Origin of the sequence: Microbacterium sp., assembly GCF_035556355.1 — a bacterium.
Lineage (GTDB): Bacteria > Actinomycetota > Actinomycetes > Actinomycetales > Microbacteriaceae > Microbacterium.
The window spans coordinates 1-40,974 of sequence record NZ_DATMFG010000007.1; the positions used below are offsets into that span (position 1 = coordinate 1).

Here is a 40,974-nt window from a genome sequence, read left to right on the forward strand (position 1 = left end):
CACCATCGCCCGCACACCCTTGGCCGCCGCGGCTGCGGCCGCGGCATCCGCCATCGCCTCCGCCTCAGCCACCGTGTTCGCCAACGGCTTCTCGCACAGCACATGCTTGCCCGCCCCCAGCGCCGCGATCGCGATCTCGGCGTGCGAATCACCCGGCGTCACGATGTCGACCACATCGATGTCGTCACGGGCGACCACCTCACGCCAGTCGTTCGCAGCCTCCCCCCAGCCCCACTTCTCGGCCGCTGCGGCCGTCGCCTCGACGTCACGACCCACCACGACCGCCATATGCGGCCGCACCGGAAGATCGAACACGGCAGGCGCCTGCCGCCAACCGACCGAGTGGGCCGCTCCCATGAAACCGTGCCCGATCATGGCCACCCGAAGACCGGATGCCTCGGGGTCGCGGTGCTCTGCAGTCACGCGGGGTCCTTTCCCTCAGACGTCGTCGGTGGTGCACGCGGAGCGCCCGCCCTGAAGACGGGCGCCCCGCGGCGGTATCAGGATGCGAACGCGAGGTCGATGAATTCCTGCACGTTGTCCTTCGTGACCACCGGCGCATCGAGCACGATGCGGTTCGGAACGCTCGGCGTGATGAGGTCGCTCATCGTCTTGCCCTGGGCGATGAGGCGCGCGAGCGCGATGCCGTCGGCGGCCTGCGTCGACGGGTAGATGACCGTCGCCTTGAGCACCGTGTCGTCGGCTTCGATGGCCTCCATCGCGTTGCGGCTTCCCGCGCCGCCCATCATGAAGAACTCGTCGCGCCCGGCCGCCTCGATCGCGGCGAGCACGCCGACGCCCTGGTCGTCGTCATGGTTCCAGATGGCGTCGATCTGCGGGTTCGCCGCCAGAAGCTGCGACGCCGCGGCCTCGCCGCCTGCGACGGTGAAGTCCGCCGCGACGCGGGCGTTCACCTCGAGCCCGCAGTCCGACAGCGCGTCGGCGAAGCCGCGCGAGCGGTCCTGCGTGAGCGGCAGCGAGTCGATGCCGGCGATCTCGGCCACGAAGCCCTCGCCGCCGAGCTGCTCGCAGATGTAAGTGCCGGCACTCACACCCATGCCGTAGTTGTCACCGAGGATCGTGGTGCGTGCGGCGAACGGGCTGGAGAACTCGCGGTCGACGTTGATGACGGGGATACCCGCCTGCATCGCCTTGATCGCGACCTCGGTGAGAGCCGCGCCGTCGGTCGGCAGCAGCACGATCGCGTCGACGCCCTCGTTGATGAAGGTCTCGACCGCGGCGATCTGCGCGTTCGCGTCGTTCGTGCCCTCCGCGACCCGCAGTTCGACGTCTTCGAAGCTGTCGGCGGCCGCCTGGGCGCCGGAGTTGATCGCGCCGAGCCAGCCGTGGTCGGCAGCCGGTCCCGAGAACCCGATGACGACCGTCTCGCCCGTCGCCTGGTTCTCTTCGCTCGTCGTGCCCTGGTCGACCACGTCGTCGTCCCCACCGCCGGCGGTGCAGCCGACGAGCAGTCCGATCGTGGTGAGCGCGGCCGCACCCGCGACGAGCGCGCGCAGCCCCATAGTGCGCTTGGGACGCATTCCGTTCCTCCTTGAATGTGATGCAGATCCGCCCGGCGTGGCCGTGGGCTGAAGCCCACACTCAAGCTGTCCACGCTGACCAGGGCCACCGTAGCAGAAGTGGCCGACACCGCAACACCTTTTGTGCGCGCCTCGTCAAAAGCGTCGGAACGTGCTGGAGTCCCGGGAATGAGCCGAGACATCCGACTCTCGGTGACGCCCAGGATCGTCGAAAACCGTCTCGATCCGGACTTCGCGAGCATGTTATGGTCTCGCTGTGATCAAAGACGACCACTCTTCGTCATTACCGGAGGATGCGCCGACGCTGCTCGAGGTGCGCGGCGCCACCAAGCACTTCGCCGGGGTGTACGCACTCCGCGGCGTCGACCTCGATGTGCGCGCGGGTGAGGTGCACTGCATCCTGGGGCAGAACGGTGCGGGCAAGTCGACGCTCATCAAGACGCTCGCCGGCGTCCACCAGCTCGACGAGGGCACGATCACGTGGCTCGGCGACGAAGTCACGATCCCCGACCCCCAGGCGGCGCTCTCGCTCGGCATCGCGACGATGTACCAGGAGCTCGACGTCGTCGACGGGCTCACGGTCGCCGAGAACATCTTCCTCGGACACGAGTTCGATCGCGGCGGTTTCACGCGCCGCGGCGAGGCGACGCGTCGCGCTCGCGAGCTGCTCCGCCGTCTCGGCCACGGCTCGCTCTCGCCCAACATCGAGGTCGGTCAGCTCAGCGCCGCCAACAAGCAGATCGTGAGCATGGCTCGCGCGCTGTCGCACGACATCAAGCTCATCATCATGGACGAGCCCTCGGCCGTCCTCGACACCGAGGAGGTTAAGAACCTCTTCAACGTCGTGCGCGAGCTCACCGCCGAGGGCATCGCCGTGGTCTACATCACCCACCGCCTCGAGGAGATCCGCCAGATCGGCGACCGCATCACGGTCCTCAAGGACGGACGCAGCATGGCGAGCGGCCTCTCGGTCAAAGACACGCCGACGAGCGACCTCATCCGGCTCATGACCGGTCGGACGGTGGAGAACGTCTTCCCGCCGCCCGTGCCGATTGCGCCCGACGCACCGATCGTGCTCGAGGTAGATGGGCTCGGTCTGTCAGGCGTCTTCGAAGACGTGTCGTTCGCGGCGCGCGCGGGCGAGGTCATCGGGCTCGCGGGGCTGGTCGGATCCGGGCGCTCCGAGATCCTCGAGACCGTGTTCGGCGCGCGACGCGCGACCGCGGGGTCGGTCCGCGTCGCCGGCGTCGAGCTCAAGCGCGGCTCCGTGCCGCATGCGGTGCGCGCCGGCATCGGGCTGTCACCCGAGGAGCGCAAGAGCCAGGGACTCGTCCTCGACGAGCCGGTCTTCGTCAACGTCACGCTGTCGTCGTTCGAACGATTCGCGAAGGCCGGATTCCTCGACCAGCGCGCCGAGCGCTCCGTCGCGCGCGAGCAGGCCGACGCGCTCGACCTGCGGCCCGCCGACCCCGACCGCCCGGCTGCGACGCTGTCCGGCGGCAACCAGCAGAAGATCCTCCTCGCCCGATGGCTGGTGCATGGCACGCGCGTGCTGCTGCTCGACGAGCCGACGCGCGGCGTCGACGTCGGCGCCCGCACCGAGATCTACGCCCTCATCAGGCGCCTGGCCGCGGCGGGCAACGCGGTCGTGATCGTCTCGAGCGAGATCGAGGAGGTGCTCGGCCTCGCCGACACGGTCCTCGTCATCGCCGACGGCCGCGTGCTGACCACCGTGCCCGCCTCCGACATCGACGAGCACGGCGTGCTCGACCTCGTCATGAAAGGAACCGCCGCGTGAGCGAATCCACCACCCCGCGCGCCGACGTCATCGACGCGCAGGCTGCGCCGCCGACGCAGCCGACTCCCGAGAAGACGCCGCGCACCGGCATCCGCCGCATCTTCAGCGGCTCGTTCGGCCGCAACCTCGGCCTCATCCTCGCGCTGCTGCTCATCGTGGCCGTCGGCGCGATCACGGCGGCCGACACGTTCATGAGCCTCAACAACATGCTCGTGATCCTGCGGCAGGCATCGATCATCGGCGTCATCAGCATCGGCATGACGTTCGTGATCATCTCGGGGGGCATCGACCTGTCGGTCGGCTCGGTCATGGGCCTCGCGTCGGTCGTCGCGACGATCGACGTCATGCAGAACACGGCCGACGACACGCACTGGGTGATCATGGTGGTCGTGGCGCTCGCCGTCGGCCTCGCGGCCGGCGTCATCAACGGCGTCGTCATCGCGTACGGCAAGGTCGTCGCGTTCATGGCGACGCTTGCGATGCTCGTCGCGGCCCGCGGTCTCGCAGAGATCATCGCCGAGCGACGCACGCTCGTGATCCGCGAGCGCGGGTTCATCACGTTCTTCAACGAGGACTTCCTCGGCATCGACGTGCTGATCTGGATGTTCATCATCGTCGCCGCCGCCGGGTGGGTCCTCCTCAACCGCACGACGTTCGGCCGCCGCACGGTCGCGATCGGCGGCAACCGCGAGGCGGCGCGTCTCGCGGGCATCAACGTCAAGCGCCACACGGTCTGGCTGTACGCGATCGCCGGCCTCACGGCCGGTATCGCCGCCATCATGATCCTCGGTCGCACGACGGCGGGAACGTCGACCCACGGTCAGCTCTACGAGCTCGATGCGATCGCCGCCGTCGTCGTGGGCGGCACGCTCCTCATCGGCGGTCGCGGCACCATCACGGGCACCGTACTCGGTGTTCTGATCTTCGCGACGCTGTCGAACGTGTTCGTCCAGAACAACCTGTCGTCGTCGGTTCAGGCGGTCGCGAAGGGCATCATCATCGTCATCGCGGTGCTGCTGCAGCAACGGTTCGCGAAGCCGGCGGGCGCGAGATCGACATAAGCGCAGGGGGCTTCTGCCGGGGCATCCGCACCATGTCGGCTGTTTCGGCAGAAGTACCCGCGAGTTCTGACGGCAACCCCCGCATGATTGACTGAACTGTGGTCTCCATAACCTCCGAAACCTCGTCCGGTGGGACTGGCGCGAGCGAACTCTTCCAGCTATTGCGCGACGGAGTGCCACGCACGCGAGCCGAGCTCGCGAACTCGACCGGCCTCGCCCGTTCGACGATCGCCGCGCGGGTCGACGAGCTCATGCGCATGGGCCTCATCGCGCCGCTCGCCGAGTCGACCTCGACGGGCGGACGCCCGCCGTCGCGGTTCGCGCTCAAGCCGAGCGCGCGCGTCGTGCTCGCCGCCGACATCGGTGCGTCGCACGCGACCGTGGCGGTCGCCGACCTCGCCGGCACGATCCTCGCCGAGCACACCGAGCCGATGTCGGTGACCCTCGGCCCCGTGCCCGTGCTCACGTGGATGCTCGAGACGGCCGCGACGCTGCTCAAGCAGACCGGCCGCGATCGCAACGAGCTCGTGGCGATCGGGATCGGTGTGCCGGGACCCGTCGAGCACTCCACCGGGCAGCCGGTCAATCCGCCGATCATGCCCGGGTGGGACCGCTTCGACGTCCCGGGATGGGTGCGCCAGCACCTCGAGGTCCCCGTGCTCGTCGACAACGACGTCAACATCATGGCCCTCGGCGAGCGAGCGATGGCGTGGCCGACGACCGAGGACCTCGTGTTCGTGAAGGTCGCCACCGGCATCGGCGCGGGCGTCATCTCGGGTGGCATGCTGCTGCGCGGGGCGCAGGGCGTCGCCGGCGACATCGGCCACGTGCACATCGCGCGAGGCGCCGGGGTGCCGTGTCATTGCGGAAACACCGGATGCCTCGAAGCCCTCGCCTCCGGACCCGCCATCGCCCGCGCGCTGCGCGACCGGGGCGTCAACGCCGAGAACGGCGACGACGTCGTGACGCTCGTCAAGAGCGGCAACGTCGAGGCGATCCAGGCCGTGCGGCAGGCGGGGCGCGACATCGGCGAGGTGCTCACGGCGTGCGTGAGCCTGCTCAATCCGTCCGTGATCGCGCTCGGCGGATCGATGGCGCGCGTCGGCGAGCACCTCATCGCCGGCGTGCGCGAGGTCGTCTACACGAGGTCGATGCCCCTCGCGACCGGACACCTGTCGATCGTGCAGTCGACCGCCGCCGAGAAGGCCGGCGTCATCGGCGCGAGCATGCTCGCGCTCGACCACGCGCTGTCGCCCGGCGCCTTCCACTCGCTCGTGGGGCGCTGAGCGGCCGGACGTCGCGCGACCGCCGCATCCGCCTGATTCCGCCGGTTCGGAGGTTCACACCCCACCAGATCAGGACATCTGGCGGAGGCAGGACGATTGCGCCGGAAAGCTCCTGTACCGGCCAGATGTCCTGATCTGCGCTGGGGTGGGGGAGGGCGAAGCCCCGGCGGATCCGTGACGCCTCCGTTTGCGGATGGATCCGGTTCCGCCTCGCGGGGGAGGCGCGGCGGCCGCGGCACCCGTAGCGTCGGGGCATGAGCGAGACTTCCTTCAGTCCCGGCGATGACGTGTTCACGCCCAGCGGCCGCGGCACCGTCATCGATGTGCGGGCCACCCCGTCCGGCAAGTGGGTGTTCGGCGTCGAAGACTCTGATGGTGCGGTGGGCTATTTCACCGGCCGAGGCATCCGCCACGCCGAAGGCTGACGCTAGACCAGCCGCAGCTCGCGCTCGATCGCGGCCGTCGTCTCGAGCAACCGCGGGAGGTACGCCTCGCGCACATGCTCGACGGTGTCGCGCGTCGCGCTCGTCGAGACGTTGACCGCGGCCACGACCGACCCGTCCCGCCCGTGGACGGGAGCCGCGACCGACCGCAGCCCCGATTCCAGCTCACCGTCGACGAGCGCCCAGCCCTGCCCGCGGACGCGCGCGAGCTCGTCGCGCAGCGCTCCGACGTCGGTCTTCGTGAGCGGGGTGAGCGCCCGCCGCGCGGAGGCTTCGAGCGCGGCATCCGCTTCGTCGTCGGGCAGTCCCGCCAGCAGCACGCGGCCCATGCTCGTCGCGTACGCCGGGAAACGCGTGCCGATCGTGATGCGCACGCTCATGATGCGCCGCGTCGGCACGCGCGCGACGTAGACGATGTCGGTGCCGTCCAGCACCGCCGCCGAGACGCTCTCGTCGACGGCGCGGGAAAGGGTCTCGAGGTGCGGCTGCACGAGCTCGGGGAGTGTGAGCGCGGAGAGGTAGCTGAAGCCGAGCTCGAGCACGTGCGGGGTGAGGGCGAACGAGCGCGCGGTGCCGTCGCCGTTCGCGCGGACGTATCCGAGCGTCTCGAGCGTGCGCAGGAACCGCCGTGCCGCCGCCCGCGGAATGCCGGCGCGACGCGCGACGTCGCTCAGCGACAGCTCGGGGTGCTCGGCGTCGAACGCTCGGATGACCGCGAGCCCCCGCGCGAGGGATTGGACGAAATCGCCGGATGCCTCGGGCGCCTCGGTCATCGCCGCATCCGTCCTGCGATCACCGCTCCAGCACGACGGCCATGCCCTGACCGACGCCGATGCAGATCGCGGCGACCGCGACGCCGCCTCCGCGGCGAGCCAGCTCGTGCGCGGCGTGGCCGATGATGCGGCCGCCGGAGGCACCGAGCGGATGCCCGATCGCGAGCGCCCCGCCGTGGATGTTCATGTTGTCGGGGTCGAAATCGGGCCAGCCCTTCAGGCACGCGAGCGACTGCGACGCGAACGCCTCGTTCAGCTCGACGAAGTCGACGTCCGCCCACGTGCGTCCGGCCCGCGCGAGAGCCTTGTTCGCGGCCTCGATCGGCGCGATCGGGAAGACGTCGGGGTCGACACCGTGCACGGCGCGCGCCGTGATGCGCGCGAGCGGCTCGCCCTCGAGGGCGCCTTCGCGGGCGAGGAGCACCGCCGAGGCGCCGTCGTTGATCGGCGACGAGTTGCCCGCCGTGACCGAACCCTGGCCGTCGTCGGCGAAGAGGGCCTTCAGACCGGCGAGCTTCTCGACCGACGTGTCGTCGCGGATGCCTTCGTCGCGAGCGAGTTCGGCGCCCGGCACCTGCACCACTTCGCCGTCGTAGACGCCCTCGGCCCACGCCGCGGCCGCGCGGCGGTGCGACTGCACCGCGAACTCGTCCTGCGCTTCGCGCGAGATGCCCCATTCGCGGGCGATCTTCTCGGCGGACTGGCCGTTCGAGATGGTCCAGTGCTTGGGCAGGTTCGGGTTCACCATGCGCCAGCCGATCGACGTGTTCCACATCGTCTGGTTGCCGACCGACGGCCACGGCCGCGGCGACTTCTCGACGATGAACGGCGCACGGCTCATCGACTCGACGCCGCCGGCCAGCACCACGTCGACGTCGCCCGCGTCGATCGCGCGCGATCCCTGCACGACGGCTTCGACCGACGATGCGCACAGGCGATTGACGGTCACACCGGTCACCGAGGTCGGGAAGCCCGCGAGCAGCGCGCCCATGCGGGCGACGTTGCGGTTGTCTTCGCCCGCCTGGTTGGCGTCGCCGAAGATGACGTCGTCGATGCGCGCGGGATCGAGACCGGTCCGGTCGATCGTCGCCTTCATGACGATCGCGGCGAGGTCGTCGGGTCGTGTGCCCGACAGCGCGCCGCCGGCGCGGCCGAACGGCGTGCGGACGGCGTCATAGATGTAGGTGGCCATGGTCAGGCTCCTTTCAATGCCAGTCCGGTCAGCTCGGACAGGCTCTCGACGGTGTTGTCTCCGAACGTCTCGCGCACGACGAATCCTTCGTCGGTGACGTCGAACACGGCGTGGTCGGTGTAGACGCGCGTGACGCAGCCGACGCCCGTGAGGGGGTAGGTGCATTCGGCGACGAGTTTCGACTCGCCCTTCTTGGTGAGCAGATCGGTCATGACGTAGACGGACTTCGCGCCGATCGCGAGGTCCATCGCTCCGCCGACCGCGGGGATCGCACCCGGCGCGCCGGTCGACCAGTTCGCGAGGTCGCCGGTCTGCGAGACCTGGAAGGCGCCGAGCACGCACACGTCGAGATGCCCGCCGCGCATCATCGCGAACGAGTCGGCGTGGTGGAAGTACGCGGCTCCGGGGAGCGCGGTGACCGCCTGCTTGCCGGCGTTGATGAGGTCGGGGTCGACGTGCGCGGCATCCGGAGCCGGCCCCATGCCCAGCAGGCCGTTCTCGGTGTGCAGGATGATCTCCTGGTCGTCGGGCAGGTAGTTCGCGACGAGGGTCGGCGCGCCGATGCCGAGGTTCACATACGAACCCTCGGGGATGTCGGCGGCGATGCGCTTCGCGAGGTCGTCGCGCGTGATCGTCGTGGTCACTGGTCCACCTCCTTCTCATCGGTCCCTGAGCCCGCCGAAGGGTCGGTCGGCCGGCCCTCGAGATCGACGCCGCCGATGAACTCTCCGTCGCGCAGCCACGCGCGCTCGCCGACCTCGACGACGCGCTGCACGAAGATGCCGGGCGTCACGACGGCCTCGGGGTCGAGCGAGCCGAGCGGAACGATCTCGTCGACCTGCACGATCGACGTCGTCGCGGCGGTCGCCATGATGGGACCGAAGTTGCGCGCGGTCTCGCGATAGACGACGTTGCCCCAGCGGTCGGCTTTGAGGCCCGACACGAGGGCGTAGTCCGCCTTGATCGGGTACTCGAGCACGTACTGGCGGCCGTCGATCTCGCGCGCCTCCTTGCCCTCGGCGAGCTGCGTTCCGACGCCGGTCGGACTGAAGAACGCCCCGATGCCGGCTCCGGCCGCGCGGATGCGCTCGGCGAGGTTGCCCTGCGGCACGAGCTCGAGCTCGATCTTGCCTTCTCGGTACAGTCCGTCGAACACCCAGGAGTCGTGCTGGCGCGGGAACGAGCAGATGATCTTGCGCACGCGGCCGGCGGCGAGCAGCGCCGCGAGGCCGGTGTCGCCGTTGCCGGCGTTGTTGTTCACGATCGTGAGATCGGATGCCCCGTGGGCGATGAGTGCGTCGATGAGCTCGACCGGCTGACCGGCGCGGCCGAACCCGCCGATCATGATCGTGGACCCGTCGGGGATGTCGGCGACGGCGGTCGCGGCATCCGCAACCGTCTTGTCGATCACAGGGCCTCCTCGGTGTCGTGGCGAGTGTTCACTGTGCGAACGCATGTGCGTATCTCGAACGAGCATACCGCGGGCCACTTCATCGCGCGAGCGGCCGGATCGCTCAGCGGGAGCCCAGCCGAAGGCGTCACACGCCGGCGGCGACGTACGCTCCCAGTGCGCGCGTGAAGTCGGGATGCTCGGGCTCCCAGCCGAGCTCCGCGCGCGCCTTCGCGTTCGACACGCGCATCGACGTGTCGAGCACCATCGTCGCGAGATACGGCGCGGCGAGCCGCAGTGCCCACCCCGGCACGGCGAACGGCGCGGGCGCGCCGATGGCCTCGGCGAGCGTGGAGTACAGTCGCGCCCATGACGTCGGGCTGTCGTCGACGACGTTGTACGCACCGGGGCGGCCGCGCTCGAGTGCGGCGAGCGTCGCCGACGCCGCATCCTCGATGTGCACCCAGGACAGCGGATGCGTCGCGCCCCGAGCCACGGGGATGGACCGGCGCTCGAGCATCCGGCGCACCGTCTGCACGTCCGCGCCGTAGAAGAGCCCGTAGCGCAAGGCGATCCCTTCGACACTCGGATCCTCGAGAACGAGCCGCTCGTTCGCGACCATCGCCTCGATGTGCCGATCGGATGGGCCGCCCCGCCGCCGCCCGAACGGGCTCGCCTCGGTCAGCGGTTCGTCGCCGTGGTCGACATAGCCGTAGCCGAACACCATGCTCTGAGTCACGAAGCGCGTCGCGCCGGTCTCGTGCGCGACCGCGAGGAGGTTGCGAGTACCCGACGTGCGCAGTTGATTCGTCGCGGCCATGCCGCCGTGGCCCGCGGGAGGCTTGCGCAGGGCGGTCAGCTCGTGGATGACCGCGTCCAGCCGCAGACCGCGAGTGGCGCGCAGGAGAGCATCACGGTCGAGTGCGTCCGCGACGATCGGCTCGACGTCCAGATCCACCAGCGCACGCGACTGATCGCCGCCCCGTGAGAGTGCGACGACCTGGTGGCCCGCATCGTGCAGCATCCGCGTGAGGGGTCGCCCGATCGCGCCCGTCGCGCCGGCCAGCAGAACCTTCATGATCCTCCCTTCTTGGCAAGTGATCACTTGCCAAGACAGACGATACGCGCGGAAGGACCGGATGGCAAGTGATCACTTGCTAAGCTCCGAGCATGACCACTCGACGTGAGATCCTGCTGCGCGAGGGCATGCGGCTCTTCGGCGAACAGGGATACGCGGCCACATCGATCGCGCAGATCGAAGAGGCCGCTGGTCTCTCCCCCGGCTCAGGCAGCTTCTACAAGCACTTCGCGTCGAAGCAGCAGATGCTCGAAGCGGGTCTCGACAAGCTGCTGTCGTCGACGGTCGTGCCCCCGCCGGCATCCGAAGTCGCGGATCGGCCGCGCGACGTACTGGAACTCGCCGCGAAGGGCGGGTTCGCGCGCATGGAGGAGGATCGCGACCTCAGCCGCGTCGTGTTCCGCGGGCTCCAAGCCTTTCCCGAACTGCTCAAGCGGTTCGGCAACGAGGAGATCGCGCGACGCCACGCCGAGATCACGCGGCTGCTCGCGGACCTGAGCGGCGACGCGTCGGCCGACTGGGAGGCGATCGCCGTCGTCCTGCAGGGGGCTACCGCGCACTACTGGCTGCTGGCCGATGTCTTCGGCGAGCATCCGACGGGGGTGTCGCAGGAACGCGTCGTCCGCGCGCTCGCCGATCTCGCGACACTCGCGGTCGGCATGGGACCGCACCCCGGGGGCGAGGGCGACGGGCGTGCCGCCGCCGAGTCATCCGGAGCTTCGCGCGCCGGCTAGAACTCGTCGGCCAGCGCCTCACTGGCGATGCGGAACGCCGTGTTCGCGGCGGGCACGCCCGAGTACACAGCCGACTGGATGATGACTTCCTTGATCTCCTCGACGGTGAGGCCGTTGCGCAGCGCTGCGCGGCAGTGCATCGCGAGCTCCTCGTGGTGACCGTGCGCGATGAGCGACGTGATCACGGCGATCGACCGCGAGCGGCGGTCGAGCCCGTGACGCGACCACAGATCGCCCCACGCGACACGCGTGATGAAGTCCTGGAAGTCGGCGGTGAACTCGGTCGTGTTCGCGATCGAGTTGTCGACGTGCTCGTCGCCGAGCACTTGACGGCGAACCGTCATGCCCTGCTCCCAGCGCTCGGCGTCGGAGAGTCCTTCGTTGGTCGTCATTCCGCCTCCTCCTTCTCGTGTGGTCGTGGGTCAGGCTCGCGTGTGCGCGTACTCGTCGAAGAACGACCGCAGCACCTCAGCGGTCGCGGCGGCGTCGTCGGCAGGTGGGAGGTGCGACGCATCCGCGATCCCGACGGCCCGGCCGCGCTGCACGCCATCCGCGATCTCGCGCGCGGACGTCTCGGGCGTCACGCCATCGTGAGCACCCCACACGGCGAGCACCGGCGCGGCGATCTCGCCGAGTCGCTCGCGCACGTCGAAGGCCGCGAGCGCCTCGCACGCGAGCGCGTAGCTCTCGTCATCGGCATCCTGCAGCACGTGCAGCAGGCGACCGGAGATCTCGGGGTTGCGCTCGATCGATCCGGGTGCGAACCATCGCTGCGCCGACCCGATGATGAGCGTCGAGGTGCTCTGCGCGCGCACCTGCGCGGCGCGGTCGTGCCACGCCTCGGGCTCGCCGATCTTCGCCCCGGAGGCGATGATGGCGGCTGCGATGACCTGATCCGGATGCCGCAGCAGCAGCTCGAGGCCCACGGCGCCGCCGAGCGACACCCCCGCGTACAGGAACCGCTCTCCCACCGTGTCGGCGACGGCATCGGCGAGCTCGGCGACCGTGAACGGCGCCGTCGCGCGCGGTGAGGCGCCGTGCCCCGGGAGATCCCATGCGATCACGCGGTACCGGTCGGCGAGGGCGGGGAGGACGTTCTCCCACAGGATCGTCGACGTGCCCAGCGACGGGCCGAGCACGAGCAGCGGCGCGCCGTCGGGCCCTGCGGGCGCGGTCAGCGAGATGGCGGGGACGGTCATGAATCCTCCAGGGGCGGTGGGGACGAGGGATCGTCGTCGGACGCCGCGACCGCGGCGTCCACGAGGTGTGCGGCCAGCCCGGTGTAGTTCGCCGGGTCGAGCAGCGCATCGGCGTCGATGCGCTCGCCCGCACCGCCCGGCTGCAGCTCGGGCAGGGCGCGAACGAGCTCGCGGAGGTCTTCGCCGCGGCCGGCGGCGGCGACGAGCTCCTTCACGCGTGCGGCGCCGATCACGGGACCGAGCACGACCGAGAGGCGCTCCGCGACGATGAGCCCGTGGGTGAGGGCGAGGTTGCGGGCCACGGCGTCGGCGTCGACGCGGAGTCCCGCGACGAGCGAGGCCGCGTTCGCGGAGGCGCCGAGAGCGAGGCGCAGCAGCTCGCGCAGAGCCGGCCACTCGGCGTGCCACGCGCCGTCGGGGCGCTCGTCGACCGCGAGCGCGGCCGCGGTGTGGAGGGTCGCACCGAGCTGCGGCGCACGGATCGCGGCCGAGCGGACGAGCACGGATGCCGCGGGGTTCTGCTTCTGCGGCATCGCCGACGACCCGCCGCCGGATCCCTCGGCGAGCTCTCCGATCTCGGTGCGGCTGAGGGTCGCGACGTCGGCCGCGATCACGCCGAGCGCGTCGAGCGCCTGCACGAGGGCGTCGCCGAGCTCGGTCACCGGCCATCGGGTCGTGTGCCACGGACCGTCGGGCGCTGCGAGGCGCAGTTCCGACGCGAAGGCCGCGGGGAGCGAGGCTGCGCGCGGCATACCCGCGATCTCGACGAACGACGCGAGCGTGCCGCCGGCTCCCCCGAGCTGCGCCGGCAGGCCTCGCACCGCCTCTTCGAGCCGCTCGATCGCGCGTCGCACGCCGCGCAGCCAGTTCGCGGCGCGCAGGCCCACCGTCGTGGGAACCGCGTGCTGCGTGAGCGTGCGGGCCGCGGCGACCACGCCGCGATGGGCGGTCGCGAAGTCGTCGAGCGCCGAATCGACCTCTCGCAACGAGGCGAGCACGCGCCGCGAGGCCCGGTGCGCGAGGAGCATGAGGGCGGAGTCCAGGATGTCCTGGCTCGTCGCGCCGCGGTGGACCCACACGCGCGCCGACTCCGGCACGCGGTCCTTGAGCCGCGCGACGAGCGGGATGACGGGGTTGCCGCCGGCGACGGATGCCGCGGCCAGCTCTCCCACGTCGATCCCGTGCCCGCGGCACAGGGCTCCCGCGCCGGACCACCCGAGCGACGACGAGATCTCGTCGGCGACCTCGGCGGGCACGACCCCCAGGAGTGCGTACCCGCGCGTCAGCGCGACCTCGGCCGTCACGAGGGCGTCGAGGAACGCGGCATCCGTCACCGACTCGTCGTGCCCCACCGTCACCGGCGTGAGCAGTCCTTCGTCGAACGGCGACACACTGGCTCCTATCTCGGCACGAGCCGGCGTGCGCGATCGGCCCCGCGTTTCGTCTCGCTCGCTGCGCTCCTTCGCTCAACGACCGTCATGTCAGGGCAACACCCCGCCTCAGAATTCGAGGAACACCGTCTCGTTCTCGCCCTGCAGGCGGATGTCGTGTCGCAGATACCCGTTCGGCAGGCGAGTTGCGATGAGCGTAGCGCGCTCCTCGGGCGTCAGCGAGGACAGGAACGGATCGGCGTCGAGCTTCTCCTGGTCGTCCGGCAGGTAGATGCGGGTCATCAGCTTGTCGGGAAGACCCCGTGCGAAGACCGCGACCGCATAGAACGGCGCCTCGCCGTTCACCGAGCCGGGGTTGATCGTCCAGAACTCGAAGCGGCCCTCGTCGGTGGTCGCCGAGCGGCCGAATCCCGTGAAGGTGTGGTCGTCGCGACGGCGCGAGCCGCGGCCGCGCGGGATGTTCCCCTCGGCGTCGGCGCTCCAGATCTCGACGAGGGCGTCGGGGATCGGTGCACCGGCGCCGTCGTAAACGGTGCCGCTGAGCACGATCGCGCCGGGCGAGTGCGGGAAGACGACCTCGTGCATCTTGGGGTACACGGTGCCGAACGCGAAGAACGGACCGACGGTCTGGCCGGGCGTGATCTCGAGCTGCTCCTTGCCCTGCAGGTCGGAGCGAAGCGTGCGTGCCATGGTCAGTGCTCTCCCTCGGGCTCGAACCACGTGGAATCCGGTCCGTCCACGACGATGTCCCAGCGGTAGCCCATCGAGAACTCGGGGACCGTCAGGTCGTGGTCGTACTGGCCGATGAGCCGGTCGCGGTCCTTCTGGCTGCGGATCGTGTTGTAGATCGGGTCGAGCGCGAACAGCGGGTCGCCCGGGAAGTACATCTGCGTCACGAGGCGCTGCGTGAAGCCGCTTCCGAAGATCGAGAAGTGGATGTGCGCGGGGCGCCACGCGTTGATGTGGTTCTTCCACGGGTACGGCCCCGGCTTGATGGTCGTGAACTTCCACTCGCCGTTGTCGTTCGTGATCGTGCGGCCCGCGCCCGTGAAGTTCGGGTCGAGCGGCGCCGGGTGCTGGTCGCGCTGGTGGATGTAGCGGCCCGCGGCGTTCGCCTGCCAGATCTCGATGAGCTGGTTCGGGATCGGACGGCCCCACGAGTCGAGCAGGCGGCCCTGCACGGTGATGCGCTCGCCCTGCGGCTCACCCCGGTGCTGGAGCGTGAGGTCGGCCTCGATCGCCGCGACGTCACGCTGTCCGTATGCGGGCGACCACAGCTCGATCGTCTCGGGGTCGACGAGCTTCGGGTTCTTGGTCGGATGGCGCAGGATGCTCGAGCGGTACGGCGGGAAGTCGTACATCGTCGAGCGCAGCTTCTCACCGGCGGCCTCGCGGCGCTCGTACTCGGCGTGGAGATCGGCGATCTCCTTGTTGATCTGCGACTGCGGGGGCATGTCGGCCGACGCGAGCAGCTGCTCGGGTGCGACCGCGGTCTGCTCTGCGATGACCGACGACGAGAAGGCCTCTTCGCCCGTCGGGTCGGATTCGGCGCTGGTCATGACTGTCTCCTTCGACGCGCCTCCGCATCGGAGGCGCAACACGAAAAGAGTGACAGCCGTAGCCTTACATGCCGCTGTGGATTCTCAGTGCATGGGAATCACGCGTCACGCAGTGCCGCGCGCAGGTCTTTCGCCGCCTGCATGACGAGCCCGCTGAGCCGTCGTTCGTCGGCGACCTCGATGTGCACGACGATGCCGATCGCGATCGGGGGCAGCCCCTCGACGCGCGCCAGCGGCGCGGCGACCGACACGTTGCCGAGCGTCATCTCCTCGCGGGTGGTCGCGTAGCCGCGTGCCCGCGTGCGCGCGAGGTCGGCGCGGAGCTCCTCTTCCGACGTGATCGAGAGCGTCGTCTCGCGCTCGAGCGGCACCGAGAAGTAGCGCTGCAGCCACGCCTCGTCGCGCGTCGAGAGCAGCGCCTTGCCGACGCCGGTGGTGTGCAGCGGATGCCGGCCGCCCATGCGGCTCAGGGTCGGGATCGCGCCCTGGCCGGTGAGCCGGCCGACGAAGAGCGCGGTCGCGGTCTCCGGCGTCGGCGCGTCGAGCACCGCGAGGTGGACGTTCTCGCGCGTCGCCTCGTACAGGCGCGACATGTGCGGCAGCGCGGTCTCGCGCAGCCGGAGCGCGAGAGGCGACAGCTCGCCCAGCTCCCACAGCTTCGCGCCGATCGTGTAACGGTGGCCGGGCGTGCGTGTGAGCAGCCCGAACGACGTCAGCTGCGACAGCAGCCGGTGCAACGTCGACGACGGAAGCCCCGTGAGCTCGGCGATGCGCGTCGCCGAGAGCGCCGGCTCGTCGTCGGTGAAGCACTGAAGGACGCGCATCGCGCGTGTGAGCACACCTTCGCCCGGTTCCAAGATTGCCTCCCCGATATATCAGGCTACCTTCCGTTTCGGACGTATGCGGCCTATTTCGGCCGCGGCACTCCGGGATTCCTTCCGTTCGGGGCGGTTTTCCGACTTCGGGGCCGAATCCGTGCGCCCCGAACGCCGGTGATCCGCCCCAACCGGCGGGTTCTGCTCGGTCGTGCGATTCTGGGCGCATGGCCAATTCGCCGTCGGGCGACTCCTCGATCGACCGCATCGTGCGCGTGCTCGAGACGTTCACGATCGATCGCACGGTGCAGACCGCATCCGAGATCGGCCGCCGCGCCGGCCTTCCCTCCTCGACCGCGCACCGGCTGGTCGACGCGCTGGTCGAAGCGGGCCTGCTCGAACGCGACGACGATCACCGCGTGAGCCTCGGCATGCGCCTGTGGGAGCTCGCGCTGCGCGGCTCGCGCGCGCTCCGCCTGCGCCAGGTCGCGCTGCCGCACATGGAGCGGGTGCAGGCCCGCATCCGCGAGCACACGCAGCTCGCGGTACTCGAACAGGACTCCGCGCTTTTCCTCGAGCGCCTGTCGCACCCGGGCGCGGGCGCGAACATCACGCGCATCGCCGGGCGGCTGCCGCTGCACGCGTCGTCGTCGGGGCTCGTGCTGCTCGCCCACGCGCCGGACGACGTGCGCGAGCGGGTACTGGCGGCTCCCCTCCCGCAGGTGGCGAAGGAGACGGTGACGGATGCCGCGGCCCTCCGGCGCCTGCTCGCGCGCGTCCGCCGCGACGGGTATGTCGTGGCGCGCGGCTCGATCGAGGCGGTGTCCACCGGGGTGGCGGTGCCCGTCCGCGATCGCACGGGCGATGTCATCGCCGCGCTCTCGGTCGTGCTGCCGCGGGACGCCCCGACCGAGCAGGCGATCGCCGCGCTGCTGCAGGCGAGCCGCGGCATCCGTTCCGATCTGTCGGAGTACTGACCGATCGAGACCTCGATTCCCGTTGAATGGGCAACCCGTCCCGAACCGTGAGGACCCGGACCACACTGATGGACGCCATCGCCCACCCGTCGAAGGAGACCCCGTGACCGAGACCGTACGCACCCGCGTCGCCATCGTCGGCGCCGGCCCCGCCGGGCTGCTGCTCTCGCACCTGCTCGGCGTCGCCGGCATCGACTCGATCGTGATCGACAGCCGCGAGCGCGAGCAGATCGAGCAGACGATCCGCGCCGGCATCCTCGAGCAGGGCACCGTCGAGGTGCTCGACGAGCTCGGCGAGTTCAGCCGCGCGCGCACCGTCGGACACCGTCACGACGGCATCGAGCTGCGGTTCGCGGGTGAGGGGCACCGCATCGACTTCGCGTCGCTCGTCGGGCGGGGCGTGTGGCTGTACCCGCAGCACGAGGCGCTCAAGGACCTCATCGCGGCACGGCTCGCAGCGGGACAGGACCTGCGGTTCGGGGTCACCGCGCAGCGCGTCGAGGGCGCGGCATCCGACCGTCCCCGCGTCTTCGCGACCAACGGCGACGGACGGGCGCTCGAAATCGACGCCGACTTCGTCGTGGGCGCCGACGGCTCGCACAGCGTCGTCCGCGCGGCGGTGACGGGGTCGCAGACGGGCGGGTACTTCCGCGAGTACCCCTTCGCGTGGTTCGGGATCCTGTGCGAGGCGCCGCCCAGTGCGACGGAGCTCATCTACTCGAACTCCCCCAACGGCTTCGCGCTCATCAGCCAGCGCAGCGCGACGGTGCAGCGCATGTACTTCCAGTGCGACCCCGAGGTCGACCCCGCCTCGTACACCGAGGAGCAGCTGTGGCACGAGCTGCAGTCACGCGTCCCGGGCACGACGCTCAACGAGGGGCCGATCTTCCAGCGCGACGTGCTGCGGTTCCGGAGCTTCGTCGCGCACTCGCTGCGCACCGGCCGCGCCGCGCTCGTCGGCGACGCCGCGCACACCGTGCCGCCCACGGGCGCGAAGGGCATGAACCTCGCGGTCGCCGACGTGCTCGTGCTCGAGCGCGCCCTGCGCGCCCTGCTGCTCGAGAACGACGAGCGGCTCATCGACGAGTACCACGACACCGCGCTGCACCGCATCTGGAAGGCGCAGCACTTCTCGTGGTGGATGACGAACATGCTGCACGTGGCACCGGATGCCACGGACTTCGACCGCCTGCGTCAGCTGGGTGAGCTGCAGACCGTCGTCGAGTCGGAGTCCGGCCGCCGCTACCTCGCGGAGGCATACACGGGCTGGCCTCTCGAGGGGCGCGCCTAGCGCGCCTGGCGCGCTGCGCGACGCTCAGGACTCTGCTGCGGCGGCGCCCGACCGCGCGGCGATCTCGGTCTGCAGCATCCGTGCCGACAGCGTGCCGCACACGAGCAGCACGACGACCGCGACGAGCACGATCACGAGGGGCACGGTCCAGGAGCCGGTGATCTCGTGCAGTCCGCCGAGCGCGAGCGGACCGGCGGCGGAGACCCCGTAGCCGACGGCCTGCACGAGCCCGGAGCGCCCGGCCGTGGTGTGCACGTCGGGGCCGAGCACGCCGAACGCGATGAACACGACCGTGATGCCGGCGCCCTGCGCGACGCCGCCGATGGACGTCCACACGAGCCATCCGGCGGGTGCGAACAGGAACCCGAGCGGCACGACGAGCCACCCGATGCCCGCGGCGAGGAACCCGGCGGCGAGCGACGCGCGCATCGTGAGCACCGGGATGAGGAGGCTTCCCGCGATTCCCGCGACCTGGAAGATCGACGCGATCGCCCCGGCGGCGGCGCCCGAGAACCCCTCGTCCGCGAGCAGCGTCGGAAGCCACGCGGTCACGCCGTAGAACGCGAACGCCTGGCCGGCGAAGGCCGCCGCGAGCAGGAGCGTCGGGCGGTGTCGCCACGCCGACCCGCGAGCGGTGCCCGAGATGGCGGATGCGGCGGGCCGAGGCGCGAACGCCCCGCGCAGCCCCCGCAGGGGGATCCAGCACGCGAGCGCGGCGACGGCGAAGCACGCCCACGACGCGAGCGCCCACCGCCAGCCGATCACGTCGGCCAGCGGCGCGGTCGCGAGGGTCACGGTCATCGTGCCGACGTTGAGCGCCGACGTGTAGATGCCGGTCATCGTGTGCGCGCGCCGCGCGGTGAACTCGCGGCTGATGATCACCGGGATGACGATGTTCCCGACGGTGAGGAACACGCCCATGAGCGCGGTGCCGATGAGGGCGAGCGCGATCCCGCCGGACACCCGCAGGAGGCATCCGGCGATCGTGCCGATGAGCATGACGGTGAGCGCGAAGTCCGCGCCGCCCCGCCGCACGAGCGCGACCGCGGCGGGCGCGAAGAGGGCGAAGCACAGCACCGGGATGCTCGTGAGCAGGCCCACGACCGCGGCGGAGACCCCGAGGTCGATGCCGATCTCGCGCGCGACCGGCGCCACCGCCAGGAACGGCGCGCGCAGCACGGCCGCCGTGAGCGCGATGACCGCCACGAGCAGCACGAAGTACGGGGTGCTGCCGCGGCGGCGCCAGCGGGCGGATCGGTCGGACATCACCGGGCCACGGTACAACCCGTGCGCCGGGATCGCGCACGCGCGTCCCGTTGGGTGACCGCCGCCCGCCGCGTCCCGACGGTGCGCTTCAGCCGCTGGGCGAGACCGCGTGTTGGCGATGGCGGATGCGTCGACTAGGGTCGCCGCTCGTGACCGACACCGCCGCAGAGCGCCGCACCAGCATCGTGCTGCTGATCGCGGCGGTGTGCCTCGTCGCCGCGAACATGCGCCCGACGATCACGGCGCTGGGGCCGCTCATCGACCAGATCGGCGCCGACACCGGAATGTCGGTCGCCGCTCTCGGCGCTCTCGCGGCGGTGCCCCTCGTGGCGTGGGCCCTCTTCTCGCCGATCGCCCACACGCTCAGCCGACGGTACGGGCAGCCGCGCACGCTCTCGTGGTCGCTCGTGGTGCTGCTCGTCGGCACCCTCGTGCGCTCGATCCCCGGGCCGATCGTGAGCCTGTGGCTGGGAACGGCGCTCATCGGCATGGCGCTCGCGATCGTCAACGTGCTCATGCCCGCCGTCGTCAAGCGCGAGTTCCCCGGGCACGTGGCGGCGATGACGTCCGTCTACACGGCTCTGCTGGGCGGGTTCGGCGCGATCGCGTCCGGCGTCGCCGTGCCGATCTCGCTCATCCCGATCGACGGCGACCCCGCGGGCTGGCGCTTCGCCCTGCTCATCTCGGGCGGCGCGCTGCTGCCCTTCGCTATCGTCGCGTGGTGGTGGGCGCACCGCGGCGAGCACCACCGCTACACGCGGTCACCGGAGCACCACGGCCGCACGGGCATCTGGACCGACCGCGTCGCGTGGCTCGTCGCAGCGTTCATGGGCCTGCAGTCGGCGACGTTCTACATGCTCGTCACGTGGTTGGCCGCGATCTCCATGTCGACCGGGCGCTCCGAGGTCGTCGCGGGCATCGACGTCATGGTCTACCAGCTCTTCTCGATCGCAGGATCGCTCCTGCTTCCGTTCGTCTATCGCGGCCGCATCAAGCGCGCGGTGCCGGCGCTCATCCCGATCATCGGGCTCATCGGCGGACTCGGGCTCATGCTCGCTCCGGCCGGCGTGCCCTTCTGGGGCGCGACCCTGGGTCTGTTCGGCGGCGCGTCGCTCGCGATGGCGATGACGCTCGTCGCCCAGCGGGCGCGGGACCACGACGCGTCATCCGCCCTGTCGGGCATGTCGCAGTCGGTGGGCTACCTCGTCGCGGCGTTCGGCCCGGTCGTGTTCGGCGGTCTCCACAGCCTGACGGGCGGCTGGACCGCCCCGCTCGCGCTGCTGCTCGCCGTCATCGCGACACTGTCGGTCGTCGGCATCTTCGCGGGTCGCGAGCGGTTCGTGCTCGAGAAGCGCTGACCCGCTCGCGCGCCGCCGTCCCGTCGCCGCCCCCGCACGTCGCGCTCCCTGCGCCCAACCCCCTGCTTCCTGGTTCGCGCTGTCGAAACCCGCATCCGCGGGCACGCGGAGAGGGCGCGGATGCCGCAAACGACAGCGCGAGCGCAGACAGGGGCGCCGGCACACGGCGCCTGCCCGGGCGGGCGCGGCGCTCAGCCGGCCGACGCGCCGGGAGCGGCGGCCAACGTCCGCAGGATCGTCTTGAGTCGATCGCGGTCCTCGTCGTCGAGCGCGCTGAAGCACTCCGCCTCGGCGCGCTCGGTCGCCTCGCGTGCACCCGCGTAGACCTCGCGGCCCTCGTCGGTCGCGACGACGACGTTCACGCGGCGGTCGCCCGCGTCGGGCTCGCGTCGCACGAGTCCGCGCTTCTCGAGCTCGTCGATGAGTGCGACGATCTGGCTCGGGTCGAGGCGCAGGAACTCGGAGAGCTCGCGCTGGTTCGGGCGCTCGCCGCTCACCGCGAGGGCGAGGACGGAGTACGAGCGCACCTTGAGCCCGAACTCGCCGACGGCGGAGCTCGCGGCCGCGAGCGTGATCGCGTTCGCGCGGGCGAGCAGGAACGCGGTGTCCTCACCGACGGACGTGCCCCACAGACGATCGATGCCTTCTGCCGGGCGCGCGGCCGGTGACGACGGGGACGTGTTCCGCATGGAGGCATGCTAGCCGCCCTTTGGACGAACTCAAACATTGACATTTTCAACGATTCGGGATTTCATGTGAGCGGACGCGAAGGAGCATGCATGTCACTCGAAGGCAAAGTCGCAATCGTGACGGGCTCGGGCCGGGGCCTCGGTCTCGCCTACGCCCGTGAGCTCGCGCGGCAGGGTGCGGCCGTCGTCGTGAACGACGTCGATGAGTCGATCGCCGCCGATGCGGTCGCCGCGATCGAAGCCGACGGCGGGCGTGCCGTCGCCGTCGTCGCGCCGGTCGGGCCCACCGAGACCGCCAAGAAGCTCGTGCAGACCGCGGTCGACACATACGGCCGCCTCGACATCCTCGTCACGAACGCCGGGGTCCTGCGCGACACCGTGCTGTGGAAGATGAGCGACGACGACTTCGACACGGTCATCAACGTGCACCTGCGCGGCACGTTCACGTGCGCGCGCGAGGCCGCGACCTACATGCGCGCGAACGAGATCCCTGGCCGCATCATCTGCATCGGCTCCCCCACCGGCCAGCGCGGCAACTTCGGCCAGACGAACTACGCCGCCGCGAAGGCGGGCATCGTCGGCATGGTCCGCACGTGGGCGCTCGAACTCAAGAAGGCGGGCATCACCGCGAACGCCGTCATCCCCGTCGCCGCGACCGCGATGACCGCGACCGTCCCCTACTTCGCCGCCGCCGTCGAGGCCGATGAGAAGGGCGAGCCGATGCCGGCGTTCTTCCGCCACGACCTCGGGTTCGGCACGGCCGACGATGTTGCCGGGCTCATCGCCTACCTGGGGTCGGATGCCGCGGCATCCGTCACCGGTCAGGCCATCGGCATCGGCGGCGACCGTCTGCAGCTGTGGTCGCACCCCGAGCCCGTCGTCACGGCATACCACGAGGGCGGCTGGTCGTACGCGGACCTCGAGGCCCAGTTCCCCGCGCTCATGGGCGAGAAGCTCCAGAGCGTCGGCGAGAAGTTCCCGCCGCTGCCCGAAGAGCTGCAGCGCTGACACCCCGCGCCGCCATGACCCGCTACGAGCCCGCGATCGACCTCGATGCGATCGACGCGATCGACGTCCACGTGCACATCGAGGTCGACGCCCACGGGCACGCCTCGCTTCCCGACGACCTCGTCGAGGCAGCGTCGAAGTACTTCTCGACCGACGGGCCCCGGCCCGACCTGGACAGCATCGCGGAGTATTACCGCGAGCGCCGCACGGCCGCCGTCGTGTTCACGGTCGACGCCGAGACGCAGCTCGGCCAGCCGCCGCTGAGCAGCAAGGAGATCGCCGAGGGCGCGGCGCGCAACAACGACGTGCTCATCCCGTTCGGGTCGGTCGACCCGCGCCGGGTCGACGCCGTGGACCGCGTGCGACGGCTCGTCGACGACCACGGCGTGCGCGGCTTCAAGTTCCACCCGACCGTGCAGGGCTTCGACCCGAGCGACTCCGCGTACCACCCGCTCTACGAGGCGCTGCAGGAGGCGGGGGTCATCGCGCTGTTCCACACCGGCCAGACCGGCATCGGCGCGGGCCTCCCGGGCGGCCGCGGACTTCGCCTCGGACTGTCGAACCCCATGCTGCTCGACGGCGTCGCCGCCGATTTCCCCGGTCTGCAGATCGTGATGGCGCATCCGTCGGTCCCGTGGCAGGACGAGGCGATCTCGGTCGCGACGCACAAGCACAACACGTGGATCGACCTGTCGGGCTGGAGTCCCAAGTACTTCCCCGAGTCGCTCGTGCGGGCCGCGAACTCCTACCTCAAGAAGCGCGTCCTGTTCGGCTCGGACTTCCCGCTGCTCACGCCCGACCGCTGGCGGCGCGACGCCGACGCGGCCGAGCTCTTCAAGCCCGAGGTCATCCCCGACATCCTCAAGGACAACGCGGCTCGACTCCTCGGCCTCGCCACGTGAGCCGCGGCATCCGCCACCCTCTGAAGAAGGAGAGATCATGACCACCGCCGCCTATGCCGATGCTCCGAGCCTCGCCGGAACCGACCTCGGGTGGTCGGAGTGGCTCGAGGTCACGCAGGAGCGGGTGAACACGTTCGCCGACGCGACCGACGACCACCAGTGGATCCACGTCGACCCCGAGCGCGCGAAGGACGGACCGTTCGGAGCCCCGATCGCGCACGGCTTCCTGTCGCTGTCGCTCACCGTGAAGTTCTGGTCGGAGCTCTTCGACCTCGAGGGCGTGACCACGAAGGTCAACTACGGGCTCGACAAGGTGCGGTTCGTGTCGCCGGTCAAGGTCGGCGACCGCGTGCGCATGAACGCCGTCATCGCCGAGGTCACCGAGGTGCCCGGCGGCTACCAGTTCGCGGTCGACCAGACGATCGAGATCGAGGGCGGCTCCAAGCCCGCCGTCGTGGCGCGCGGCCTCTACCGCTTCTACGCCTGACGCGCGCGCTCGCGCACAAGACCCCGCACCCCGCCCGCACCACCCCCTCGAAGGAGAGGAGACGATGCACAACCACGGACTGGGCTCGTGGATGGCCAAGCGGCGACTGAAGTCGCCCGACAAGACCGCGCTCATCTACGGCGACGGGTCGACCATGACCTACCGGCAGCTCGCCGACGCCGCGGACCGCGTGTCGGCGCTGCTGTGGCATCGCGGCATCCGCAAGGGCGACCGCGTCGCCTACCTGGGTGAGAACTCCCCCGAGTTCCTCCAGGTGCTGTTCGGCGCGGTGCAGCTCGGCGCGGTGTTCGTGCCGGTCAACACACGCCTCGCCCCGCCCGAGATCGCGCACGTGCTCGGCGACTCCGGCTCCCGCGTCCTCATCCACGACGCCGAGCTCGCACCGCGCATCGAGCAGGCTCTCGCCCAGCACGAGGTTCCGCATGTGATCGAGACGGGTGAGGGGACTCCCGAGCGTCCGGGGCTCGCGCACATCGTGCGCACGACGACCGCCGGCCACGCCGACGCCGAGGTCGCGCTGGACGACCCCGCAGCGATCGTCTACACGTCGGGAACGACCGGCCGCGCGAAGGGCGCGATCCTGACCCACGCGAACCTCACATGGGTCTCGCTCAACTGCATCGTCGACTACGACGTCGTCTCGACCGACGTCGCGCTCATGATCTCGCCGCTGTTCCACGTGGCCTCGCTCGGCATGGGCGCGCTGCCCGTCATCCTCAAGGGCGCCACGATCGTGCTCGAGCGGGGATTCGAGCCGGGACGGGCGCTCGAGCTCATCGAGCGCCACGGCGTCACGATGCTCAGCGGCGTTCCGACGACGTACCAGATGATGGCCGACCACCCGAACTGGGCCACGACCGACCTCAGCAGCCTCAAGAAGCTGACGTGCGGCGGGTCGGCTGTGCCGACGCGCATCCTCAACGCCTACGAGGAGCGCGGCATGTCGTTCTCGCAGGGCTACGGCATGACCGAGACCTCCCCCGGCGCGACCGCACTCTCCCCCGACATGACCCGCAAGAAGCAGGGCAGCGTCGGCCTGCCGCACTTCTTCACCGACGTGCGGATCGCCGATGAGCACGGCGCGATGGTGCCGCGCGGCACGGTCGGCGAGATCGAGATCTCGGGGCCCAACGTCTTCGCGGGCTATCACGGGCTCCCGGATGCCACGGCCGAGGCCTTCACGGCCGACGGGTGGTTCCGCTCGGGCGACCTCGGGTACCTCGACCCCGACGGATACCTGTACATCGCCGACCGGCTGAAGGACATGATCATCTCCGGCGGCGAGAACATCTACCCCGCCGAGGTCGAGAACGTGATCAGCGACATCGAGGGCATCACGGGCGTCGCCGTGATCGGTGTGCCCGACGAGCGCTGGGGCGAAGTGCCGTGGGCGATCGTGACTGTGCGGGACGGGGTGACCGTGACGACCGAGCAGGTCCGCGAGTTCCTCGACGGGAAGCTCGCGCGCTACAAGCTCCCCCGCAACGTCGTTGTCGTCGACGAGCTCCCGCGCACCGCATCGGGCAAGGTGCGCAAGGCCGACCTGCGGGCGCGATTCGCACGCTGAGCCGACCGGTCGTGCGCGGCTTCAGGCGACGAGGCTCGCGAAGTCGCGGACGGCCGGGAACGCGAACTCGCGGTGCCGTCGTGTGAACAGCTCGGCGGAGCGGTCGGCCGGCCAGTCGTCGTCCATGTATTGACGCGGAAGCCGCGGATCGGCGCGCAGCAGCGCGAGCCAGTCGGCCACGAGCACGGTGCGCGCCGTGAGGGGAGGCAGATCGGATCCCGCGTCCTCACGCCCCCAGTGGGCGAGGAACTCGTCGTGCGCGCTGCGGATGCGCGGGATATCCCACACCGTGCGGACCGTCTCGTCCATCGGGAATCCGTCGAGCTCCGAGGCGGCGAATGCGTTGACCGAGCCCGGCGGAAGCTCGGGGATGATCGCATCGAGCGCGCTCGCGAGGTCGACCGCGCCGGGCGCGATCCACAGTCCGTCGCGCAGCACCGAGAAGCCCGACCACGTGAGCGCGGCGCGCAGGCGGTGGCGCAGCGTGCGCACGTCCTCGGGAACGGTGAACGTCACGAGCGTCCAGCCGTCGCCCTGCGGATCGAACGGCGACGGCCCGTTCACGCGGCGGGCCGCTTCGCGCAGCACCTCGCTGCCGTGGGCGGTGAGCTGGAACCCGATCTCCCGCCCGAGGCGGTGGCGTTCGAGCAGACCGCTCGCGACCATGCGGTCGAGGTTGGTGCGCACAGCGGATGCCGCGACGCCCGCACCCTCGAGCACCGACAGCAGCACGCTCGCGCGCAGCGGCTCGAAGTAGCGGTCGCACACGTATTCGCCGAAGAACGCGAGCAGCAGCTGGCGCGGCTTGCGCGTCAGGACGGAGTTCTCGGCGACCGTCTCGCCGAGAACCGCCGTCGCCGCCGTCTGGGTCACGCCGCAGTGGCTCCCGGTCGAACGGCCTCGCCGCGCTTGGCCCGCTGGATCTGCTCGTACACGTGCGTGCGCAGCTCTGTGAACCGCGGCAGAGCCCGCGTCACGAGCTGGTCGCGATCGGCGGGCAGATCGATCGAGAGGTCCTCCTGCACCCACGTCGGGGACTTCGAGAGCACCACGACCCGCTCGCCGAGGTAGACCGACTCGTCGATGTCGTGCGTCACGAAGAGGATCGACATACCCCGCTCCCGGTGGAGCGTGCGCACGAGGTCCTCGAGGTCGGCGCGCGTCTGCGCGTCGACGGCCGCGAACGGCTCGTCCATGATGAGCACCTCGGGCTCGTACGCGACGGCGCGCGCGATCGCGACGCGCTGCTGCATGCCGCCGGAGAGCTGCCACGGATAGCTCTTCGCCGCGTGGTCGAGGCCCACCGCGACGAGCGCGTCGTCGATGAGCCGGTCGCGCTCGGCGCGGGAGAGCTTCTTGTGCTTGAGCGGCAGGTCGACATTGCCCCGCACGGTGAGCCACGGGTACAGACTGCGGCCGTACTCCTGGAAGACGAGGGCCATGTTCGGCGGCGGCCCCGTGACGCGCTTGCCCTCGAGCTCGACGACACCCGACGTCGGCCGCAGGAGGCCGGCGATGCACTTGAGGAGCGTCGTCTTGCCGCATCCGGAAGGGCCGACGATGACCACGAGCTCGCCCGCGTTCATCTGGAAGCTGATGTCGCCGATCGCCTCGACGCTGCCCGTCGAGGACTCGTAGACCTTGCGCAGGTGCTCGACAGTGAGAAGCGGCTGCGCCGCGGAACGCGATTCAGGCACGCTCCACCTCCTTGACTCCGTGGTACCAGCGAAGGACACGTCGCTCGACGAATCCGAAGATCACCGCGAGCAGCACGCCGATCAGACCGAGCAGCACGATGCCGCTCCACATCTGGGCGATCAGATAGTTCCGCTGGAAGAACACGATCTGATAGCCCAGGCCCGACGACGAGAAGAACATCTCCGAGATCACCATGAGGATCAGCGCGATCGACAGGCACTGGCGCACGCCGGTCATGATGCGCGGGCTCGCCGCCGGCAGCACGAGGAAGCGGAGGCGCTCGGAGCGCGTGATCGCGAACGACTGCGCGGTCTCGGTCATGACGGAGTCCGTCGAGCGGACACCCTCGATGGTGTTGAGCAGGACTGGCCAGATGGCACCCGTGACCATGACGACGACCTTCATGGTGTCGTTCGCCCCGACGAGCACCGCCACGATCGGGATGAGCACGGGGGGCGGCACCGCCCGGAAGAACTCGAAGATCGGCTCGAGCAGCTCTCGCAGCCACCGCACGAGGCCGATGACCGTGCCGGCCGCGATGCCGAGCACGACCGCGAGGACGATGCTGATCGCGAGGCGCCCCAGGCTCGGCAGCACGTCGTTGACGAACGCCGGCCCGATCCACGTCTCGACGAACGCCTCGGCGATGACGAGCGGACTGGGGAAGAACGGTGCCGGCGAGATCGACGACCAGATGCCCCAGATGACGAGCAGGAGGATGGGCAGCCCGAGCGCGTAGGCGGTGTTCTCGCCGATCTTCGCCCACACGCGCGACGGCTTGCGGGGCGTGACGACGGTGCTCGTGTAGAGGGTCACAGGACCTCCTCCCCTCGCACCGACTGGTGCCACGCGAGCGAGCGGCGCTCGATCGCGCGGAACCCGATGTTCACGAGCAGGCCGAGCACGCCGGTGACGATCACCAGCGCGTAGACGGTGGTCCACTGGCCGGACTCGCGGGCGATCATGATCGCGCGGCCGAGCCCCGGGACCGACATGAACATCTCGGCGGTGATCGCGAGGATCAGCGCGACGGTCGCCGCGAGCCGGAGGCCGGTCATGAGGTACGGCAGCGCGGTCGGGAACACGACGCTCACGACCTGCGCGCCGCGCGAGAGACCGTAGCTGCGTGCGGTGTCGCGCGCCACGGCGTCGACGTCTGCGACGCCGTAGAGCACCTGGATGAACACCTGCCAGAAGCTCGCGAACACGATGATCAGCAGCGCGGCCTGCAGCTGGTAGCCGAACATGAGGATCGCGAGCGGGATGAGCGCGACCGACGGGATCGGGCGCAGGAACTCCACCGTCGTGTGCGTCGCCCGCCGCAGGAACGGCACGAGCCCGATGATCGTACCGAGCACGACGGCGAGCACCGTCGCGATGAGCAGGCCCAGCGCCCACGACGTGAGCGTGCGACCGACGTTGCGCCAGAACTCGAGGTCACGGAACAGCGCGAGCAGCTGCGCGATCGTGTCGGTCGCGGTCGGGAAGTACGCCGCGTTGACGACTCCCAGGGTCGGGAGCAGCTGCCACGTCACGAGGAACCCGGCGATGCCGGCGAGTCCGAGCACGACTTTCCGCAGCGTGCGCAGGCGGCGCTGACGGCGGAAGTTGCTCGAGCCGCGGGGGGTCGCCGGCGTGGCGATGACGGGGGCGTCGGCGGTGGCGGTCACGGTGATCCGATCGGTGGTGCGGGGGCGGGAACGGAAGGGAGGGGCGGATGCCTCGGCCGAGGCATCCGCCCCTCCTCAGGCCGTTCCTACTGCTGCTGGATCAGGCGGCTGTAGTCGGGCTCGCCCTCGATGTACTCGAACTCGACGGCGAGCGCGCCCAGCTCTTCGATGCCGGCACCGGCGAGGTCCCACGTGAACTCGGGCAGCGTGATGCCCGCCGCGGCCTCCTCGGGGATCTCGAGGTTCGTGGCGATCGCGGTGCGCACCGCGGCCTCGTTGTTCGCGGCCCACTCGAGCGCCTCCGACATCGCGGCGGCGTACGCGGCGACGAGGTCGGGGTCGGAGTCGAGGAGCTCCTGCGTCGTGATGTTCGTGAGCACGGTGAGGCCCGGGATGGTCGCCTGGTACGGCGAGACCACCGAGACGCCGCCGCCGCCCACGATCATGGCGCGGAACGGGTCGGGCGCCCACGCGGCGTCCATCGTGCCCGCCTCGAGCTGCGCGGGGACGTCGGGGAACGCGACCTCGACGAACTCGATCGTCGAGGGGTCGCCGCCGTCGTCCTGCACGGCCTTGCGGATCGTGAGGTCGCCGGCCGCGCCGAGCGTGTTGACCGAGACCTTCTTGCCGGCGAGGTCGGCCGGACGCGTGATGCCCGAGTCGCCGAGCGCGACGACCGCGTTCACGTCGGTGCCCTCGGCGAGGCTGTTGGCGTAGTTGCCGACGATCACGACGCCGAGGTCCTGGAGGTCGGCGCGGATCGGGCCGAAGGGCTGGCCGATCGCGAACTGGATGTCGCCGCTGAGCAGCGCCGGGATCGCGTTCGCTCCGCCCTGCGCGGGGACGACCTCGATCTCGAGGCCGTGCGCCTCGAAGATCCCCTCGTCCATCGCGGCCCACAGGGCCCCGGTCTCGGCGATCGGAAGCGCCGCGACGCGGACGGTCGTGAGCTCGCCGCCGGCGGCGTCTTCGGTCGCGGTCGAAGTGGCGGAAGGTGCGGCGGAGTCGGTGCATCCGCTGAGTGTGAGGACGGCCGCCGCGCCGAGCGCGATGGCGGCAAGAGCTTTCTTCATTGACAAGCCTCTCGTGAGCAGTGTGGGCAGGACCGACGGGGGCGACGCCGCGGGCTCGGGCACCCATCGCCTGTTGATCGCACGTCGCTGTGTCGGTGCTCACATCATGGGTCGCGTCGAGAAGGATTGTCAAGATTTTCTTGACGCTCGTCACAGATCAGTTGAATAACGGATCCTTCTCAATCGGATAACGGATGCTCCGCCCGCAGCAGCGGACGCCGATAGGCGAGCACCTCGAGCAGCGAGACGAAGCGCGTCACCTCGTCGGCGCGCAGCGGAGCGAGCAGGTCGCGCTGCACGAGCTCCGCCGCGACCGCGACGCGCTCGACGACCTCACGCGCCTCCGCCGTGAGGTCGATGAGCTTGCGTCTGCGATCGCGCGGATCGGGTCGGGCGGTGACCAGCCCCCGGCGCGCGAGGCGCGCGATGACGTCCGTCGTGCTCGACTTGTCGAGCGAGGCCAACTCGCCGGCCGTGCTCTGGTCGATGTCGTCGTTCCACGCGACGGCCGTCAGGAGGGCGTACTGCGGCGACGTGAGCAGGGAGCCGACGTGCTGCGCCCAGTACACGCCCTGCAGCTGCTCGCTGCGGCGCAGGAGGTGCCCGGGCGCCGTCGCCGGCAGAAGCACGAACGACGCATCCGCATCCTCCGGAACGGCGGGCGGCTCTCCGCGGAATGCGACACGTGCGAGCACCGCCGAGAACCATGCGGACTCGTCGGGCGAGAGCGGCTCCAGGAACCGCCGCTGCACCGCCGCCACGCGCGGCGTGATGTGGCGCAGCGCGGAGCGCGCGGGCGTCGTGAGCGACAGCAGGTAGCGCCTCCGGTCGCCCGCGTCGCGTCGGCGCGCGAGCCACCCGTGGCGCGCGAGCCGCGCGACGACGTCCGCGGCGGTCGACTTGTCGAGCGACGCGCTCTGGCCGGCGGAGCGCTGATCCATCGATCCGGATGCGAGCACGCTCAGCAGTGCGTACTGAGGCCCCGTCACCTCACCGTCGAACTCCTCGGTCCACAGCGCGGTGTGCACCTGGTGCGCGCGCCGGATGAGGTGACCGGGCGAGGTGTGGAGTCGCAGCATCCGCGACCGCGCCTCACCCTGCTCGCGTTCCTCGTCCGTCAGGGACACAGGACGCCCACCCCCTCCATCGCGGTCACCCGACTGCGGCGACTCGGACGGACCCGTCCTGCCCAGTCAGGCCGGATCGCTGCCCGCATTTTCTTGCAGGAATACTGACACGTCTCGCGATCCGAGTCGTCGCGCAGTCCCCCGGGGCGGGAGACGGGAGCGAGAAAACGCGCGGTTCCGCGTATGGTGGCAGTCAACCAGGAGGTGGCGCTGTGCTGTTTGCCTTGTATGCGGTCCTGTTCCTCGGCGGGATGTACCTGTTCGGGCTGTCCTTCAATCTGGAGGCTTTCCAGGGCCTCGTCTTCGTGGCCGGCATCCTGTGCGTGTCGGCGGCCCTCGCGACGCCGATCACGGCGAGCGCGATCCAGAACCAGAGCGGCGTGAGCCGCCGGCGCCGACCGCGCTGATCGGCGCCGGCGCCCACGCGCTCCGGATTCAGGCGCCGCTGCGCGCGAGCCGCTGCGCGCGCCGCCCGGCCGCGCTCTCGGCCCATCCCCTGCGGATGACCCGCACCGCGTCGGCTGCGAGCTCGACGCCGTCGTCGTACGGCGCGCGCCAGATCGCGAGCATGTCGCCCGCGCCGTCGCCGACGAGCGGTCGCGAGAACGCCTCGACGCCCCACCGGCCGGTGTAGCCCTCGTCGAGCGTCTGCTGCACGACCTTGGGGATGTCGACGACGCCGGTGCTGAGCAACCCGCGGCCCGACTGCCCCAGCTCGAGGTACGCGAGGCGCGGAAGCGCGTCGCGGATGGCCGCCGCCATGTCGGCCTCCTCGATCGCCATGTGGTACGTGTCGAGGTGGATCCCGAGGCTGCGCGACCCGCTCAGCTCGACGAACTCGAGCGCCTGCGCGGCGGTGTTGATCGCGGACGTCTCGTAGCGGTTGAGCACCTCGAACGTCATCGTGATGCCGCGATCGGATGCCTCGTCGGCGACCGCGCCCACTTCGCGGGCGGCCCGCTCGAGAGCGTCGCGCGGCGTCGGCGCGCCGGGCGGTCCGAACAGTCCGTACGGCACGCCGTTCAGCTGGTCCGCGCCGAGCGCGGCCGCGAAGTCCACGGCCGCGCGGAGCGCCGCGGCACCCTCGCGGCGCTCCGCCTCATCGGCCGAAGACACATCTGCACCCGGAGCCTGTCCCGTCATCGCGATCGGCGCGATGTCGGCCTCCTCGAACGCACGGCGCAGGGCCGCCGCATCCGTCGCCGCAGGATCCAGCGGCGGCAGGACCGCCCGCCGGTATCCCGCCTCGCGCAGCCGCGGCAGCACCGCGGCGAGCGCCTCGGGCGTCGGGTCGGCGACGACCGCGCTCACATGGAAGGCGATGTCGAGTTGCAGCTCGAGATCGAGGTTCACGGTGCCTCCGATCAGAACACCGGCAGGTCGAGGCGCTGCTTGAACACCGAGTAGCCGTCGTCGACGCTGACCACCGTGCCGTTGATGACGTTGGCCTCGTCCGACGCGAGGAACGCGACGACGTTCGCGATCTCCTCGGGCTCGGTGAGCTTGTTGCGCAGCTGCTCGGCCGCGAAGGTGGCCTTCAGCTCGTCGCTGAACTGGTTGATGATCGGGGTCGCGACGCGGCCGGGTGTGATCGCGACGGCGCGGATGCCGTACTCCGCGAGCTCGTACGCGGCCGAGCGCGTGAACGAGATGACGGCGGCCTTCGCGGCGCTGTACGTGAACGACAGCTCGGCGGCCTGCTCGCCGTAGATCGACGACGTCGAGATGATCACCCCGCCGGTGCCCTGGTCGCGGAACTGACGACCCGCCGCGAGGATGCCGTAGTACACCCCGTGCTGGTCGATGTTGATGATCGGCTCGTAGTCCTTGGCCGGATCGTGCTCGAGCAGCGGACGGCCGCCCGCGATGCCCGCGTTGTTGAAGATGACGTCGAGCTTGCCGAACACCTCGACGGCGCGCGCGACGGCGGCCTCGACCTCGGCGTACTTCGACACGTCGACCCGGACCGCGGCGACGGCGCCCTCGAAGCCCTCACGCGAGATCTCGGATGCGGCGGCCTCCGCCTGCTCGAGGTTGATGTCGGCGATCATGACCTTCGCGCCTTCGCGCACGAACTTCCGAACGGTCGCGAGACCGATTCCGCTCGCGCCTCCCGTGATGAGCGCGACTTTGCCTTCCAGGCGCATGGGTTCCTCTTCTCTCTGCGTTGGGGTGACTGCGTTGATGGGGCGGGGGCGGATGCCGCGGCATCCGCCCCCGCGTGTCGGAGCCCGGTCAGCCGAGCTTGTCCGACGGGGTGATGTCAGCCGCGTTCTCCTTCGTCACGAGCGTGACGTCGACGGCGACGAAGCGCTTCGAGGGCAGCTCGCCGGTCTCGCGGTACCGCTCGACGTCCTCGACGAGCATGTCGAGCACGGTCGGCCACGGCTGCTCGATCGTCGCGAGCATGTTGCCGCCCGCCTCGATCGCCGCGATCGTCTCGGCGAGGGCGTCGACGCCCGTCACGACGGCGGTCGACTCGTCCTCCGCGAGAGCCTGTGCGGCGCCGAGCGCGGCGTCGTCCCAGCCTGCCCACACGGCGTCGAGGCCGCCGGGGTTGGCCGACAGGTAGTCGGCGACGAAGTTGAGCGCCTCGGTGCGACCCGACGCGGGGCTGGTCACCTGCTGGATCTCACCGCCCGCGATGGTCGCGCCCGCCGCCTCGAACGCCTCGATCGCGAGGCGCGAGCGGTAGCGGATGCCGGCGTGCGGGTCGTGCCCGATGACCATGACGGTCTTGCCCTCGAGGCCGCCGATCGCGTCGCCGATGCCCTCGACGGTCTTGTCGACGATCGCCTGCTGGTCGGTCGTGATGTTGGTGACGAACGCGTCCGTCTCCTCGGTGCCCGCGTCCATCGCGAAGATCGGGATCTCGGCGTCCTTCGCCGCGGTGACGATCGAGGCGATCGACGAGACATCCGTGTAGCCGTCGAGGATGACGTCGGCGCCCTGGCCGATCGCGCTCTCGACCGCCGGGTTCATCTTCTGGAAGTCGAAGTCGCCCTGGATCATCGTGAGGTCCCAGCCGAGCTCCTCGGCCTTCTCGGTGACCGCCTTGACCCACCACGCGCCGACCGGCGTCTGGTTGCCCGACGTGAACGCGATGACCTTGAAGGTGCCGTCGTCGTCGCCTCCGCCGGAGCCTCCGGAGCCGCCCGAGCTCGAGCATCCGGTCAGTGCCAGGGCGGCCGCGGCGACGAGAGCCCCCGCGATCTTGAACTTCTTACGCACGTGTCTACTCCTTTGTGATTGCGCTTGCGTTGAGGGATTGGGTGGCCTGCGGGATCGCCGCGCGGCCCGAGGGAGATCGCTATGTCTCCCGCGTCTTGAGCGACGACAGGGTGACCGCCGCGATGATGATGAGACCGGTGACGACCTGCTGCACGTAGGCGTTGACGCCCAGGATGTTCAGGCCGTTGCTCATGACGCCGATGATCGCGACGCCGATCATCGTGCCGACGAGGTTCGCCGCGCCCGAGCGGACCACGGTCATGCCGAGGAACACCGCGGCGACCGAGAACAGCGTGTTGTCGCCGCCCTGCTCGGCGGCGGCGCTGCCGAGGCGTGCCGCGAGCAGGATGCCGCCGATCGCCGAGATGATGCCGGCGAGCGTGAACGCGAGCAGTCGCGCGAACCGCACGTTGACGCCCGAGAGGCGCGCCACCTCGACGTTGCCGCCGATCGCGTACCAGCGACGCCCGACCGTCGTGAACCGCAGTCCCGCCCAGATGAGCACCGAGATCGCGACCGCGAAATACACGGGCAGCGGGATGTTCAGGAACCGGCCCTGGCCGAGCTGGTTGAACTCCGCGGGCATGCCGAACACCGTCGTGCCCCCGGTCACGAGATACCCGAGGCCGATGACCGATGTCATCGTCGCGAGCGTCGCGACGAATGCCGACATCTTGAGATACGCGATCAGGATGCCGTTGACCAGGCCCACGATGAGCCCGACCGCGAGACCCGCGAGGAGAGCCACGCCGAGCCCGTTCTCCTGCAGGAGGAGGACGGATGTGACCGCGCCCGCGAGGCTCGACGTCGCACCCACCGACAGGTCGAAGTCGCCGAGCACCATGACGATCGTCTGCGCGCCCGCGATGATCGCGAGGATCGAGATCTGGTACAGGATGTTGCGCACGTTCACGAACGACAGGAACGTGTCGGGCCGCATCAAGAAGAAGAACAGGATGAGCAGGATCAGTGCGACCACTGTGCCGCCGCTGATGAGCAGGCGGCCTGCCGCCTTCGACTGCTGGACCACGACGGCGGTGGTGGTGGTCGATTCCTTCTGAGTGGTCATGTCACTCCGACCTTCCGTAGGCGTAGGAGAGGAGGATCTCGTCGTCGGCGCCCTCGGCGGCGACCTCCCCTGAGATCGAGCCCTCGTGCATGATGAGGATGCGGTCGCTCATTCCGATGAGCTCGGGCAGCTCGGAGCTGACCGCGATGACGGCTGTGCCCTGTGCCGCGAGCTCGCGGATCAGGCGGTAGATCTCGGCCTTCGTGCCGACGTCGATGCCCCGGGTCGGCTCGTCCATGAGCAGGACCTTGGGTCGGCGAGCGAGCATCTTGGCGAGCACGACCTTCTGCTGGTTGCCGCCCGAGAGCTCGCCGACCGATTGCTTCGGGCCGCGCGCCTTGATCTGCAGGTCGGCCATGCCGCGCTTGGCCATCTGCGCGATCTGCCGACCGGAGACGACCCCGGCACGGCTCACAGCGCCGAGGTTCGCGAGCGCGATGTTGTCCTGGATCGACGTGCCCAGCAGCACACCCTGGCTGCGGCGCTCCTCGGGGACGAGCGCGACGCCCGCGTCGAGCATCCGCCCCACCGCCGAGCGACGCCGCAACGGGACACCGCCCACCGTGATCGTGCCGCCCTTGTGGCCCTGCGCGCCGGCGAGGATCCGCAGCAGCTCGCTGCGCCCCGACCCGGCGAGCCCGCCGATGCCGAGCACCTCGCCCGCGTACGCCTCGAACGAGACGTCCTTGACGCGGCGCCCGTTCAGGTGCTCCACCGTGAGCACGACGTCCTTCGTCGCGGTGCCCCGTTCGGGGTACAGCGAGTCGGCCGAGCGGCCCACCATCGTCGAGATGACCTCGTCGATCGTCGTGTCGGCGACGTTCTTCGTCACGATGGTCTCGCCGTTGCGCATGATCGTGAGCCGGTCGCACAGCTCGAAGACCTCCTCGAGACGGTGCGACACGTAGACGATCGCGACGCCCTCCTCGCGCAGCGCGCGCAGCACGGCGAACACTTCGCGGATCTCGGTCTCGGTGAGCGACGCCGTCGGCTCGTCGAGGATGAGCACGCGGGCATCCGTCGCGAGGGCGCGAGCGACCGCGACCATCGTCTGCTGCACCGGCGAGAGGTCGCCCGCGAGCTTGCGCAGCGGGATCTTCTGCTGCAGGCGCGCGAGCTGCTCGCCCGCCCGGCGGCGCAGCGCGCGACCGTTCACGATGCCGGCGCGACTGGGGAGCTGTTCGCCGAGCAGCACGTTCTCGGCGACCGAGATCGTGGGCACGATCGACAGCTCCTGATACAGCGCGACGACGCCCGCCTGGTGCGCCGCGCGCACGTTGGCGAACTCGACCGTCTCACCGCCGCGGCGGATCTCGCCCGAGTCGGGGCTGTACAGGCCGGTGACGATCTTGATGAGCGTCGACTTTCCCGCGCCGTTCTCGCCGAGCAGCGCGTGGATCTCCCCGGGCTGCACCGACAGCCGTACGCCCTTGAGCGCGTGCACGCCGTCGAAGCTCTTGACGATGTCGACCGCCTCGAGCGCCGGCGGCGCCTGCACCACCACGGGGGGCTCCTCCTCGGTGATCGTCACGACGACACCGCCTCGAGCTCGTTGCACCGGATGACGACCTTCGGATGCGCCCCCGAGACGTGCGCCTCGAACGCCTCGACGGCGTTCTCGAGCGGGAACACCGCGCGCGTCAGCTCGTCGACATCGAGGTGCGGCAGGATCTGCAGCGCCCGCGGGAACGCGTACGGCGACACGAACACGCCCGTGAGCGTGAGCTCCTTGAGGTACAGGTAGTCCGACAGGTTGAGCGGCATCTCGAACGTCTCGGGGTACATCGCCCCGTAGACGACGGTCGCGCCCTTCGCGGCGATGTCGAGGAGACCCCGCACCGCTCGCGGCGAGCCCGACGCGTCGACGACGACGTCGTACCCGCGGCCGCCCGTGATCTCGTCGGCCCGGGCCTGCTGGTCCTCCGCGACGGGGTCGATCACGTGCTCGGCGCCGTGGCGCAGCGCCATCTCGCGGCGATCCGCGATCGGCTCGATGAGGGTGAGCGATGTCGCCCCGTGCATCTTGAGCACCTGCAGCGCGAGCTGGCCGATCGGGCCGCCGCCGCAGATCGCGACGCGGTCGCCGACCTTGATGTTCGTCTTGTCGGCGATGCGCACCGCGACCGACGTCGGCTCGAGCAGGCAGCCCTTCAGGAGCGGCACGTCGTCGGGCAGCTTGTACACCTGCGACTCGTGCCACGTGACGGTCTCGGCCATGCCGGGGCGGTTGTACTCCTGGATGTTCTCGCAGAACTGCTGCTTGCCCTCCTGGCACGGGCGGCACGTGCCGCAGAAGCGCAGGAAGTTGCCCGCGACGCGATCGCCGACCCGCAGGCCGTTGCGCGTCGCGCGCTTGCCGAGCGCCTCGACGACACCCGACAGCTCGTGGCCGAGCCCGATCGGCACGTCCGTGCCGAAGAATCCCTCGGCCAGGTGCGGGTCGGAGCCGCAGATCGCGGCGTAGGCGACGCGGATGCGCACGTCCTCGGGTCCGAGCGGCTGCTCGGGGAAGTCCACGACTCCGATGCGGCCGCGCGTGCTCTCATCGGGATCGCGCAGGCTCCCGATCTTGGTGACAGCGACTGTTCTCATTCGACTCTCCGGTGGAGCGGGCCCGGTCAGGAGGCGGCGAGCACGCGACGCGCGGCCGCGATCGTGTCCTTGAGGCCGTAGCCGTGCTTGTCGCGCAGCTGCTCGTCCTCGCCGAAGCCGGCGTAGACCTGCGGGATGCCCAGGCGCTCGAACGCCTTGAGGCTCACACCCCGGTCGGTGAGCACGTCCGCGATGCGCGAGGCGAGGCCGCCGTACGCGAGGTGGTCCTCCAGCACGACGAACCGGCCGTCGGTCTCCTCCGCGCACCGGAGGATGAGCTCCTCGTCGATGGGCTTCAGCGTGAACATGTCGACGACGCGCACGGACCGGCCGTCCTTCGCGACCTCCTCCGCGGCCTGGAGCGCCTGGGCGACCGTCGTGCCGTGGGTGAAGATCGTGGCATCCGCGCCCTCTCGGGCGACGATGCCCTTGCCGATCCGGACCTCGTGCTGGCCCGGCTCGTAGAGGACCATGTCCTTCTTGCCGACCGCGAGGCGGATGTAGATCGGGCCCTGCATCGTCATCGACTGGCGGATGACCTCACCCACCATGAGCGGGTCGCCGATCGAGGTCACGGTCATGTTCGTCAGGGCGCACATGAGCGCGAGATCCTCGACCGCGTAGTGCGTCGAGCCGCCGTTGCCGACGAGGCCGCCGTGCGTGCCGATGATCTTGACCGGCAGGTTCGGGTAGCAGACGTCGGTGCGGATCTGCTCGAGTGCACGCATCGAGAGGAACGGCAGCATGCCTGAGACGACGGGGATGTTGCCGTCGTAGGCGAGGCCGGCTGCGATGCCGACGCACGCCTGCTCGGCGAGGCCGACGTCGAGGAACCGCTCGGGGTACGTGTCGCGGAACTCCACGAGCGTCGCGCCGATGTCGGGGGTGAGCACCCACAGGTTGTCGTAGTCGGCGCCGAGTTCGGCGAGCGTCGATCCGATGACGGATCGCGCCGAGAGCATCTCTCCGAAAGTGAAGGTCACAGGCATCAGACGTTCTCCTTCTCACGCGAGGCGGCGAGCGCGGCGAGGGCGCGTTCGAGGTCTTCGGCACCGAGCGACCCCGCGTGCCACGCGAGGTTGCGCTCCATGAAGTCGACGCCCTTGCCCTTGACGGTCTCGGCGATCACGACCGTCGGGGTGTCGCTGTGGGGGTCGGGCAGCGCGTCGATCGCGGCGACGAGCTGCGACATGTCGTGGCCGTCGATCTCGACGACGTTCCAGCCGAAGGCGCGCCACTTGTCGGGGTACGGCTCGAAGACGACCCGCTCCTCGGCGAAGCTCGTCATGAGCTGGCGGTTGCGGTCGACGAACGCGACGAGGTTGCCGAGGCGGTTGCTGCGGCCGGCCATGACGGCCTCCCACACCGAGCCCTCACCGGTCTCGCCGTCGCCCAGCAGGCACACGACGCGATGGTCGTCGCCGCGGTGACGCGCGCTCAGCGCCATGCCGACCGCGAGCGGCAGGCCGTGGCCGAGTGAGCCGGTCGAGCACTCGACGCCGGGCAGCTGCACCTTGCAGGGGTGCATGCCGTACGCGCTGTCGAGCTGACCGTACGTCTCGACGATGCCCTCGTAGGAGAAGAACCCGCGCATCGCCATCGCGATGTACATGCACACCGCGGCGTGCCCCTTGCTGAGCACGAAGCGGTCGCGCTCGGGGTTCGCGATGTCACTCGGGTCCACATTGAGCCCGTAGTGGAACAGCGCGGTGAAGATGTCGGCGGCCGACAGATCGCCGCCGATGTGAACCGCGCCCTCGTACGTGCCGCACAGGTGCAGCAGCTTCTGCCGCAGCTCGAAGGCGAGATCCTCGAGCTCTTCCACGCTGTGCCGCTGATCGGTTCCGGCCAGGGGTGTCCGGCCCATCGCTTGCCTCCTCGTCGATGACTCCGATGTCGCCGAGGTCCCCATTCGCCGGGTCCTCGTCGACTCTTCGATCCCAGATCTCCCGCACCTCTGCGGGTGATGTGATCAGGAACGTAGCACTCTCTTCTTTACATGTAAACAGGAACGTACCTAAACTTGTTTACACGCGGCGAGCTTGGGGCGAGCCGCACGACTCACGTCACAGAGAGGTGCATTCGATGTCGCAGACAGTGGACACGGCTACGGCTGTGCGGACCGGCTTGTTCATCGGCGGTCAAGAGCGGTTCACCGACGAAGTGCTCAAGGTCGCAGACCCCGGCAAGCCGGGTGTGATCGTCGGCGAGGCGGCTTCGGCGTCGCCGCAGGACGTGGCGGATGCGGTCGCCGCGGCCAAGGCCGCGTACCCCGCGTGGGCGGCGCTGGGTGCCGAAGGGCGCGCCAAGGCGATGGCCGATGCGATCGCCGGCATCGCCGACGACCGTGACGAGGACGCCCGCATCCTGTCGCAGGAGAACGGCAAGGTCCGCATGGAGGCCTGGGTCGACGCGCTCGTGTTCGAGCTGCGGTGGAACCTCGCCCTCTCGCTCAAGGACGAGGTCGAGACCTCGAAGACGCTCCCGGCCATCCCCGGCGCGATCCCCGTCAACACCGAGGTCGCCTTCCAGCCCCTCGGCGTGGTCACGATCATCGTGCCGTTCAACTGGCCGATCGCGATCCTCGCGGCATCGCTGCCGCACGCGCTCCTCGCGGGCAACACCGCGATCGTGAAGGTTCCGCCGACGACGCCGCTCGCGACCGCGCGCGTCGTGCAGCGCGTCGCC

Annotated in this window: 43 protein-coding genes; 14 read left to right on the forward strand and 29 right to left on the reverse strand. The window is 70.2% G+C overall.

Going from position 1 to position 40,974, the window contains the following annotated elements:
* Together VNR19_RS01010 and VNR19_RS01015 are read right to left on the reverse strand one after the other, a co-directional pair.
* A partial coding sequence (locus VNR19_RS01010) for a Gfo/Idh/MocA family protein (RefSeq protein ID WP_325723096.1) occupies positions 1-375 on the reverse strand: 375 nt, incomplete at its 3' end.
* A 125-nt stretch (positions 376-500) separates the two neighbouring features.
* On the reverse strand, positions 501-1,541 hold the full coding sequence (locus VNR19_RS01015) for a substrate-binding domain-containing protein (RefSeq protein ID WP_325723022.1): 1,041 nt from the start codon (positions 1,539-1,541) through the stop codon (positions 501-503).
* Positions 1,542-1,854: 313 nt separating this feature from the next.
* Here VNR19_RS01015 and VNR19_RS01020 point away from each other — a divergent pair, with 313 nt between their 5' ends.
* From VNR19_RS01020 to VNR19_RS01035, 4 genes are all read left to right on the forward strand, one after another.
* Entirely contained in the window at positions 1,855-3,339 is a 1,485-nt protein-coding gene (locus VNR19_RS01020) for a sugar ABC transporter ATP-binding protein (RefSeq protein WP_325723098.1), read from the forward strand.
* Entirely contained in the window at positions 3,336-4,400 is a 1,065-nt protein-coding gene (locus tag VNR19_RS01025; RefSeq protein WP_325723024.1) for an ABC transporter permease, read from the forward strand. The genes VNR19_RS01020 and VNR19_RS01025 overlap by 4 nt, the downstream gene beginning before the upstream one ends.
* Positions 4,401-4,507: 107 nt before the next feature.
* Positions 4,508-5,686 (forward strand): ROK family transcriptional regulator, encoded by a 1,179-nt coding sequence (locus VNR19_RS01030; protein WP_325723100.1) that lies wholly within the window; start codon positions 4,508-4,510, stop codon positions 5,684-5,686.
* A gap of 254 nt (positions 5,687-5,940) precedes the next feature.
* Positions 5,941-6,111, forward strand: a complete 171-nt coding sequence (locus VNR19_RS01035; RefSeq protein WP_325723026.1) for a hypothetical protein — start codon at positions 5,941-5,943, stop codon at positions 6,109-6,111.
* Between the two features lie 2 nt (positions 6,112-6,113).
* On the opposite strand, the gene VNR19_RS01040 is transcribed toward VNR19_RS01035, so the two are convergent.
* The 5 genes from VNR19_RS01040 to VNR19_RS01060 all read right to left on the reverse strand — a co-directional run bounded on the left by VNR19_RS01040 (position 6,114) and on the right by VNR19_RS01060 (position 10,562).
* The gene (locus VNR19_RS01040) at positions 6,114-6,902 is read right to left on the reverse strand and encodes an IclR family transcriptional regulator domain-containing protein (RefSeq protein ID WP_325723027.1); all 789 of its coding nucleotides are present in this window, start codon (positions 6,900-6,902) and stop codon (positions 6,114-6,116) included.
* Between the two features lie 19 nt (positions 6,903-6,921).
* On the reverse strand, positions 6,922-8,094 hold the full coding sequence (locus VNR19_RS01045) for a thiolase family protein (protein WP_325723029.1): 1,173 nt from the start codon (positions 8,092-8,094) through the stop codon (positions 6,922-6,924).
* A gap of 2 nt (positions 8,095-8,096) precedes the next feature.
* Positions 8,097-8,738 (reverse strand): 3-oxoacid CoA-transferase subunit B, encoded by a 642-nt coding sequence (locus VNR19_RS01050; RefSeq protein ID WP_325723031.1) that lies wholly within the window; start codon positions 8,736-8,738, stop codon positions 8,097-8,099.
* Positions 8,735-9,505: a 3-oxoacid CoA-transferase subunit A gene (locus VNR19_RS01055; RefSeq protein ID WP_325723033.1), complete on the reverse strand. Its 771-nt coding sequence runs from the start codon at positions 9,503-9,505 to the stop codon at positions 8,735-8,737. Before VNR19_RS01055 ends, VNR19_RS01050 begins: the two co-directional genes overlap by 4 nt.
* 127 nt (positions 9,506-9,632) lie before the next feature.
* On the reverse strand, positions 9,633-10,562 hold the full coding sequence (locus tag VNR19_RS01060; protein WP_325723035.1) for an NAD-dependent epimerase/dehydratase family protein: 930 nt from the start codon (positions 10,560-10,562) through the stop codon (positions 9,633-9,635).
* Between the two features lie 92 nt (positions 10,563-10,654).
* On the opposite strand from VNR19_RS01060, the gene VNR19_RS01065 reads away from it, so the two are divergent.
* The gene (locus tag VNR19_RS01065) at positions 10,655-11,296 is read left to right on the forward strand and encodes a TetR/AcrR family transcriptional regulator (RefSeq protein WP_325723037.1); all 642 of its coding nucleotides are present in this window, start codon (positions 10,655-10,657) and stop codon (positions 11,294-11,296) included.
* On the opposite strand, the gene pcaC is transcribed toward VNR19_RS01065, so the two are convergent.
* From pcaC to VNR19_RS01095, 6 genes are all read right to left on the reverse strand, one after another.
* Entirely contained in the window at positions 11,293-11,688 is a 396-nt protein-coding gene (pcaC, locus tag VNR19_RS01070; protein WP_325033346.1) for a 4-carboxymuconolactone decarboxylase, read from the reverse strand. The two genes, VNR19_RS01065 and pcaC, sit on opposite strands and share 4 nt — an antisense overlap.
* A gap of 30 nt (positions 11,689-11,718) precedes the next feature.
* Positions 11,719-12,495, reverse strand: coding sequence for an alpha/beta fold hydrolase (locus VNR19_RS01075; protein WP_325723040.1), 777 nt, complete (start codon positions 12,493-12,495; stop codon positions 11,719-11,721).
* Positions 12,492-13,886: a lyase family protein gene (locus tag VNR19_RS01080; protein ID WP_325723042.1), complete on the reverse strand. Its 1,395-nt coding sequence runs from the start codon at positions 13,884-13,886 to the stop codon at positions 12,492-12,494. The genes VNR19_RS01075 and VNR19_RS01080 overlap by 4 nt, the downstream gene beginning before the upstream one ends.
* A 108-nt stretch (positions 13,887-13,994) precedes the next feature.
* Positions 13,995-14,576: a protocatechuate 3,4-dioxygenase subunit alpha gene (pcaG, locus tag VNR19_RS01085; RefSeq protein ID WP_325723044.1), complete on the reverse strand. Its 582-nt coding sequence runs from the start codon at positions 14,574-14,576 to the stop codon at positions 13,995-13,997.
* A 2-nt stretch (positions 14,577-14,578) separates the two neighbouring features.
* Complete coding sequence (pcaH, locus tag VNR19_RS01090) at positions 14,579-15,445, reverse strand: protocatechuate 3,4-dioxygenase subunit beta (RefSeq protein WP_325723046.1); 867 nt, start codon at positions 15,443-15,445, stop codon at positions 14,579-14,581.
* Positions 15,446-15,543: 98 nt separating this feature from the next.
* Positions 15,544-16,302 carry an IclR family transcriptional regulator gene (locus VNR19_RS01095; RefSeq protein WP_325723048.1) on the reverse strand — a complete coding sequence of 253 codons (759 nt, stop codon included), beginning with the start codon at positions 16,300-16,302 and terminating at the stop codon, positions 15,544-15,546.
* A 185-nt stretch (positions 16,303-16,487) separates the two neighbouring features.
* Between VNR19_RS01095 and VNR19_RS01100 the strand changes: the two genes are divergently transcribed.
* Together VNR19_RS01100 and VNR19_RS01105 are read left to right on the forward strand one after the other, a co-directional pair.
* Positions 16,488-17,237 (forward strand): IclR family transcriptional regulator, encoded by a 750-nt coding sequence (locus tag VNR19_RS01100; protein ID WP_325723050.1) that lies wholly within the window; start codon positions 16,488-16,490, stop codon positions 17,235-17,237.
* 103 nt (positions 17,238-17,340) lie between these two features.
* Entirely contained in the window at positions 17,341-18,528 is a 1,188-nt protein-coding gene (locus tag VNR19_RS01105; RefSeq protein WP_325723052.1) for a 4-hydroxybenzoate 3-monooxygenase, read from the forward strand.
* Between the two features lie 24 nt (positions 18,529-18,552).
* Here VNR19_RS01105 and VNR19_RS01110 read toward each other — a convergent pair whose 3' ends face one another.
* Positions 18,553-19,794 carry an MFS transporter gene (locus tag VNR19_RS01110; protein WP_325723053.1) on the reverse strand — a complete coding sequence of 414 codons (1,242 nt, stop codon included), beginning with the start codon at positions 19,792-19,794 and terminating at the stop codon, positions 18,553-18,555.
* Positions 19,795-19,943: 149 nt separating this feature from the next.
* Between VNR19_RS01110 and VNR19_RS01115 the strand changes: the two genes are divergently transcribed.
* On the forward strand, positions 19,944-21,152 hold the full coding sequence (locus VNR19_RS01115; RefSeq protein WP_325723055.1) for an MFS transporter: 1,209 nt from the start codon (positions 19,944-19,946) through the stop codon (positions 21,150-21,152).
* A 191-nt stretch (positions 21,153-21,343) separates the two neighbouring features.
* Here the strand turns inward: VNR19_RS01115 and VNR19_RS01120 are convergent, their stop codons facing one another.
* Complete coding sequence (locus tag VNR19_RS01120; RefSeq protein ID WP_325723056.1) at positions 21,344-21,841, reverse strand: MarR family winged helix-turn-helix transcriptional regulator; 498 nt, start codon at positions 21,839-21,841, stop codon at positions 21,344-21,346.
* Between the two features lie 90 nt (positions 21,842-21,931).
* Between VNR19_RS01120 and VNR19_RS01125 the strand changes: the two genes are divergently transcribed.
* The 4 genes from VNR19_RS01125 (at position 21,932) to menE (ending at position 25,826) form a co-directional block, all read left to right on the forward strand.
* Positions 21,932-22,849 carry an SDR family oxidoreductase gene (locus VNR19_RS01125; protein WP_325723057.1) on the forward strand — a complete coding sequence of 306 codons (918 nt, stop codon included), beginning with the start codon at positions 21,932-21,934 and terminating at the stop codon, positions 22,847-22,849.
* Positions 22,850-22,863: 14 nt separating this feature from the next.
* Positions 22,864-23,751, forward strand: a complete 888-nt coding sequence (locus VNR19_RS01130; protein ID WP_325723059.1) for an amidohydrolase family protein — start codon at positions 22,864-22,866, stop codon at positions 23,749-23,751.
* A 37-nt stretch (positions 23,752-23,788) separates the two neighbouring features.
* Positions 23,789-24,238 carry a MaoC family dehydratase gene (locus VNR19_RS01135; RefSeq protein ID WP_325723061.1) on the forward strand — a complete coding sequence of 150 codons (450 nt, stop codon included), beginning with the start codon at positions 23,789-23,791 and terminating at the stop codon, positions 24,236-24,238.
* Positions 24,239-24,302: 64 nt separating this feature from the next.
* Positions 24,303-25,826: an o-succinylbenzoate--CoA ligase gene (gene menE, locus VNR19_RS01140; RefSeq protein WP_325723063.1), complete on the forward strand. Its 1,524-nt coding sequence runs from the start codon at positions 24,303-24,305 to the stop codon at positions 25,824-25,826.
* 21 nt (positions 25,827-25,847) lie between these two features.
* On the opposite strand, the gene VNR19_RS01145 is transcribed toward menE, so the two are convergent.
* The 6 genes from VNR19_RS01145 to VNR19_RS01170 form a co-directional block, all read right to left on the reverse strand.
* Positions 25,848-26,699, reverse strand: a complete 852-nt coding sequence (locus tag VNR19_RS01145) for a PaaX family transcriptional regulator (RefSeq protein ID WP_325723065.1) — start codon at positions 26,697-26,699, stop codon at positions 25,848-25,850.
* Positions 26,696-27,523 (reverse strand): ABC transporter ATP-binding protein, encoded by an 828-nt coding sequence (locus VNR19_RS01150; protein WP_325723067.1) that lies wholly within the window; start codon positions 27,521-27,523, stop codon positions 26,696-26,698. Before VNR19_RS01150 ends, VNR19_RS01145 begins: the two co-directional genes overlap by 4 nt.
* Positions 27,516-28,340 carry an ABC transporter permease gene (locus VNR19_RS01155; RefSeq protein ID WP_325033363.1) on the reverse strand — a complete coding sequence of 275 codons (825 nt, stop codon included), beginning with the start codon at positions 28,338-28,340 and terminating at the stop codon, positions 27,516-27,518. The genes VNR19_RS01150 and VNR19_RS01155 overlap by 8 nt, the downstream gene beginning before the upstream one ends.
* Positions 28,337-29,194, reverse strand: coding sequence for an ABC transporter permease (locus tag VNR19_RS01160; RefSeq protein WP_325723070.1), 858 nt, complete (start codon positions 29,192-29,194; stop codon positions 28,337-28,339). Before VNR19_RS01160 ends, VNR19_RS01155 begins: the two co-directional genes overlap by 4 nt.
* An 86-nt stretch (positions 29,195-29,280) precedes the next feature.
* The gene (locus tag VNR19_RS01165; protein ID WP_325723072.1) at positions 29,281-30,267 is read right to left on the reverse strand and encodes an ABC transporter substrate-binding protein; all 987 of its coding nucleotides are present in this window, start codon (positions 30,265-30,267) and stop codon (positions 29,281-29,283) included.
* A 179-nt stretch (positions 30,268-30,446) separates the two neighbouring features.
* Positions 30,447-31,394 (reverse strand): MarR family winged helix-turn-helix transcriptional regulator, encoded by a 948-nt coding sequence (locus VNR19_RS01170; RefSeq protein ID WP_325723074.1) that lies wholly within the window; start codon positions 31,392-31,394, stop codon positions 30,447-30,449.
* A 212-nt stretch (positions 31,395-31,606) separates the two neighbouring features.
* On the opposite strand from VNR19_RS01170, the gene VNR19_RS01175 reads away from it, so the two are divergent.
* On the forward strand, positions 31,607-31,801 hold the full coding sequence (locus VNR19_RS01175; RefSeq protein ID WP_325723076.1) for a hypothetical protein: 195 nt from the start codon (positions 31,607-31,609) through the stop codon (positions 31,799-31,801).
* A gap of 28 nt (positions 31,802-31,829) precedes the next feature.
* Here VNR19_RS01175 and VNR19_RS01180 read toward each other — a convergent pair whose 3' ends face one another.
* The 8 genes from VNR19_RS01180 to VNR19_RS01215 all read right to left on the reverse strand — a co-directional run bounded on the left by VNR19_RS01180 (position 31,830) and on the right by VNR19_RS01215 (position 40,153).
* On the reverse strand, positions 31,830-32,747 hold the full coding sequence (locus VNR19_RS01180) for a sugar phosphate isomerase/epimerase family protein (protein ID WP_325723078.1): 918 nt from the start codon (positions 32,745-32,747) through the stop codon (positions 31,830-31,832).
* A gap of 11 nt (positions 32,748-32,758) precedes the next feature.
* Positions 32,759-33,541, reverse strand: a complete 783-nt coding sequence (locus tag VNR19_RS01185; protein WP_325723080.1) for an SDR family NAD(P)-dependent oxidoreductase — start codon at positions 33,539-33,541, stop codon at positions 32,759-32,761.
* A gap of 88 nt (positions 33,542-33,629) precedes the next feature.
* On the reverse strand, positions 33,630-34,625 hold the full coding sequence (locus VNR19_RS01190; RefSeq protein WP_325723082.1) for a sugar ABC transporter substrate-binding protein: 996 nt from the start codon (positions 34,623-34,625) through the stop codon (positions 33,630-33,632).
* A 79-nt stretch (positions 34,626-34,704) separates the two neighbouring features.
* Positions 34,705-35,694: an ABC transporter permease gene (locus VNR19_RS01195; RefSeq protein WP_325723084.1), complete on the reverse strand. Its 990-nt coding sequence runs from the start codon at positions 35,692-35,694 to the stop codon at positions 34,705-34,707.
* A gap of 1 nt (position 35,695) precedes the next feature.
* On the reverse strand, positions 35,696-37,225 hold the full coding sequence (locus VNR19_RS01200) for a sugar ABC transporter ATP-binding protein (protein WP_325723086.1): 1,530 nt from the start codon (positions 37,223-37,225) through the stop codon (positions 35,696-35,698).
* Complete coding sequence (locus VNR19_RS01205) at positions 37,222-38,286, reverse strand: zinc-dependent alcohol dehydrogenase (protein WP_325723088.1); 1,065 nt, start codon at positions 38,284-38,286, stop codon at positions 37,222-37,224. Before VNR19_RS01205 ends, VNR19_RS01200 begins: the two co-directional genes overlap by 4 nt.
* 26 nt (positions 38,287-38,312) lie before the next feature.
* Complete coding sequence (locus VNR19_RS01210; protein ID WP_325723090.1) at positions 38,313-39,275, reverse strand: transketolase family protein; 963 nt, start codon at positions 39,273-39,275, stop codon at positions 38,313-38,315.
* Positions 39,275-40,153 carry a transketolase gene (locus tag VNR19_RS01215; RefSeq protein WP_325723092.1) on the reverse strand — a complete coding sequence of 293 codons (879 nt, stop codon included), beginning with the start codon at positions 40,151-40,153 and terminating at the stop codon, positions 39,275-39,277. Before VNR19_RS01215 ends, VNR19_RS01210 begins: the two co-directional genes overlap by 1 nt.
* A gap of 218 nt (positions 40,154-40,371) precedes the next feature.
* On the opposite strand from VNR19_RS01215, the gene VNR19_RS01220 reads away from it, so the two are divergent.
* Positions 40,372-40,974 (forward strand): aldehyde dehydrogenase family protein (locus VNR19_RS01220; protein WP_325723094.1); only part of this gene is annotated, 603 nt, incomplete at its 3' end.

Bases quoted from the DNA above. Each gene is read 5' to 3' on its own strand.
- VNR19_RS01015 (WP_325723022.1), bottom strand. From the start codon at position 1,541: ATGCGTCCCAAGCGCACTATGGGGCTGCGCGCGCTCGTCGCGGGTGCG.
- VNR19_RS01035 (WP_325723026.1), top strand. From the start codon at position 5,941: ATGAGCGAGACTTCCTTCAGTCCCGGCGATGACGTGTTCACGCCCAGC.
- VNR19_RS01040 (WP_325723027.1), bottom strand. From the start codon at position 6,902: ATGACCGAGGCGCCCGAGGCATCCGGCGATTTCGTCCAATCCCTCGCG.
- VNR19_RS01045 (WP_325723029.1), bottom strand. From the start codon at position 8,094: ATGGCCACCTACATCTATGACGCCGTCCGCACGCCGTTCGGCCGCGCC.
- VNR19_RS01060 (WP_325723035.1), bottom strand. From the start codon at position 10,562: ATGAAGGTTCTGCTGGCCGGCGCGACGGGCGCGATCGGGCGACCCCTC.
- VNR19_RS01065 (WP_325723037.1), top strand. From the start codon at position 10,655: ATGACCACTCGACGTGAGATCCTGCTGCGCGAGGGCATGCGGCTCTTC.
- pcaC (WP_325033346.1), bottom strand. From the start codon at position 11,688: ATGACGACCAACGAAGGACTCTCCGACGCCGAGCGCTGGGAGCAGGGC.
- VNR19_RS01075 (WP_325723040.1), bottom strand. From the start codon at position 12,495: ATGACCGTCCCCGCCATCTCGCTGACCGCGCCCGCAGGGCCCGACGGC.
- pcaG (WP_325723044.1), bottom strand. From the start codon at position 14,576: ATGGCACGCACGCTTCGCTCCGACCTGCAGGGCAAGGAGCAGCTCGAG.
- pcaH (WP_325723046.1), bottom strand. From the start codon at position 15,445: ATGACCAGCGCCGAATCCGACCCGACGGGCGAAGAGGCCTTCTCGTCG.
- VNR19_RS01100 (WP_325723050.1), top strand. From the start codon at position 16,488: ATGGCCAATTCGCCGTCGGGCGACTCCTCGATCGACCGCATCGTGCGC.
- VNR19_RS01110 (WP_325723053.1), bottom strand. From the start codon at position 19,794: ATGTCCGACCGATCCGCCCGCTGGCGCCGCCGCGGCAGCACCCCGTAC.
- VNR19_RS01120 (WP_325723056.1), bottom strand. From the start codon at position 21,841: ATGCGGAACACGTCCCCGTCGTCACCGGCCGCGCGCCCGGCAGAAGGC.
- VNR19_RS01125 (WP_325723057.1), top strand. From the start codon at position 21,932: ATGTCACTCGAAGGCAAAGTCGCAATCGTGACGGGCTCGGGCCGGGGC.
- VNR19_RS01130 (WP_325723059.1), top strand. From the start codon at position 22,864: ATGACCCGCTACGAGCCCGCGATCGACCTCGATGCGATCGACGCGATC.
- VNR19_RS01135 (WP_325723061.1), top strand. From the start codon at position 23,789: ATGACCACCGCCGCCTATGCCGATGCTCCGAGCCTCGCCGGAACCGAC.
- menE (WP_325723063.1), top strand. From the start codon at position 24,303: ATGCACAACCACGGACTGGGCTCGTGGATGGCCAAGCGGCGACTGAAG.
- VNR19_RS01165 (WP_325723072.1), bottom strand. From the start codon at position 30,267: ATGAAGAAAGCTCTTGCCGCCATCGCGCTCGGCGCGGCGGCCGTCCTC.
- VNR19_RS01185 (WP_325723080.1), bottom strand. From the start codon at position 33,541: ATGCGCCTGGAAGGCAAAGTCGCGCTCATCACGGGAGGCGCGAGCGGA.
- VNR19_RS01195 (WP_325723084.1), bottom strand. From the start codon at position 35,694: ATGACCACTCAGAAGGAATCGACCACCACCACCGCCGTCGTGGTCCAG.
- VNR19_RS01205 (WP_325723088.1), bottom strand. From the start codon at position 38,286: ATGAGAACAGTCGCTGTCACCAAGATCGGGAGCCTGCGCGATCCCGAT.
- VNR19_RS01210 (WP_325723090.1), bottom strand. From the start codon at position 39,275: ATGCCTGTGACCTTCACTTTCGGAGAGATGCTCTCGGCGCGATCCGTC.
- VNR19_RS01215 (WP_325723092.1), bottom strand. From the start codon at position 40,153: ATGGGCCGGACACCCCTGGCCGGAACCGATCAGCGGCACAGCGTGGAA.